General features: G+C 54.8%; 53 protein-coding genes (1 of these 53 running past the window's edge). 32 read left to right on the forward strand and 21 right to left on the reverse strand.

Annotated elements, in window-relative coordinates:
* Positions 1-49: 49 nt before the first annotated feature.
* Both AC2TAD_RS19925 and AC2TAD_RS19930 read right to left on the reverse strand, forming a co-directional pair.
* Positions 50-940 carry an FAD:protein FMN transferase gene (locus AC2TAD_RS19925; protein WP_480869909.1) on the reverse strand — a complete coding sequence of 297 codons (891 nt, stop codon included), beginning with the start codon at positions 938-940 and terminating at the stop codon, positions 50-52.
* Positions 937-2,982 carry a 4Fe-4S binding protein gene (locus tag AC2TAD_RS19930; protein ID WP_480869911.1) on the reverse strand — a complete coding sequence of 682 codons (2,046 nt, stop codon included), beginning with the start codon at positions 2,980-2,982 and terminating at the stop codon, positions 937-939. The genes AC2TAD_RS19925 and AC2TAD_RS19930 overlap by 4 nt, the downstream gene beginning before the upstream one ends.
* A 217-nt stretch (positions 2,983-3,199) precedes the next feature.
* Between AC2TAD_RS19930 and pqqA the strand changes: the two genes are divergently transcribed.
* The 13 genes from pqqA (at position 3,200) to AC2TAD_RS19995 (ending at position 12,855) form a co-directional block, all read left to right on the forward strand.
* Positions 3,200-3,307, forward strand: coding sequence for a pyrroloquinoline quinone precursor peptide PqqA (gene pqqA / locus AC2TAD_RS19935; RefSeq protein WP_170356425.1), 108 nt, complete (start codon positions 3,200-3,202; stop codon positions 3,305-3,307).
* Between the two features lie 26 nt (positions 3,308-3,333).
* Positions 3,334-4,221, forward strand: coding sequence for a pyrroloquinoline quinone biosynthesis protein PqqB (pqqB, locus tag AC2TAD_RS19940; protein ID WP_170356426.1), 888 nt, complete (start codon positions 3,334-3,336; stop codon positions 4,219-4,221).
* Positions 4,218-4,946, forward strand: a complete 729-nt coding sequence (gene pqqC / locus AC2TAD_RS19945) for a pyrroloquinoline-quinone synthase PqqC (protein WP_480869914.1) — start codon at positions 4,218-4,220, stop codon at positions 4,944-4,946. The genes pqqB and pqqC overlap by 4 nt, the downstream gene beginning before the upstream one ends.
* Positions 4,943-5,230 (forward strand): pyrroloquinoline quinone biosynthesis peptide chaperone PqqD, encoded by a 288-nt coding sequence (gene pqqD, locus AC2TAD_RS19950; protein WP_480869916.1) that lies wholly within the window; start codon positions 4,943-4,945, stop codon positions 5,228-5,230. Before pqqC ends, pqqD begins: the two co-directional genes overlap by 4 nt.
* Entirely contained in the window at positions 5,227-6,321 is a 1,095-nt protein-coding gene (pqqE, locus tag AC2TAD_RS19955; protein ID WP_480869918.1) for a pyrroloquinoline quinone biosynthesis protein PqqE, read from the forward strand. Before pqqD ends, pqqE begins: the two co-directional genes overlap by 4 nt.
* Before the next feature lie 149 nt (positions 6,322-6,470).
* Positions 6,471-6,992 (forward strand): DUF4142 domain-containing protein, encoded by a 522-nt coding sequence (locus AC2TAD_RS19960; protein WP_480869920.1) that lies wholly within the window; start codon positions 6,471-6,473, stop codon positions 6,990-6,992.
* Positions 6,992-7,333, forward strand: coding sequence for a plastocyanin/azurin family copper-binding protein (locus tag AC2TAD_RS19965; protein ID WP_480869922.1), 342 nt, complete (start codon positions 6,992-6,994; stop codon positions 7,331-7,333). The genes AC2TAD_RS19960 and AC2TAD_RS19965 overlap by 1 nt, the downstream gene beginning before the upstream one ends.
* A 139-nt stretch (positions 7,334-7,472) precedes the next feature.
* On the forward strand, positions 7,473-8,453 hold the full coding sequence (gene bioB, locus AC2TAD_RS19970; RefSeq protein WP_480869924.1) for a biotin synthase BioB: 981 nt from the start codon (positions 7,473-7,475) through the stop codon (positions 8,451-8,453).
* On the forward strand, positions 8,450-9,583 hold the full coding sequence (locus tag AC2TAD_RS19975) for an 8-amino-7-oxononanoate synthase (protein WP_480869926.1): 1,134 nt from the start codon (positions 8,450-8,452) through the stop codon (positions 9,581-9,583). Before bioB ends, AC2TAD_RS19975 begins: the two co-directional genes overlap by 4 nt.
* The gene (bioD, locus tag AC2TAD_RS19980) at positions 9,580-10,200 is read left to right on the forward strand and encodes a dethiobiotin synthase (RefSeq protein WP_480869928.1); all 621 of its coding nucleotides are present in this window, start codon (positions 9,580-9,582) and stop codon (positions 10,198-10,200) included. The genes AC2TAD_RS19975 and bioD overlap by 4 nt, the downstream gene beginning before the upstream one ends.
* A complete protein-coding gene (gene bioA, locus AC2TAD_RS19985; protein WP_480869930.1) occupies positions 10,197-11,483 on the forward strand; it encodes an adenosylmethionine--8-amino-7-oxononanoate transaminase in 1,287 nt (428 codons plus the stop codon). Before bioD ends, bioA begins: the two co-directional genes overlap by 4 nt.
* Positions 11,480-12,100, forward strand: a complete 621-nt coding sequence (locus AC2TAD_RS19990; RefSeq protein WP_480869932.1) for a pimeloyl-ACP methyl esterase BioG family protein — start codon at positions 11,480-11,482, stop codon at positions 12,098-12,100. Before bioA ends, AC2TAD_RS19990 begins: the two co-directional genes overlap by 4 nt.
* On the forward strand, positions 12,097-12,855 hold the full coding sequence (locus tag AC2TAD_RS19995) for a methyltransferase domain-containing protein (protein ID WP_480869934.1): 759 nt from the start codon (positions 12,097-12,099) through the stop codon (positions 12,853-12,855). The genes AC2TAD_RS19990 and AC2TAD_RS19995 overlap by 4 nt, the downstream gene beginning before the upstream one ends.
* 62 nt (positions 12,856-12,917) lie before the next feature.
* On the opposite strand, the gene AC2TAD_RS20000 is transcribed toward AC2TAD_RS19995, so the two are convergent.
* Both AC2TAD_RS20000 and AC2TAD_RS20005 read right to left on the reverse strand, forming a co-directional pair.
* On the reverse strand, positions 12,918-15,707 hold the full coding sequence (locus AC2TAD_RS20000; protein ID WP_480869936.1) for a bifunctional aconitate hydratase 2/2-methylisocitrate dehydratase: 2,790 nt from the start codon (positions 15,705-15,707) through the stop codon (positions 12,918-12,920).
* Positions 15,708-15,846: 139 nt separating this feature from the next.
* Positions 15,847-16,692: a Rossmann-like and DUF2520 domain-containing protein gene (locus tag AC2TAD_RS20005; protein WP_480869938.1), complete on the reverse strand. Its 846-nt coding sequence runs from the start codon at positions 16,690-16,692 to the stop codon at positions 15,847-15,849.
* Positions 16,693-16,851: 159 nt separating this feature from the next.
* Here AC2TAD_RS20005 and paaA point away from each other — a divergent pair, with 159 nt between their 5' ends.
* Genes paaA through AC2TAD_RS20030 form a run of 5 tightly spaced genes read left to right on the forward strand, consistent with a single transcriptional unit; the run spans position 16,852 to position 20,446 of the window.
* The gene (gene paaA / locus AC2TAD_RS20010; protein ID WP_480869940.1) at positions 16,852-17,847 is read left to right on the forward strand and encodes a 1,2-phenylacetyl-CoA epoxidase subunit PaaA; all 996 of its coding nucleotides are present in this window, start codon (positions 16,852-16,854) and stop codon (positions 17,845-17,847) included.
* A gap of 3 nt (positions 17,848-17,850) precedes the next feature.
* Positions 17,851-18,141: a 1,2-phenylacetyl-CoA epoxidase subunit PaaB gene (gene paaB, locus AC2TAD_RS20015; RefSeq protein WP_170356441.1), complete on the forward strand. Its 291-nt coding sequence runs from the start codon at positions 17,851-17,853 to the stop codon at positions 18,139-18,141.
* Positions 18,141-18,905 (forward strand): 1,2-phenylacetyl-CoA epoxidase subunit PaaC, encoded by a 765-nt coding sequence (gene paaC, locus AC2TAD_RS20020; RefSeq protein ID WP_480869943.1) that lies wholly within the window; start codon positions 18,141-18,143, stop codon positions 18,903-18,905. The genes paaB and paaC overlap by 1 nt, the downstream gene beginning before the upstream one ends.
* Before the next feature lie 2 nt (positions 18,906-18,907).
* Entirely contained in the window at positions 18,908-19,369 is a 462-nt protein-coding gene (paaD, locus tag AC2TAD_RS20025; protein ID WP_170356502.1) for a 1,2-phenylacetyl-CoA epoxidase subunit PaaD, read from the forward strand.
* 9 nt (positions 19,370-19,378) lie between these two features.
* Positions 19,379-20,446: a 2Fe-2S iron-sulfur cluster-binding protein gene (locus AC2TAD_RS20030; protein WP_480869945.1), complete on the forward strand. Its 1,068-nt coding sequence runs from the start codon at positions 19,379-19,381 to the stop codon at positions 20,444-20,446.
* Here AC2TAD_RS20030 and AC2TAD_RS20035 read toward each other — a convergent pair.
* Genes AC2TAD_RS20035 through paaI form a run of 3 tightly spaced genes read right to left on the reverse strand, consistent with a single transcriptional unit; the run spans position 20,425 to position 22,794 of the window.
* Positions 20,425-21,051: a TetR/AcrR family transcriptional regulator gene (locus tag AC2TAD_RS20035; protein ID WP_480869947.1), complete on the reverse strand. Its 627-nt coding sequence runs from the start codon at positions 21,049-21,051 to the stop codon at positions 20,425-20,427. The genes AC2TAD_RS20030 and AC2TAD_RS20035 overlap by 22 nt on opposite strands.
* A 4-nt stretch (positions 21,052-21,055) precedes the next feature.
* Entirely contained in the window at positions 21,056-22,357 is a 1,302-nt protein-coding gene (gene paaK, locus AC2TAD_RS20040) for a phenylacetate--CoA ligase PaaK (RefSeq protein WP_480869949.1), read from the reverse strand.
* Positions 22,358-22,368: 11 nt separating this feature from the next.
* Positions 22,369-22,794, reverse strand: a complete 426-nt coding sequence (gene paaI / locus AC2TAD_RS20045) for a hydroxyphenylacetyl-CoA thioesterase PaaI (RefSeq protein WP_480869951.1) — start codon at positions 22,792-22,794, stop codon at positions 22,369-22,371.
* A gap of 370 nt (positions 22,795-23,164) precedes the next feature.
* Between paaI and paaZ the strand changes: the two genes are divergently transcribed.
* The 4 genes from paaZ to AC2TAD_RS20065 all read left to right on the forward strand — a co-directional run bounded on the left by paaZ (position 23,165) and on the right by AC2TAD_RS20065 (position 27,927).
* Positions 23,165-25,204: a phenylacetic acid degradation bifunctional protein PaaZ gene (paaZ, locus tag AC2TAD_RS20050; protein ID WP_480869953.1), complete on the forward strand. Its 2,040-nt coding sequence runs from the start codon at positions 23,165-23,167 to the stop codon at positions 25,202-25,204.
* Positions 25,205-25,287: 83 nt separating this feature from the next.
* Complete coding sequence (locus AC2TAD_RS20055) at positions 25,288-26,025, forward strand: hypothetical protein (protein WP_480869955.1); 738 nt, start codon at positions 25,288-25,290, stop codon at positions 26,023-26,025.
* Between the two features lie 140 nt (positions 26,026-26,165).
* On the forward strand, positions 26,166-27,020 hold the full coding sequence (locus AC2TAD_RS20060; RefSeq protein WP_480869957.1) for an SGNH/GDSL hydrolase family protein: 855 nt from the start codon (positions 26,166-26,168) through the stop codon (positions 27,018-27,020).
* Between the two features lie 22 nt (positions 27,021-27,042).
* Complete coding sequence (locus AC2TAD_RS20065; RefSeq protein ID WP_480869959.1) at positions 27,043-27,927, forward strand: SGNH/GDSL hydrolase family protein; 885 nt, start codon at positions 27,043-27,045, stop codon at positions 27,925-27,927.
* Positions 27,928-27,960: 33 nt separating this feature from the next.
* On the opposite strand, the gene AC2TAD_RS20070 is transcribed toward AC2TAD_RS20065, so the two are convergent.
* From AC2TAD_RS20070 to AC2TAD_RS20085, 4 genes are all read right to left on the reverse strand, one after another.
* On the reverse strand, positions 27,961-29,493 hold the full coding sequence (locus AC2TAD_RS20070; RefSeq protein ID WP_480869961.1) for a sensor histidine kinase: 1,533 nt from the start codon (positions 29,491-29,493) through the stop codon (positions 27,961-27,963).
* Complete coding sequence (locus AC2TAD_RS20075) at positions 29,478-30,170, reverse strand: response regulator transcription factor (protein ID WP_170755928.1); 693 nt, start codon at positions 30,168-30,170, stop codon at positions 29,478-29,480. Before AC2TAD_RS20075 ends, AC2TAD_RS20070 begins: the two co-directional genes overlap by 16 nt.
* Positions 30,171-30,182: 12 nt before the next feature.
* Complete coding sequence (locus tag AC2TAD_RS20080; RefSeq protein WP_480869963.1) at positions 30,183-31,709, reverse strand: DUF4153 domain-containing protein; 1,527 nt, start codon at positions 31,707-31,709, stop codon at positions 30,183-30,185.
* Between the two features lie 144 nt (positions 31,710-31,853).
* Positions 31,854-32,231, reverse strand: a complete 378-nt coding sequence (locus tag AC2TAD_RS20085; RefSeq protein ID WP_480869965.1) for a DoxX family protein — start codon at positions 32,229-32,231, stop codon at positions 31,854-31,856.
* Between the two features lie 277 nt (positions 32,232-32,508).
* On the opposite strand from AC2TAD_RS20085, the gene AC2TAD_RS20090 reads away from it, so the two are divergent.
* The 3 genes from AC2TAD_RS20090 to AC2TAD_RS20100 all read left to right on the forward strand — a co-directional run bounded on the left by AC2TAD_RS20090 (position 32,509) and on the right by AC2TAD_RS20100 (position 36,675).
* Positions 32,509-33,552: a zinc-dependent alcohol dehydrogenase family protein gene (locus AC2TAD_RS20090; protein ID WP_480869967.1), complete on the forward strand. Its 1,044-nt coding sequence runs from the start codon at positions 32,509-32,511 to the stop codon at positions 33,550-33,552.
* Between the two features lie 124 nt (positions 33,553-33,676).
* Positions 33,677-34,690, forward strand: a complete 1,014-nt coding sequence (locus AC2TAD_RS20095; RefSeq protein ID WP_480869969.1) for an AraC family transcriptional regulator ligand-binding domain-containing protein — start codon at positions 33,677-33,679, stop codon at positions 34,688-34,690.
* A gap of 365 nt (positions 34,691-35,055) precedes the next feature.
* The gene (locus AC2TAD_RS20100; RefSeq protein ID WP_480869971.1) at positions 35,056-36,675 is read left to right on the forward strand and encodes a GMC family oxidoreductase; all 1,620 of its coding nucleotides are present in this window, start codon (positions 35,056-35,058) and stop codon (positions 36,673-36,675) included.
* A 64-nt stretch (positions 36,676-36,739) separates the two neighbouring features.
* Here the strand turns inward: AC2TAD_RS20100 and AC2TAD_RS20105 are convergent, their stop codons facing one another.
* The 5 genes from AC2TAD_RS20105 to AC2TAD_RS20125 form a co-directional block, all read right to left on the reverse strand.
* Positions 36,740-37,207 carry an acyl-CoA thioesterase gene (locus AC2TAD_RS20105; protein ID WP_170356457.1) on the reverse strand — a complete coding sequence of 156 codons (468 nt, stop codon included), beginning with the start codon at positions 37,205-37,207 and terminating at the stop codon, positions 36,740-36,742.
* Between the two features lie 138 nt (positions 37,208-37,345).
* On the reverse strand, positions 37,346-38,404 hold the full coding sequence (locus AC2TAD_RS20110) for an acyl-CoA dehydrogenase family protein (protein ID WP_170356458.1): 1,059 nt from the start codon (positions 38,402-38,404) through the stop codon (positions 37,346-37,348).
* Between the two features lie 3 nt (positions 38,405-38,407).
* On the reverse strand, positions 38,408-39,595 hold the full coding sequence (locus AC2TAD_RS20115; protein WP_480869974.1) for an acyl-CoA dehydrogenase family protein: 1,188 nt from the start codon (positions 39,593-39,595) through the stop codon (positions 38,408-38,410).
* Positions 39,596-39,597: 2 nt separating this feature from the next.
* Entirely contained in the window at positions 39,598-41,658 is a 2,061-nt protein-coding gene (locus AC2TAD_RS20120; protein ID WP_480869976.1) for a 3-hydroxyacyl-CoA dehydrogenase NAD-binding domain-containing protein, read from the reverse strand.
* A gap of 376 nt (positions 41,659-42,034) precedes the next feature.
* Entirely contained in the window at positions 42,035-43,186 is a 1,152-nt protein-coding gene (locus AC2TAD_RS20125; protein ID WP_480869978.1) for a porin, read from the reverse strand.
* A gap of 488 nt (positions 43,187-43,674) precedes the next feature.
* On the opposite strand from AC2TAD_RS20125, the gene speD reads away from it, so the two are divergent.
* Positions 43,675-44,073, forward strand: a complete 399-nt coding sequence (speD, locus tag AC2TAD_RS20130) for an adenosylmethionine decarboxylase (RefSeq protein ID WP_480869980.1) — start codon at positions 43,675-43,677, stop codon at positions 44,071-44,073.
* A gap of 170 nt (positions 44,074-44,243) precedes the next feature.
* Here speD and AC2TAD_RS20135 read toward each other — a convergent pair whose 3' ends face one another.
* From AC2TAD_RS20135 to AC2TAD_RS20155, 5 genes are all read right to left on the reverse strand, one after another.
* Positions 44,244-45,560, reverse strand: a complete 1,317-nt coding sequence (locus AC2TAD_RS20135) for a polyamine aminopropyltransferase (RefSeq protein ID WP_480869982.1) — start codon at positions 45,558-45,560, stop codon at positions 44,244-44,246.
* Positions 45,557-45,781, reverse strand: coding sequence for a DUF350 domain-containing protein (locus AC2TAD_RS20140; RefSeq protein ID WP_480869984.1), 225 nt, complete (start codon positions 45,779-45,781; stop codon positions 45,557-45,559). Before AC2TAD_RS20140 ends, AC2TAD_RS20135 begins: the two co-directional genes overlap by 4 nt.
* A gap of 176 nt (positions 45,782-45,957) precedes the next feature.
* Positions 45,958-47,259, reverse strand: a complete 1,302-nt coding sequence (locus AC2TAD_RS20145) for a DUF4178 domain-containing protein (RefSeq protein WP_480869985.1) — start codon at positions 47,257-47,259, stop codon at positions 45,958-45,960.
* On the reverse strand, positions 47,259-47,774 hold the full coding sequence (locus tag AC2TAD_RS20150; RefSeq protein ID WP_480869987.1) for a DUF4178 domain-containing protein: 516 nt from the start codon (positions 47,772-47,774) through the stop codon (positions 47,259-47,261). Before AC2TAD_RS20150 ends, AC2TAD_RS20145 begins: the two co-directional genes overlap by 1 nt.
* A 171-nt stretch (positions 47,775-47,945) precedes the next feature.
* Positions 47,946-48,836: a LysR family transcriptional regulator gene (locus tag AC2TAD_RS20155; RefSeq protein WP_480869989.1), complete on the reverse strand. Its 891-nt coding sequence runs from the start codon at positions 48,834-48,836 to the stop codon at positions 47,946-47,948.
* 112 nt (positions 48,837-48,948) lie between these two features.
* Here AC2TAD_RS20155 and AC2TAD_RS20160 point away from each other — a divergent pair, with 112 nt between their 5' ends.
* From AC2TAD_RS20160 to AC2TAD_RS20185, 6 genes are all read left to right on the forward strand, one after another.
* Complete coding sequence (locus AC2TAD_RS20160) at positions 48,949-50,499, forward strand: proton-conducting transporter transmembrane domain-containing protein (protein WP_480869991.1); 1,551 nt, start codon at positions 48,949-48,951, stop codon at positions 50,497-50,499.
* Between the two features lie 14 nt (positions 50,500-50,513).
* Positions 50,514-52,922, forward strand: a complete 2,409-nt coding sequence (locus AC2TAD_RS20165) for a YbcC family protein (protein ID WP_480869993.1) — start codon at positions 50,514-50,516, stop codon at positions 52,920-52,922.
* Positions 52,923-53,152: 230 nt separating this feature from the next.
* Positions 53,153-54,184: an NADP-dependent oxidoreductase gene (locus AC2TAD_RS20170; protein WP_480869995.1), complete on the forward strand. Its 1,032-nt coding sequence runs from the start codon at positions 53,153-53,155 to the stop codon at positions 54,182-54,184.
* A 219-nt stretch (positions 54,185-54,403) separates the two neighbouring features.
* A complete protein-coding gene (locus AC2TAD_RS20175; RefSeq protein ID WP_480869997.1) occupies positions 54,404-56,461 on the forward strand; it encodes an adenylate/guanylate cyclase domain-containing protein in 2,058 nt (685 codons plus the stop codon).
* 124 nt (positions 56,462-56,585) lie between these two features.
* On the forward strand, positions 56,586-57,638 hold the full coding sequence (nadA, locus tag AC2TAD_RS20180) for a quinolinate synthase NadA (RefSeq protein ID WP_480869999.1): 1,053 nt from the start codon (positions 56,586-56,588) through the stop codon (positions 57,636-57,638).
* An 8-nt stretch (positions 57,639-57,646) separates the two neighbouring features.
* Positions 57,647-57,671 carry the 5' portion of an L-aspartate oxidase gene (locus AC2TAD_RS20185; RefSeq protein ID WP_480870001.1) on the forward strand. 1,538 nt of this gene lie beyond the right edge of the window, so only the first 25 of its 1,563 coding nucleotides appear in the window; the start codon lies at positions 57,647-57,649; the stop codon falls past the right edge of the window.

A 57,671-nucleotide genomic window follows, 5' to 3' on the forward strand; every position in this document is an offset into this window, starting at 1 on the left:
CCTGTAGCTAAATCAAACGTCAGCCCTGAAGCAAAAAACAGGGCTGACTTTAGGAATAAAATACCGATACTTCGCCGCTTTCATGGGTGCAAATGGCTTTGGGATTGCCCTTTGAAAGCGATAGTATCTCTGCAATTTCACTAGCTGGGACATGGCACAACGCTGTGGAGAGCGCGTCGGCCATTGCAGCGTTTGCGGCTTCCACGCTGACAGTCGACCATAGTGCAGGTCGTTCGTTTTTTGCATTCAGGATATGGAGATGAACAGGGCTCAAACGAAGCACAGAGGGGCTGGAAGTTGCGATGGCCCGATCCCGAAGCCTGACGGTTTGAACAATGCCATGCACCGGGTCTGAAACTCCCAACCTCCAGATTCGGCCAGCGGCGTAATACTCACCGATATTTACCAGCACATTGGTCCAGCCTGCGTTCCGCAATGTGTTGGCCACAAGGTCAGTGACAAAACCCTGAGCGATGCCGTTCAATGTAAGTTGCTGACCCTGCCCCAGAATAATTCTGTCTTCAGAGATCCGGACCCTATCCCAACCGATTAATTCTCGGGCAGCGTCAAGATTGCGACTGTTGGTGGCCGCCAGCCAAAGCGGTTGCACCGTAGGGTCAAATTGCCCCCCCGTCCGGCCATGTGCCCAATCACAAATACTTAACAACTCCAACATTTCCGGCGCTGGGTTCACTAATATCCCGGTTTGGTTCAGGCGAACCAAATCAGAGTCCGGCCGATACAGACTGAACAGAGACTCGGCCCGATCCAGGAGAGCCTGCACTTTAGTGATCGCAGACGCGGCTGCCTCAGGATTGGCATCGAAGGTCAGGCTGACTTCGGCACCCATAGCGTGACCACGCCACTGAGTCGGCTGAGCCGTAGCGGGAGCCCCAAGAGCCGCCGCTGATACGGCCAGGAATCGTCGGCGGTTCATCATTCTGCAGCAACCCTTCTGGATAGACGGCGTGCAGCTAGAATCAATGGGACACATTGGTTTCGGTCATCATGGATGGCAACGCAATCAAGACATTGGAAACACTCATTATATTGAATTTCCCCAGTCTGCTTAATAGCCCCGTACTTGCACTTGACCTTGCACAGTTGACACGGTGACCCGCATTCAGCTCGTCTTTCGATCCAATCGCGGCCACGAAGAAGGCCTCCGATCGCCATGACCGCCCCCAACGGACAAACATAGCGGCAAAACCCTTTGAACATTACCATGCCCAGAATAAGCCAAAAAATGGCATATGCGGCATAGTACCACTCGCGGATAAAGAAAGTAGTGATGGCGGTTTTGAAAGGTTCAACCTCAGCCACTTTGTCAACTTCGTCTGGGGCCAGAAACAGGACGCCAATCAAGCCACCAAGAATCACATATTTCAGCCATTTCAACCGTTGGTCCCACGCCCGCGATGGCTCGATCTGGGGAAAGCGGAGCGCTTTTCCCAGATGATGTGCAAACTCTTGAAGCGCGCCGAACGGGCAGAGCCACCCGCAGAACAAGCCCCTGCCCCAAGCGATTAACCCGGCAATCGAAACCGCCCAGATCAAAAGCGAAAACGGGTCGTACAGCAAAAACCCATAGCTGCCCCCGTCAATAGCTGTTCGGATAACACCCAACACGGTGACAATGGACAGTTGTCCCTGTCCCCACCAACCAATGAATCCCACGATGACCGCGAGAATAACGAGCCTATACGGTGTGAACAGCGGTTGCGCAGCAAGAGAATTCATCCGCAAACCGAGCGTCAGCACTAGACCGGCAAGCAATGCAGACAAAATGATCATGTCTGTCTGACGATTTCGCAGGGCCTCTAACCATGGTGGGGCGGGCGTGATCTGGACCGGACGCTCAAAGAACCGATCGGGCGTCACATGTCTCACTTCCAGTGTCACCGACCCCGTCTCGGGCTGGAACATGCCGTGTTCGCGAACGGCAAGAACCTTCAGTACCCACTCGCGTGAAGGATCAAAACCCAAACGACGGTCGGTGCGCAGGATCATTGCGACGCCGTCTGGCATTCCATCGGCCAATTCGACAAGCAGATCGGCGTCGCGCAATGCGACCGGTAACCCGTCTTGCTCTGCAGAAATCCAATCGGGTGCTGTGTTTCGCACGAACTTTTCGCTGACCAGCCCATGACGTGCAGTTTCGATCAGAAGGATTGGTTCATCATTGTCGGAAATCTCCAGAAAACCCTGCAGCTCGTCGAAACTGTCTTGGGACAATGCCGCGCGCGCAATGGATTTGGGCCCCAGATCGACCACCCACAAATCCAGATAAGCCTCGTCCGGATAATCCTGTGCCTCGGGATCGTCATCTTCCCACAATGTCCCCTCGAAAAGGGCGTCGACATCTGAATTCTTTATGATCTTGTTGGTTGCGATCCCCTTAGCGACCAGCTCCTCCCAGCTGAGGGTCTCGTCATAGTCTGGGTTCGGAAAAGCGGGTGGCGCGGTTGCCAACCCTTGCATCTTTTCGCGCGCAACGGCCAGCGCCGCCCCCATGACGGATTCATGCGCTATACGGACACTGGCCGTGGCCTTCGTTACGCCATCCAGATAAACTAGCTGTGAACCAGACGCAGCATCGCCGTACGGCGTACCAACAACGATCGAGTCCGATATGGACAGCCCTCCATATTGCTCAAAGAACTTGTGGAACGGTGCCTGGCCCAAACCAGACACAAATATGGGTTCGTTATGTTCAATCAGCTGGACGTCCATGAACCGTCCTTCAAGATCCAAGACAACCAGCACGTTGATCGGGGCACCGGAGAACCCCGGCAAAGGCGCTAAGGGTTCGGTTTCAAACACATAACCCGCCTCGATTCCGCCTGAGTTCAACAGCGAATAAACCCCGTTTTCGTTGAGGCGCTCCCCCAGAGAAAACGGGGCGCGGATAAATGTCTCGATGCGTTCGCGCGGCAGCGGCTCGGCCGCAGCCATCAGGCTGCCGAGCATCAGCAGGATCATTGCTATAACCGCGCGCATGGCCGCAAGACTATAAGCCCGTCTTACCCGACGACATTCGACAAAAGTCCTAAGCTGGCAATCTACGACCTAAAGCCTGTTGACCTCGGCCGAAATGGGTTCAAAACTACCGCTCGAACCGTACGACCAAAGAAGCATTTTCTGAATCTGGCCCGAGATGTACGGTCTCATCAACGCCAGTGATTTATGGGAGGTAGCAATGACCTGGAGCGCACCGAAGCTGAAAGAAGTAAATTGCGGCATGGAGATCAACATGTATTCTCCGTCCGAGGATGAAGGCCGCGAGCACGAGCGCGACCTGTTCTGATTACGTAAACGCAGCGGAGGCCCGAGGTGCATTTTCTGGTTCTTGGGGCTTCTGCAGGCGGCGGACTGCCGCAATGGAATTGTGGGTGCCGGAACTGCGAGGATGCCCGTTTGGGAGTCATCCCGCCGTCTGGCCAATCATCTTTAGCGGTCTCGCCCGATGGTGAAAGTTGGAGCATACTGAACGCTTCACCTGACATCCGGCAACAAATGCTGGACTGCCCCAAACTACATCCCAGAACACTGCGCGATACGCCTGTGGCTTCGGTATTGCTGACAAACGGAGATATCGACCACATTGCAGGGTTGCTTAGCCTGCGTGAACAAACCCCGTTCTCGTTGTTCGCCACAGGGGATATTCTGAACGTGCTAGCGCAGAACCGTATTTTTGATGCGGTCAATCGCGACAAGGTTTTGCGGACCCCGATTTCACTTGATCAGGAATTCGCCCTGCAGCCAGGCCTCAGCGCGCGCTTGTTCGCCGTGCCCGGTAAAGTGCCGCTTTTCATGGAAGGTGATACCGTTCAAACCGATCTGATCGGAGAGCAAACAGTGGGCGTTCGCCTGACTGCAGGCGACAAGATTGCCTATTATATTCCTGGTTGCGCCCAAGTGACCCCTGCCCTGATGGATCAACTCTCGGACGCGGATCAGCTGTTTTTTGACGGCACGCTTTGGGACGATGATGAGATGATCCGCTCGGGAACAGGGGTGAAGACAGGGCAGCGGATGGGGCATATCTCGGTCAGTGGCCCGGACGGTTCGGTCGCGCAATTGGCCGGGATCGACGCGGCCAAAACCTTTATCCACATCAACAACACCAACCCGATGTTGCAGCCCGATGGGCCCGAGCGCGCCTTTGTCGAATCTGCAGGCTGGACCATTGCCTATGACGGGCAGGAGATCACGATATGAGCCGCGAAACTCTCGAAGCACGGCTGCGCCAGATCGGGGCCGAGCGGTATCACGACAAACATCCGTTTCACCACCGGCTTCATAGCGGTCAATGCTCCCCGGATCAGGTACGCGCATGGGTGATCAATCGTTGGGCATATCAGGCGGCGATCCCCATGAAAGACGCTGCTTTCATGTCGCGTTGTACCGACCCAGATATCCGCCGCGAATGGCGGTCCCGGATCGAAGATCACGACGGGGACGTGAAAGAGGGCGGCGGCATCCGACGGTGGCTGAAACTGGCCGAGGCAGTCGGGTTGGATCCCGACTACGTCGCCTCGGGGCGTGGTGTTCTGCCCGCAACTCAATTCGCCGTTGATGCTTATGTGCATTACGTCCGCGAAAAGCCAATGCTTCAGGCTGTAGCGTCTTCACTGACAGAACTTTTCGCCCCAAAAATTCATGAAAAACGGATCGAAGGTCTGCTCGAGCACTACGACTTCGCCAATGCGGACAGTTTGTCTTACTTCCGTAAACGACTGTCGCAGGCACCTAAAGATGTGGCTTTTGGCCTAAATTGGGTTTTGGATCACGCCGACACATCTGAGAAAGAGGATATGGCCTGCGACGCCCTTATTTTCAAAACCAACGTGTTGTGGGCACAGCTCGACGCGCTGTGGTCTGCCTATGTCGAACCCGGCCTGATCCCGCCCGGTGCCTGGCAACCCGGGGAAGGCATGAAATGACGCTGGTTTTCTCTGCATCGGACCGCCCTTATCTGCCGCGCGGCGTGCGGATTCAACGCGACGCAGTACGTGATCGCACCGTTCTGATGGCACCAGAGAAAGTGATTGAACTGGACGATATTGGCGTCGCAATCCTGTCGAGGGTCGATGGGCAAGCCCGGTTTGGCGATATCATCGCGGATTTGGCTGCTACATTTGGGGCTCCGGCCGAGACCATTGAGAAAGACGTTCAACAGTTTTTACAAACTGTGCGCGGGCGTCTGTATGTGATGGTAAAGCCATGAGTATCGCACCGCCTATCGCACTGCTGGCCGAGCTGACCCATCGATGCCCCCTTAGTTGCCCGTATTGCAGCAATCCGGTCGAACTTGAACGCAAAGAGACCGAGTTGGACACCGACACGTGGAAAGATGTCTTCTCGCAAGCGTATGACCTTGGCGTTCTGCAACTGCATCTGTCTGGAGGCGAACCAGCCTCGCGCCGCGATCTAGAGGACCTGACCAGTCATGCAGCCCAACTGGGTTTGTACACCAACCTGATTACGTCCGGCGTAGGATTGACACCCAAACGGCTCGATCGGCTTGAGGACGCGGGCCTGGACCATATTCAGTTATCGCTGCAAGGCACCAACGCGGCACTTGCCGATCGGATCGGAGGTTATCGCGGCGGGTTCGACCGCAAGATGAAAATCGCCCGCGAAATCCGCGATCGGGGCATTCCGCTGACTCTGAACGCCGTGATGCACAGCCAAAACCTGGACGACCTGGATCGGACGATCGAAATGGCTGTCGACCTCGGTGCCCGCAGGCTAGAGGTCGCCTGTGTGCAGTTTCACGGGTGGGCCTTGAAAAACCGACACAATCTGATGCCGTCGTTTGAACAAACCTTGGCTGTGAAAAAAACGGTGGCGAAGGCCGCACAGCAACTGCAGGGCGTTTTGGCATTCGACTTTGTCCCGCCTGACTACTATGCAGATTATCCCAAGGCGTGCATGGGTGGATGGGGGTCAACCGGGCTGAACGTAACTCCGAATGGTTCGGTACTGCCCTGTCATGCCGCACAAACCCTGAGCCATCTGCATTTCGACTCTGTAAGGGATCGGCATCTGAGTGACATTTGGTATGATAGCACGGCCTTCAATGCGTACCGAGGCACCGACTGGATGCCTGAGCCATGTAAAAGCTGCGACCGCAAAGAGGTGGACTTTGGCGGGTGCCGATGCCAAGCGCTGGCATTGGCAGGCGACGCGTCCGCGACTGATCCAGTTTGCCAAAAATCCCCAGAACACGCTCGGATCAAGGCGATTTTACAAAACGCATCACCGCAGGAGGACCGCGGCTTTGTCTATCGAACACTGGACCCGACCCGGACTTGACCGCACGAGTACATAAAGTCCGGGTCACAACCGCGCGATAGTTCCTGTTCGTAGACGATCTGTCAGGTTATTCGGACGCCGAGCAATATCGAATAACAAGAGAACGTCGATACTCGGAGATACAAACCATTCGCAATGGAGTATCTTTGATGAACCGCTTCTTCTCCGCCGTCGCCACCGCTTTGATTTTGTCAGTACCAGCCTATGCTCAGGACGTTTCTGGCATGAACGATCTGGAATTTGCGCATATCGCTTATACTGCTGATGTCATCGACATACGGTACGCTCATCTGGCGCTGGCGCTCTCGGACAACCCCGACATCCATGAATTCGCCAATACCATGATCCGCGACCACACCGCCGTAAACGAAGCGGCGCTTGGGTTGCTGAATAAACTCGGCGCGACGGCGCAGGACAATGCCTTCAGCCAGACTCTCAATGCTAACGCAGAAGAGATCATCAACACGCTATCACAGTTACGCGGTGCAGAATTTGATGCGGCATATGCGGCAAATGAACTTGCATACCATCAGGCGGTTAATGATCTGGTAGAGGGTAGCATGATCCCGAACATCGACAATGCAGAGGTCAAGGCCTTGTTTGAACAAAGCTTAGAGATTTTCAAAGCCCATGAAGTTCATGCCGAAAAGATGGTAGAGTCGCTGAATTGATGCAGCGCTTGCTATCGCCACGTCAGGTTGTGACCCAAGCGGCTGCGTCAGCAGTCGCTTTTAACCCGCCCGCGCAAGCATCCCGAGCATCTTTACTACATATGGTCAGGATTCACCGATTTGAGTTTCAGCCCGCGCTGGCAACGGTCCACGTTGGAGATCGCATCAAATGGACCAATCTGGATATCGCGCCACACACGGCCACGGCTGACGCACATAGTTGGGACACGCAGGAGCTGTCTAAAGGTCAGAGTGCAGAAATCCTTGTAACCGAGGGTATGGAGCTTGGATATTTCTGCGCCTTCCACCCCCATATGAAGGGCACCATTGAAATTATCTGAGTTCAATACCGGGTTTACGTGATCAAACCTGCCCGAGATGGTCGGAAACTCGCCAAATGCTCGGGTTGAGGCTTGTTATACAAATTTTTATCTATAAACATCCACATCAGCCTCAAGATGATGGGATTTTATCTATAAAATGACTGTTGCCACGACGAACTGGACCCGCGAAGACGCTCAGACCCTGCATGATCTGCCCCTTATGGACTTGTTGTTTCGTGCTCAATCCGTTCACCGCACGCATTTTGATCCCAATAAGGTGCAGACCTCCAAGCTCTTGTCGATCAAGACAGGTGGATGTGCCGAGGACTGCGCGTATTGTTCTCAGTCCGCACGGAACGGATCAAAACTTTCTGCCTCCAAACTGATCGAGGTCGAACGTGTTCTGACCCAAGCTCGACAAGCCCGCGACGGCGGCGCAACGCGGTTTTGCATGGGCGCAGCATGGCGCGAACCCAAGGATCGTGACATGGATGCACTGGTTGCCATGGTCGAAGGCGTTCGGTCACTGGGAATGGAAACCTGCATGACGTTGGGAATGCTGGACGACAATCAAGTAATCCGTCTTCGCGATGCCGGGTTGGATTATTACAACCACAACATCGACACGTCGGAACGATATTACCCCGAAGTGATCACAACGCGCACGTTCTCGGACCGGATCGACACGATGAACCGCGTGCAAGAAGCTGGGATCAAAGTGTGTTCGGGCGGCATCCTCGGCATGGGCGAGGAAACGCAGGACCGCGTCGACATGTTGGTAACTCTGGCAAATATGAATCCGGCTCCGGATTCGGTCCCGATCAACATGTTGATGCCGCAAGAAGACACACCCTTGGCCGATGCCAAACCGATCGACCCTATTGATTTCGTACGTGTGATTGCAACAGCTCGAATCATGATGCCAACCTCATATGTCCGATTGTCCGCCGGGCGCAGCGACATGAGCGATGAACTGCAGGCGATGTGCTTCTTTGCGGGTGCAAACTCGATCTTTGTAGGAGAGACCCTTTTGACGGCCGAAAACCCCGAAGAGGATACAGATGCAATCCTGTTCGCAAAACTCGGCCTGCAGTCAGAGACCGTAGCAGGACAAAGCAGCAGGGAAGCGGCTGAATGAAAGCACATCATCGCCTTGACGCGATGCTTGGGACCCTTACGGAACGGCATCGCAGACGTAGCCTGACCGCAGCGCAGGGTTTAGACTTTGCCTCCAATGACTACTTGGGGCTGGCCCGGTCCGAGTTTCTGGCCGACGCGGCGCGCAACGCACTTGCCCGCGAAGTGCCTGTCGGGTCGGGCGGGTCACGCCTGTTACGCGGCAACCACCCGGAACATGAGGCGCTTGAGCAGTCAGCGGCCCGCTTTTTCCAGTCCGAGGCTGCTCTGGTCATGGGCGGCGGCTTTCAGGCAAATCAGGCAATATTTTCGACCCTGCCCGCAGCCGAAGATCTGATCCTTTACGATGCGCTTGTTCATGCCAGTGCACATGAAGGAATGCGCCTCGGCCGCGCTGAAGCTCGGGCTTTCAAACATAATGACGTGGAGGACGCCCGGCGTATCCTTGAGGAGTGGCGCGCGAAAGGCGGGACCGGACAAATCTGGATGGCCGTAGAAAGCGTCTATTCTATGCAAGGTGATCTGGCACCTCTGACAGCGCTAGCTGATATCGCTGTTGCGTTCGATGCCATTCTGGTTGTCGACGAAGCCCATGCGACCGGAGTATTTGGACAGAACGGACGTGGGCTGGCCCATGGTTTGGAAGCAGAGCTTGTCACGCTACATACATGCGGTAAGGGTTTGGGGGTTGCTGGCGGATTGATCTGTGGCCCTCGGGTGATGATTGACACGCTGATCAACCGTGCCCGACCCTTTATTTTCGCGACTGCGCCCTCTCCGCTGAATGCTGCGCTGCTGCAAGCTGTGCTTGAACGATTGCAATGTGAGGCGACTCTTACCCAGTCGGCCGTCTCCAGAATGCATTTCGCGCATGCCTGCGCCCGGCGCATCGGCCTGCCCAACGCCAGCCTAAACAGCCAAATCATCCCGATTATCTTGGGCGATGACGCTTTGACAATGCGCATCGCGTCCGAGCTGCAAGCCCACGGGTTCGACGTTCGCGGAATTCGCCCACCGACGGTTCCACGCGGGACATCTCGCTTGCGTATCTCCGTCACCGGCAATGTCAGCGATGCAGATATCACTGCCCTTTTCGACATTTTGTCCAACCAGTTGAAAGCAGCCGCATGAGCGCCATTATCGTCACAGGAACTGACACCGGCGTTGGCAAGACAGTTTTTGCAGCTGGCCTGACCGCCGCACTTGGCGCGCGGTATTGGAAACCTGTTCAATCCGGCTTGGAAGACGCGACCGACACAGAAACCATACGCGCTTTGTCTGGCGCTGAGACTCTGCCCGAGGCATACCGGCTATCCCTACCCGCTTCTCCACATTTGTCGGCCGAAGATATGGGCGTGGAAATCACGCTCGACCAGTTGGCACTGCCGCAAGTCGACGGCCCCTTGGTCGTCGAAGGTGCAGGCGGCGTGATGGTACCGCTGAACCGTGAACATTTTTATTTGGATCTGTTCGCGCAATGGAAAGCCCCGGTTGTTTTGGTCGCCCGCACAGCACTTGGCACGATCAATCACACCAGCCTGTCCGTGATGGCGTTGCGGAACGCAGGATGCAATTTGATCGGCGTTGCATTCGTGGGCGAAGCTGAACCGCCTGTCGAGCAGACCATTGCCCAGATGTGCTCGGTCCGGCATCTGGGCCGGCTTCCGCATTTGCCATCATTGACACCCCAAACACTGTCGGACGCGTTTGAAGCCATCGACACCGCCACAATCCGGAGCGCACTGTGACCCCGCTGGAGTTTGACGCCAACCACCTGTGGCATCCATACACGAACATCGCCAATCCCGGCCCAATGCATCTGATTACAGAGGCAGAAGGCGTCTGGCTGACCCGCGACGATGGGACAAAAATGATCGATGCCATGTCTTCGTGGTGGTGCGCTATCCACGGCCATCGTCATCCGGCACTGATCGCGGCGATGCAGGCGCAACTAGATCAAATGCCCCACGTCATGTTCGGTGGGCTGACGCATATCCCCGCGATCGAGCTGGGGCGGAAGCTGGTCGATCTGCTGCCTGATGGGCTAGACCGAATTTTCTACAGTGACAGCGGATCGGTTGCCATTGAGGTCGCGCTCAAAATGGCGGTGCAGTACCAGATGGCGCAAAACCGCACCAAACGCACCGAGTTCGCCACCATTCGCGGCGGATATCACGGCGACACATGGAAAGCGATGAGCGTTTGCGACCCGGTCAACGGGATGCACGGCCTGTTCCGAGGCGCGCTGTCAATTCAGCATTTTCTGTCGCGTCCGAAAATCCGGTTCGACGAAGACTGGTCCGAAGACGACGATACCAACGGCCTCAATGAGTTAAAGGAATTACTGTCTGAACAAGGTGACAAGATCGCCGGGCTTATCCTTGAACCCGTGGTCCAAGGCGCAGGCGGAATGTATTTCTACCACCCCGAATGGCTGCGGCGCGCGCACGCGTTGTGCCGCGAGCATGACGTCTTGGTCATCTTCGACGAGATCGCTACGGGGTTCGGACGCACGGGAAAACTGTTTGCGATGGATCACGCTGGGGTAGTCCCTGACATCCTGTGTCTTGGGAAAGCCTTGACCGGGGGGCACATCACGCTGGCAACGACGATCACGTCGCGGAACGTCGCACATCGTATCGGACAAAGCGAAGCCGGTGTTCTGATGCATGGACCGACCTATATGGCAAACCCGCTGGCTTGTGCTGCGGCTTGTGCCAGCCTCGATCAGATCTCGACCCGGGATTGGCAGGGGGAAGTTCAATCCATCACGGATCAGCTGACACAAGAATTGGCCCCCGCGCGAACCCTTCCCGGTGTTGCGGATGTTCGCGTGCTGGGTGCGATCGGTGTTATCGAGATGACATCGCCGGTTGACCCTTCGGTCGCACATCAGCTGGCTCCGGAAACGGGCGTTTGGCTTCGCCCCTTTGCACGTAACGTCTATTGTATGCCGCCTTACGTAATTTCCTCGGACGAACTGAGCCGAGTAACACAGACCATGGTTTCCTTGGCCCGAGGACATTCATGAAAAAGCAATGGCTGGCACGCTCTGGCACGGCAGACTTGATCCTGATCTTTGGGGGATGGGCTTTGGGCCCTGCCCCGTTTCAACAGCTTTCCAGTGAACATGATCAACTGTTTGTTGACGATTATATCCGTCTGGACGACCCCCTGGATGAAACCTCAGACTATGATCGGGTCACACTGGTTTCATTTTCCTTCGGAGTCGTTTCGGCCGCCCATTGGGTGAACGACTTTAATGTCAGACCGACAAGGCTTGTTGCTGTTGGCGGTACTTTGTACCCAGCAGATCCGCGCTGGGGCATAGCACCCGAGATGATTAGGGCAACTGCCGACAACCTGACCGAAGCGAGCTGTTCCAAATTCTGCCGCCGCGCGGGATTGGACGTGCCCGCCCGCAAGCTCGACGTCCCCAAGGCCCGTGCAGAGTTGAACGCAGTTATCGCACGGGGGCCAGCGCGCGCGCTTTCATTCGATCGCATCTGGATTCCGCAACACGACCGGATCATTCCAACCTCTGCACAAGAAGCCGCCTGGAAGGACCAGGCAAGCGTGGTCCGCGGCGTGGATGCGCCACATGTCCCTTTTCGTAAGGGTCAAAACTGGACGGAGTGGTGTTCATGACGTTTCAAGCCACAGATCGGGTGCAGCGCAGTTTCAGCAGAAGTTTTCATTCCTATCACGGAGAGGCCAGCCAACAGGCACGAGTCGCGGATCGTTTGGTGACAGCCCTTGGTGCGGCAGGCGCGCCTGAACGATTCAACAAAACGCTCGAACTTGGATGCGGCACAGGTCACCTTACTCGACGCCTGCTTGAAACCTTTGATTGTGGCGCTTTAACGCTTAACGACCTTACCCCCGCCGCCGCAGAAACCGCAAACCGTCATCGCGCCAAGTTTCTGTGCGGCGATGCTTCAAAAGTCAGCTTGCCGACGCAGCCTGACCTAATCGCGTCGGCCTCGATGATACAATGGCTACAGAACCCCGCAGAATTTCTGCGTCAGGCTGCCAACGCATTGTCGCCCGGTGGATGGCTTGCCATTTCCGGGTTCGGGCCATTCCAATACACCGAATTGGCACAGATTGGTTCGTCTGCGGCCGCACCTGGCCTGATGGATCACTCGGATATGGCGTCGGCCGTCACCGAGTGTTTGGAGGTCATCAATACCGGGGAAGCATTAGAGCGCGTGTTCTTCGCAACTCCAAGAGATGTCCTGCAGCACCTTCGGAAAACCGGAGTAAATGGCCGGGCCCAAAAACCATGGACCAAAGCCACGCTCAGACAGTTCAGCGATGACTATGAAAGGCTGCACCGGACTCCGGAAGGGGTCTGTCTGACGTATCACGCAACATGGGTTGTTGCGCGCAAAGCGCGCTGATCGTCTAACTAGACAGGGAAAAAACGGGCCGGATCACCAGTTTGGTGACCGGCCCGCCGTGTTTAGAAATGAGCCGAGCGGCTGTTGGCCAGTTTTTCAACCGGAGGCGCAAATCGGGTCAGGTCAATGCCTTCGACCGCGGCTTTGTACTCGTCGATCTTGGGCGTACGACCCAGAATGGCCGACAGCACCACGACCGGGGTCGAGGCCAGCAAGCTTTCGCCTTTCTTGTCCGGTGCATCGGCCACAACGCGACCTTGGAACAGGCGTGTAGACGTCGCCAGAACCGTATCGCCTTTAGCGGCTTTCTCTTGGTTGCCCATGCACAGGTTACAGCCCGGGCGTTCAAGATACAGGATGTTTTCGTACTCGGTGCGCGCCTTTTCTTTCGGGAACAGGTCGTCGAATTCGAAGCCCGAATACTTCTCGAGCACGTCCCAATCGCCTTCTTCCTTCAACTCATCGATGATGTTGTAGGTCGGGGCGGCCACCACCAGCGGGGCTTTGAACTCTACCTTCCCCGACACTTTTTCGAGGTTTCGCAGCATCTGGGCAACAATCTTCATGTCACCCTTATGCACCATGCAAGATCCTACGAAGCCCAGATCAACTTTCTTGTCACCACCGTAGAAAGATACCGGGCGGATCGTGTCATGTGTATAGCGCTTGGACACGTCCGCGTTGTTGACATCCGGGTCCGCGATCATCGGCTCGACGATCTGATCCAGATCCACGACCACTTCGGCGGAATACTTCGCGTTGTCGTCGGGACGCAGGGCGGGTTTTTCTCCGGACTTGATCTCGGCAATGCGGGTATCCGCAATCGCGATCAACTTCTGCAGCATGCCACTCTCATGCTCCATACCCTTGTCGATCATGATCTGGATACGCGATTTAGCCAGTTCCAGAGAACCGATCAGAGTGTCGTTATCCGAAATACAGACCGAGGCTTTGGCCTTCATCTCGGCAGTCCAGTCAGTGAAGGTAAAGGCCTGATCCGCCAGCAGCGTTCCGATATGAACCTCGATCACGCGGCCCTGGAAGACATTGTCGCCATGTTGTTCCAACATCTGCGCCTGTGTGGCGTGTACCACGTCGCGGAAGTCCATATGGTCCGCCATTTTGCCTTTGAAGGTCACTTTTACTGACTCGGGGATCGGCATCGAGGCTTCACCGGTCGCCAGCGCCAAAGCGACGGTGCCCGAGTCCGCGCCGAACGCCACACCTTTGGACATACGGGTGTGGCTGTCCCCACCGATGATCACCGACCAGTCGTCAACAGTGATGTCGTTCAGAACCTTGTGGATCACGTCGGTCATCGAATGATACACGCCCTTCGGGTCGCGACCGGTAACAAGGCCGAAATCATTCATGAACTTCATCAGACGCGGCGTGTTGGCCTGAGCTTTGGCATCCCAGACCGACGCAGTGTGACAGCCCGACTGATAGGCACCGTCAACACTGGGCGCCACAACTGTTGCGGCCATCGCTTCGAGTTCCTGCATGGTCATCAGGCCGGTGGTGTCCTGCGAACCCACGATATTGACCTTTACACGGACGTCCGAACCAGCGTGCAGGGTCTTACCTGGGGTCGCCCCAACTGCGTTCTTGTTAAAGATTTTCTCAACCGCAGTCAGGCCCTGACCTTCATGGCTGACTTCCTTGGACGGTGCAAAGACCAGCGGGGCCTCGACACCCAGCGTCTCGGCGGCCAAAGTCTGCAGTTTTTTGCCAAAGACAATGGCGTAAGAGCCACCGGCTTTCATGAATTCGACTTTTTGCGGAGTGAACGAGGCCGACACATCCACCAGCTCATCGCCATCTTCGCTCAACAGTTTGTGGCTTTTGGTGTTGATCTTCAGAACGGTACCGGTCGCGACCGAATACTGCTCTTCAAGGATCGGGTTGCCGTCATTGTTCAGGATGGCATTCCCGTCTTCATCGACCTTCTTGACCCAGTTCTTCAGGTCCAAACCAATACCACCAGTCACACCGACGGTGGTCAGAAAGATCGGGGAAATGCCGTTCGTACCCGCGACAACAGGCGCGAAGTTGACGAAAGGCACGTAGGGGCTCGCCTGCTTACCCGTCCACAGGGCCACGTTGTTGACGCCCGACATCCGAGACGACCCAACACCCATGGTGCCTTTCTCTGCAATCAGCATCACCCGCTTATCGGGGTGTTGCAGTTTCAGCGCCTCAACTTCTTGCTGCGCTTTGTCCGAGATAAAGCACTTGCCGTGCAGTTCCCGATCCGCGCGCGAGTGCGCTTGATTGCCGGGCGACAACAAGTCGGTCGAGATATCACCTTCGGCTGCAACATAGGTGACAACTTCGATCTCTTCGTCGATTTCGGGCAGTTTGGTGAAGAATTCAGCCTTGGCGTAGCTTTCCAGAATCTCTTTGGCGATGGGATGCCCGGCTTTGAAAGCCTCTTTCAAGCGATCTGTATCGGCGTCATACAAGAAAACCTGAGTCTTCAGGACTGCGGCTGCCTGCTCGGCAATTGCTGCATCTTCGCCCAAAGCAAGGTCCAACAAGACCCGCACCGACGGGCCACCTTTCATGTGTGACAAAAGTTCAAACGCGAAAGGAACCGAGATTTCGTCGACCACAGTGTGACCCAAGACGATTTCTTTCAGGAACTCAGCCTTTTCACCTGCGGCGCTCGTGGTTCCGGGCAGGGTGTTGTAAATGAAAAAGTTCAGCGAGTCCTCGCGATGCACGTTTCCGGCATCTTTGATCTGCTCAACGATCTCTTTGACCAGCGCACCATCATCAATGGGCTTGGGGTGCAGGCCCTGTTCTTTGCGCGTTTCAATTTCACTGAGGTAATCTGTGTAAAGGCTCATGGCGGTCCCGACGATTAGGCGTTAGAAGAAGCTTGAGACCCGGCAAAGACTGGTTTTCCAGACCCACAGGATGCTCTTTGTATGCGGCGGTATACTATTTTCCGCTGAGGATCAATACACCAAAGCGATGGTTGTGGCGCTAACGGGTTTTGCCGCTTGATTTAAGGGACCGCGCCAGATCACTTAGTTGTGCATACAACTCCCCAGCTGTCGGGTGCCAACCAGCCACGACTCTGTTTTGTTGAGCAACGACGTCAGTATCCCCGCGTGCAGCGGGACCAGTCAACGCGACCTGTGGCCCCTGCGCGGCTATGTTTTCGCAAGTTCCGGTCAACAGCTTTTCATTCAGGCGTGCTGCCATATCCTCGGAAACGCCCGCTTCGGCCCACGCCTCACGCGCCAAGGCTTGCAGGACTACCGTGAAGTTATTCGAGATTACCGCAGCAGCATGATACAGGCTTTTCGCATCCGACCGGATGGAAAAGCACTCGGCGCCCATCTCTTCGAACAACGAAGTAGCGATGCTTGCCGCATATGGGTCACCTTCGATGCCACAAGGGACACAGGAGAACTGCGATGCTGCAGTTTCGGGATCTGAAAAGGAAAGCACTGGATGCGCACTCGCCAAACCCCACCCATATTCGTTTAAGGCATCCATTTGGGCGGCCGGGTAGAATCCACTACAATGTAGTGCAACAGGGCGCGATCCCTGCAACACACTATCTGGGTTCGAGTCGCTTAAGGTTCTGGCCACCTCGGCGATTTTCGTATCGGGTACGGCAAGTATCCAGATGTTTGCTGGCCGCATAACGGCCAAGTGCTCAACAGCCCGCGCGTTGCGACCGAATGCGGCAGCATCCTTAGCGGATTTAAGACGACGGCTGCTTACATCCTGCAGAACATAAGACTGCGTTGCTGGCAATAGTCGAGCCAGTGTCTGGCCAACCCGTCCTGCTCCGATGAGATTAACAGTCGTAGTGCCCAATTCTGAGCCCCCCTTTATGACGCACAACAGCTATTAAAATGATCGCCAATTATCTCAAAGGAATTGATCAATCAAAATACGTTACAGTTTGCTTGTTACTTTTTTTTTCTGTAACATATTGATCAAGGCAAGCGGAACGGGTTTGAGGAGGACAAGGCCATGTACGCCCAAATGGTAAAATCAACGGGCAAAGGGGTGCAATCTCGTAACGAGATGAGCCCCGAAGATCGGGCATTTCAAGATCGCATCGACCGCGGTGAAAAGATCGAACCCAAGGACTATATGCCTCCAAGCTATCGAAAAACACTGATCCGTCAGATCGGCCAGCACGCGCATTCTGAAATTGTAGGCCAACTGCCCGAAGGCAATTGGATCACCCGTGCGCCCACTTTGGAACGCAAGGCCAACCTTCTGGCCAAAGTTCAGGATGAGGCAGGCCATGGGCTGTATCTTTATTGCGCCGCTGAGACACTGGGCGTCAGTCGGGATGAGCTGGTCGAGATGCTGCACTCCGAGCGGATGAAGTATTCGTCCATCTTCAACTATCCCACCCTGACTTGGGCAGATATGGGCGCGGTCGGATGGCTGGTTGATGGGGCTGCGATCATGAATCAGGTGCCACTGCAGCGCACCTCGTATGGCCCCTATGCGCGGGCAATGGTGCGCATCTGCAAAGAAGAAAGCTTTCACCAACGCCAAGGCTATCACATCATGATTAGGATGGCGAAAGAAGGTACTGACGATCAAAAGCGTATGGCGCAGGACGCTCTAAACCGGTTCTGGTATCCTGCCCTGATGATGTTCGGTCCGTCGGACAAGGACAGCGTACATTCCGCCCAATCGATGGCTTGGCGGATCAAGATCAACACAAATGATGAGCTGCGTCAGAAATTCGTCGATGAAACCGTTCCGCAAGCCGAGTTTCTGGGCTTGTCAATTCCCGACGAGAATCTGCGCTGGAACGAAGAAACCGGGCATTATGATTTTAGTGAACCAGACTGGTCCGAGTTTTTCGATGTCATCTCGGGCAATGGCCCCTGCAATTCCGAGCGTCTGAGCGCCCGCCGTAAGGCTTGGGAGGATGGCGCCTGGGTCCGTGATGCCATGCTGGCCCACGCGCGGAAAGCCCAAAACAAATCCAAAGCGGCGGAGTAGTCGATGTCACACCAAAACGAATGGCCCCTGTGGGAAGTCTTTATCCGAGGCCAACACGGCATGAGCCACCGGCACGTCGGCTCGTTGCACGCGGCGGATGCCGAGCATGCCATACGGAATGCGCGAGACGTTTATACGCGCCGCAACGAAGGCGTCAGTATCTGGGTGGTCGAGGCTGAAAAGATCACGGCCTCCAGCCCTTCGGACAAAGGGCCACTGTTCGACCCATCCCGCGACAAAGTTTACCGGCACCCCACTTTCTACGACATTCCTGACGAAGTTGGGAAAATGTGATGGACGCGGCGCAAAAACCACTGTTCGAGTTTCTGCTGAGACAAGGCGACAACGCTTTGGTTCTGGGGCATCGAACCTCGGAATGGTGCGGGGTCGCTCCGATTTTGGAAGAGGATATCGCGCTGGCCAATATGGCCTTGGATCAGATCGGGCAAACCCAGTTGTGGCTGGGATATGCGGCTGAGGTCGAAGGGGCCGGACGCTCTGCCGACGATCTGGCGTTTCTACGTGACGTTTATGATTTCCGGAATTTGCTGATGCTTGAGGTCCCGAACGGCGATTTCGGGCGTACTCAGATGCGGCAATTCCTGTATGACGCCTTTCAAGTACCATGGTTGACGCAACTGCAAAATTCCACCGACACCCGAGTGGCTGAAATCGCCGCAAAATGCCTGAAAGAGGCCCTCTATCACTTGGACAGGTCTTCTCACACAGTAATCGCCTTGGGGGACGGCACCGCGGAAAGCAACAAGCGCATGGATGAAGCGCTTGCTTTCCTGTGGCCGTATAGTGGTGAAGTCTTTGTCGATGACGAAACCGATCATGCCATGGCGACAGCGGGTGTCGCGCCATTGCCTTCAGAAATAAAACCTCTGTGGCTTGAAACCGTACAGACTGTGCTGGCGCAGGCGTGCTTGACTTTGCCGGAAGGCGACTATGCCCAAAAAGGAGGGCGAACCGGATTTCGGCACACTGAACACCTGGGCCATATGCTGGCCGCGATGCAAACCCTTCAACGCTCGTATCCAGGCGCGACGTGGTGACGATGATGGCGGTGACCGAGGCTCAGGTCTGGGATTGGCTCGACACCGTGCCTGACCCTGAAATCCCAGTCATCTCGGTTGTGGATCTCGGCGTGATCCGCGAGGTGCAGGTCGCGCAGGACCATGTGACTGTGACGATCACACCGACCTATTCCGGCTGCCCGGCCATGGCTGTTATCGCGTTGGACATCGAAACCGAACTTGCAAAAAACGGCATCGGCAAGCTGGACATTCAAACCCGCATCGCACCGGCGTGGACGACTGACTGGTTATCCGAAAAAGGCCGGGCCCGACTGGAAGAATTCGGGATTGCCCCACCCCAAGCTGCGGGTGGTCCCAAACGATGCCCTCATTGCAAATCCAAGCGGGTAGAAAAAATCAGCCAGTTCGGTTCGACCCCCTGCAAGGCCCAATGGCGATGTCAGGATTGCATGGAACCCTTCGACTATTTCAAGTGTATCTGAGGTCCCGATATGACCAACTTCCACCCTCTGAAAGTCACCGATATTCAAAAGACCATCCGCGACGCCGTGGTGGTCACTTTGCAAGCTGAAAACGCGGCAGAGTTTGGTTTTGCACCTGGTCAATACCTGACATTCAAACGGGATTTCGAGGGCGAGGAACTGCGCCGGTCATACTCTATCTGCGCGGCACCGCATGAAGGCATCCTGCAGGTTGGGATCAAAAGTGTGGATGGCGGGGCGTTCTCAACATGGGCCAATACCGAACTGCAGGTTGGGGACGTAATGGACGCCATGCCTCCGATGGGCAACTTTCATGCCGCAGTCGAAGACGACGCGCCGCACTATCTGGCGTTTGCTGGCGGCTCGGGCATCACTCCGGTCCTGTCCATTCTCAAGACCGCCCTGTCCGAGGACGCATCGACACGGTTCACTTTGGTCTACGCAAACCGCACACCAAATACGATCATGTTCCGGGAAGAGCTTGAGGACCTGAAAAACCGCTACCTTCATCGGCTGAACATCGTCCACGTTCTTGAGGATAACAGTCAGGACATTGAATTGTTCAAAGGCCGGGTCGATCAAACCAAATGCGCCGATCTGTTTCGACACTGGATCGACATTAAATCGGTCTCGATGGCTTACATCTGCGGGCCCGAGCCAATGATGCTGGCCATTTCACAGGCGCTTAAGGATCATGGGTTGCGAAAGGACCAAATCCGTTTCGAACTTTTCGCGTCGTCTCAACCCGGGCGCGCCAGGAAACGCGCTGTCTCAAAAGCCGCCGAAACAGGCGGCGTCAAAGGTCGCGTCACGTTGGGCGGTGAAACCAGAAGCCTTATCATACCTAAAGACACGAGCTTGCTGGAAGCGGCTTTGGCCGAAAACTTGGATGCGCCCCACGCCTGTAAAGCGGGTGTTTGTTCGACCTGCAAGGCCAAGGTCCTTGAAGGTGAGGTTGAAATGGTCGCCAACCACGCCCTTGAGGATTACGAGGTTGAAGCCGGTTTTGTTCTGACCTGTCAGTGCTTTGCAGTGTCAGAGAAAGTTGTTTGGGACTATGATGAGGCCGGGCATTGAACGTTGACTAACACTCCGGGCAAGCCCGCCACGGTGAAACGGGCAACCGTTTTCGCATATCCTTCGCGATCAGCACGTGTCGCCTTTGGATGCCACATGTAGTACCAGTTCAGCATTCCGAAAACGGACATGGTCACCTCACGCAGCAGGCTGCCATCGTCTTGCAGCTTGCCACCACTGATCGCGTTCAGAATGTTGCTCATCTGCGCTACCATGTCTTTTTGATAGGCTTTAAGCACCTTCTGCATATGCTCGGGCAGCAGAGAGACACCTTCGCTTTGAATCGTGTGTTCGTAATCCATCCCTTCATAGGCCAGCAGATATTCGCGCAGGATCAGATGCAACTGTTCTTCGGGTGGGTACCCGTCCAGATCAATTGCGGAGACGCGGTTCTTCAGCTCGGACAGATAGGTATCCAGAATGTCGAACAGCAGTGCTTCTTTGCTGTCATAATAGTGGTAAATATTCGCCTTCGATATACCCGCAGCTTTGGCGACCTGATTCATCGAAGCTCGTGCGATGCCTTCATGGGCGAACACATTTGCAGCCACCGCGAGGATGCTCTGACGCTTCTTGTCATGGTCCTTAGCGATCGTCCGCGCCACGGGTTTACTCCTTTGGCCTGTTGTCAACTACTCGACGGGCTTTGCCCTGGCTGCGCTCGACACTGCCCGGAGCGCCAACGTTCACCGATGCGCCGATCCCTATGGTGTCTTTAATCTTCTTGGACAAGGCCCCGGCAATACCTTCGCGCATGTCCTCTGGCGCGCCGGTTTCAACGCGTACTGTCATATCGTCCATCCGGCCCGTGCGGGTAAGCTCTATCTGGAAATGCGGCGCCAGATCCGGGGCTGCCAGAACAAGCTCTTCAATCTGGGTCGGAAAGACGTTCACGCCCCTCAAGATGATCATGTCATCGGATCGGCCGGTGATTTTCTCCATTCTACGCATTGATCGCGCCGTTCCCGGCAAAAGCCGCGTCAGATCGCGAGTGCGATAGCGGATCATTGGCATGCCCTCTTTGGTCAGGGTCGTAAAGACCAGCTCACCCAGCTCGCCATCTGGCAGCACTTCACCCGTCTCCGGGTCAATGATTTCCGGGTAGAAGTGGTCCTCCCAGATATACAGCCCGTCCTTGGTCTCGACGCACTCATTTGCAACGCCTGGCCCCATGATTTCGGACAGGCCATAGATGTCGACTGCATGCATGTCGAAAGCATCCTCAACCTCTGCCCTCATTGCGTTCGTCCAGGGTTCGGCGCCAAAGATTCCCACATCCAACGAGGTATCGCGGGGATCAATACCAGCCGTGTGAAACTGCTCCAGTATGTTCAGCATATAAGACGGAGTGACCATGATGGTGCTGGGCTTGAAGTCCTGTATCAGCATAATTTGGCGTTCTGTCATACCGCCAGAAACCGGAACAACCGTGCAGTTCAGACGCTCGGCCCCGTAATGCGCGCCCAACCCCCCTGTGAACAGGCCATAGCCATAGGCGATGTGCACTATTTCTCCTGGTTTGGTACCGCTGGCCCGCATGGATCGCGCCACAAGTCCGGCCCAGTTATCAATATCTTTCGGCGTATAGCCCACCACCGTCGGTTTACCCGTCGTCCCGGATGATGCATGGACCCGCACGATTTCTTCCCGAGGAACAGCGAAAAGCCCAAATGGATAGTTGGCACGCAGATCGTCTTTGTGAGTAAACGGGAATTTCGACAGGTCGCTTAGAGATCGCAGATCATCCGGATGGACCCCCGCCGCGTCGAACCGTTGGCGATACATCGGAACGTTTTCGTAAGCGTGGTGCAGAGACCATCTCAGACGGTCCAACTGCAGGCTTCTAATTTCGTCGATGGAAGCAATCTCTATCGGATCAAGCGTGTTTCGGGCCGGTGTTAGGTCTTTCATGAACTCCTCCGCTATTCCTCGAACACGTGACCGCGCACCGCCCGAGAGCAACCGCGAAACACTGCTACAACTGTGTTCGTCTGATTGACCACGGTCACATCATAGATTCCGCTCCGCCCAGTCAGGCTGACCTCGGTCGCTGTTGCGGTCAGGCGATCGCCCAACTGACCGGGCGCGATGTAGGAAATTGAGTTGTGTTGCGCGACCGTCGATTGGTTCCGGCTGTTGCAGGCAAACGCGAATGCACTATCGGCCAGCATATAGATCACGCCTCCATGACAAATGCTGTGCCCGTTGGTGTGGTGCTTTTCTACTGTCAGCGTCAGAACCGCCTGCCCTTCATCCACTGCTTCGATCCGCATTCCCACCCAAGGGCTTGCCTGATCGTTACCCCACATCGTTCGGGCCGCCTGTTCCGCACGTTCCTTGGGCGTCATAACTGTACCCTTGGGCTTTTGGCCGTATCCGTGACCACTACGATACCACACGCCAAGGCGATGATCGTCTTGTCCTGATAGCCAAGCTGTTTACGGCATAGGCGTCTGGTGCAATGCGCTGCTGCCTCGCCTCACAGATCAAAACGTTTTGCGCAACATTCGCGCAATTCAAGGCATCACGAAAGGTACGGTGCATTTCATTGGTCAAATTGCTCATCTGATCAGGTCGATTCACTGTGAACCCGTCCCAACCTGCGTGTCGCGTGGCAAGCACTGTATACTCCTTGATCTTAAGCAACCTTCAATTTAAACATTTCATAAACCGTCCGGTTGGTCAATTAATGAACGACACCATTGTAGAGGTCCCGAAATGGCAGTTCAGAACGTTGAAAGTTATGTAGCCGGTCAATGGATTGGCTGTGACAGCGCCGCGCGGGATATCCATTCCGCGGTGACCGGAGATTTGATTGCACGGGCAGGCAACAGTGCTTTGGACACCGAAGCCATGCTGAAATATGCGCGTGCCAAAGGCGGTTCGGCGTTGAGGGCCATGACTTTCCATGATCGAGCCCGCATGCTGAAGGCACTTGCGCTGCATTTGGGCCAGCACAAAAAGGCACTTTATGACGCCTCTTTCGCGACCGGGTCTACGCACAAGGACCACCTGATCGACATTGATGGGGGGATCGGCACGTTGCTGGTCTTTGCCAGCAAAGGTCGGCGTGAGATGCCAGATGATACGATCTATCTGGACGGCAATATCGAGCAACTGTCCCGCAGTGGAACCTTTTTGGGGCAACATATCTGCACCTCGTTGACGGGCGCCGCTGTCCACATCAATGCGTTCAATTTTCCGGTCTGGGGCATGCTGGAAAAGCTTGCGCCCACCTTACTGGCCGGGGTGCCGGCAATCGTCAAACCGGCGACAGCCACCTGTTACGTAACCGAGTTATGTGTTCGCATCATGCTCGAAAGCGGCTTGTTGCCAGATGGTGCAGTACAGCTGATCTCGGGCGATATTGGTGCGCTGCTAGACCACGTCGGATCGCAAGATGTGGTCAGCTTTACCGGCTCGGCGCAAACGGCTCTTGAACTGCGTAGCACACCGAGCATTTTGAATTACGCAACCCGTTTTATTGCCGAGCAAGACAGCCTGAATGCCTCAATTCTCGGACCCGATGCGGAAGTAGGCACGCCCGAATTCGACCTATTCATCAAGGAAATTACCCGCGAGATGACGGCAAAGGCTGGGCAGAAATGCACTGCCATTCGTCGGATTATTGTGCCTGAACCACAGGTCGAAGCGGTGATTACAGCGTTGCGGAAAACCCTTGAGCGGACAATTATAGGCGATCCCTCGGACACGGCGACGCAGATGGGGCCGCTGGTCTCTCAGGCGCAACGCCGGGACGTTTTGCAGAAGGCCGCCCTGATCGAGCAGGATGCGACTCGCGTTTTTGGCCACCCAGAAAAGTTTCAGGTTTCGGGTGCGGACCGCGAAAAAGGCGCGTTCGTGCCACCCATGCTGTTTTATTGCGAGACCCCAGATACAGCGCAATACGTTCATGATGTCGAAGCCTTTGGGCCGGTTTCGACCGTCATGCCTTACCACGATCTTGATCATGCCATTCGCCTGACCAACAAGGGCAAAGGCAGCCTTGTTGCCTCGGTCATCACCAACGACGGCGACTTTGCCCGACAAGCCGCCTTGGGTGCGGGCGCGTTTCACGGTCGACTGTACTTCAACAACCGGCAATCTATGAACGAAAGCACGGGCCATGGCTCTCCGCTGCCGCACATGGTGCATGGTGGCCCAGGACGCGCGGGCGGCGGCGAAGAGCTGGGAGGCGTTCGGGGCGTACTGCACTACATGCAGCGCACTGCGGTTCAGGGCAGCCCCGATATTCTGACGCGGATTAACCGAAAATGGACGGCCGGCTCATCAGAGGTCACCCGCGATGCACACCCCTTTACCCGCACCTTCCATGAACTAGAAATAGGTGAGACGTTACACACCGCGTCCCGAGTAATCTCTTTGGCCGACATTGAAACTTTCGCACATTTTACCGGCGACACATTCTATGCGCATATGGACGAAGCTGCCGCAAAGCGGAACCCGTTTTTCCCGGGACGGGTGGCACATGGGTATCTGTTACTCAGCTTCGCTGCGGGGTTGTTCGTGCAACCAGATGAAGGGCCAGTTCTGGCGAATACCGGGCTCGACAATCTGAGGTTCCTTAAGCCCGTACAAGCCGGAGACAGCATTCAAGTTCATCTGACGGTCAAGCAGAAAACTCCGCGCAACCAAGACTATGGAGAGGTTCGCTGGCATGTGACACTGACAAACCAGAATGGCGACCGGGCAGCCGAGTACGAACTTCTGACAATGAATGCATATTCCCGAGGTTGAGCATCGGTTTTCCGTGGCCACACAAGACATTGGCATGATATCCAATAGGGCAGCCTGCGAACCGGCCATTTGGAAACCTAGATTTGAATTCAGCCGAAAAACTGATTGAAGAACTTGTTGCGCTAGAACCGATCAAGACCTGGTCGCTGATCGTTACCCTTTTCGGTGACATGAATGGCAAAGAAATTACAGGCAAAGACTTGGGGCTGCTACTTGGTCGTGTTGGGATCAAAACCGAAGCCATGCGTGTCGCCTTGCACCGCCTTAGAAAAGACGGCTGGATCGAGTCAACAAAATCGGGGCGCGAAGTTACCTATCGCCTTTCTTCACATGGCCTATCAGAAACCCGGGCCGCCTATGAGGATGTATATCGTCAAGACGCCAAATACCCCGAAGGCTGGGTAACCTGCTGGGTTCGTCAAGGATTCGCAGCGCCACCCTTATCGATTCCAATCGACAAAGCGCTGGTTCTGATGCCCGCCTCAGCTGCTGCCAAAGCCGAAAACGTCGTGACGCTAAAGTTTGATGACTACCCTCCGCCCGAGTGGTTCTCGAGCGGTCTTGTGCAGGACAATGTTCTACGTCAGGCGTCGCGCATCTTTGACCTTGCAGCTTCTGCCGAAATTCATCGCATGCAATCCTTGCCCCAAGCTGCGATACGACTGATGCTTTTGCACCACTGGCGGAAAATGGCACTGCGCCCTGCAGTATGGGCCCATATTTCCCTAAACCCAAAAGGACCGCTGGCACTGTGCCACGGCAGGGTCACCGATCTACTGTCCGCGTTGCCCAACTTGTCGCCCGAACGATTTTCCCGATAACTCACGTTCCAATCTGAGTGTCTCCGCTAACTGTAACCGGGTCTTGATTGGTATTTCATCGCCGGTTAGGCCATGTTTTACCGATCAGTTAGGATTTGGATGCACAGTTGGTTCTCATCGAAGGTAGCCGCGTGACACACATGGGACGATCAATCTTGCGCACTGCGCTTGTGGCGATACTGTCGCTGGGTTCAGTGCCTGCGCTGGCGCAACCCGACATTTTGGTGCTGGGCGACAGTCAGATCTCTTTTGGGGCAGGAAAGGAATACACCCGGTTCTTCCAAGACTTGCCACAACGCTGCAATATGACAGCAGAACGCACTCGGTTGCTGGAAAAGCTTGGCGCGCGTCAAACGGCTGCGATCGGTGTACGATCCACCTCGTTACAATCTTGGACATCCGTCAGCGGGCCGACACGCGGTGCAATCTGCGATGTAGACAAGAAATTTGGTGTTAACGCTGGTGCCTATGGGATCGATGGAAACCCTGATCGTGTTTTCATCCAGATCGGAAAAGGTCCATCTTATCAGTTCTGCAAACCCAAACAGACCGCGTTTGAGGCTATGTTTGCCGAAAACTACTATGATCCCGGTTTGTTGGTCCTGACTTTTCTGGGCAACTCGGCCGATCGCTGGGCAAACTCACCAGAAGCGGTCGCACAGGATGTGTCCAAGACTCTGGAACAGGTACCCAAGGACATGCCTTGCGTCTTTATCTCAAGCGCGCCGGTCTACCTGAAAAAAACAAACGACAAGCGGATGAAAGCTCAAACGGCCATTGCCCGGGCGTTCGAGCGTGCCGATGCCCAGTGTATTGCCGTGGAAGGGTTTAATGCAAAGACGCGCGCGGCCATTGAGGGCAAACCAAAATATTTTCGCCGCAACGAAGCCGGTCGTGTCAAAGATCCGCATCATCCAAGTCCGGCTGCAATTCGCCAGTTTTTGAAGATCAACACGGTCGATTTCTGCGATGCGATCTTCGAAGCCCTGAAATAGAGAAACCGCATAAGGGGGAAACATGCAGTTTCTGAACAAATCCGCGGGCATGGCCATTGCCCTTCTTTTGCAAGCACTTCCGGTCAGTGCCGAGCCGTTTGACTCGCCTGAAATACTGATCATCGGGGACAGTCAGATATCGTTCGGCTCGGGGCCAGCATTCCTGGAGTTCTTCAGTAATATCAAAACTCATTGCAAACCGAACGCCGAGCAAAAGCAGCATCTTGAGCGACTTGGAAAAATGCGGGTTGGTGTAATCGGTGTGCGCTCCAGCTCTATACCATCGTGGACGGCACGATCTGGCAAGGGTAAGGATACGATCTGCAAGGTTGATCCCAAATGGCGGGTTAATGCGGGGGCTTACGGCTTCGTAAACAAGTCCGGCAATAAATACGTCCAGATTGGCGAAGGGCGCGACTACCAGTTTTGTGCAGCAAACACGTCTCCGCTGGAAGAGATGTTGCGCGACGATTATTACGACCCAAAACTGATCCTGATGTCTTTTCTGGGCAATTCCGCAAAACGCTGGGCCAACAGCCCCGAGGCTGCAATCCGCGATGTTCAAAAGTTGAAAACCCAGCTTCCACCTGACCTGCCCTGCATTTTCATGACCACCGCCCCGGCTTACAAAAAGAAAATCGTAGACTTGAGATTGCGGGCGCAAAAGAACCTAATGGACGCCTTCAAAACATCAGGCTTGCGTTGTTCGTTTGTGCCGGGATCCACGCCGGAAACTGTCGCCGCCAATCAAGGGAACAAAGAGTATTTTCGTCTGAACAAAAAAGGCATGGTGAAAGATCCGTATCATCCGAACGAAGCTGCAGCCAAAAACTTCTTTGCCCTAGAAATGGATCAGATTTGTACGGCGATCTTCACGCAAATTTCGCCGACGAAGGAACAAAGCTGAATCCTAATAGTGCTCTTTAGCGTGACAGTCGAGTCAGCCGAAGGTCAAGAGAAAACATGCCCCGCGACTGGATGGGTCCAGGCTTAGGCGTCCACCGATCGCCTCGGCGGTTGCCGTCACAATATTCAAACCCATACCCGTCCCACCACTGTTTCTCCGCGTGGTGAAAAAGGGTTGCATTATCTTTCCTGCATTCCCATCGCTAACCCCCGTTCCGTTGTCCGCAACGCGCAGGGTGGTCGCATCGTTGCGTTGACCTGCTGTCAGAACGATTTCGTTGGCGTCGTGTTGCTGTGCATTTTCAAGCAAATGCGTCAGTATAATCCTTAGCGTTTCTTCAGCCACGGGCAGAGGGAGATCTCCGTTTTCGACTTGCACCGAAAGGTTGGGAAAGGTCTCGGTCACGAAGGGAACGACATCATCCAGACGACAACTTCCGGTCAAAGCACTTTGATCGGCAAGGCTGAACGCACGCATATGGGCCAGCAAGTCCTCCATACGCTTGCCGCCTTTATCTACGGTATCCAGCAGCTTGTTCCGTTGTTCCACAGGCAAGCTGTTGTCCCGCAGCAGCTCGGTTGCACCTTTGAGGGCAGTCAGAGGAGACTTCAACTCGTGCGTGACATGGGCGGTATAGGTTTTTAGCGCGTCTTGTTTGTTTTGCAGACGTGTGGTGAGAGACTGAAAGCTCTGACTCAGCTCCTCAATTTCGCGGGTTCCTAAATGCTCTGGTGGCTCCCACGCGTCAACGCCATAGCCTGCCGATTGCGTCCTTTCTATCAAAAGGCGGATGGGCCGTGTGATAAAGCGCCAGAACACAAACCCGATCAACGCAGTGGACAAAGCCACGAATACGGCCGCTTTGGCCAAGTTAAAACGCTCGCCATAAAGAAATCGGAAGATATGGTTTGGGGTCCGGCTCAGATAGACAGCCCCGATCTGCGCCTCTTCTACGAACACCGGCATCGCAACAAACACGCGAACACGGGCTGCCCTGCTGAGTGTATAGACCGCAGGCGTTCTGTCCTCGCGCAGACGCGTTCGAGCGACCGACGCGATGTTCCCCTGCATAGCTTCCTGTACTTCGGCCACCTGCCCCAGATTCTCTCCGAGTTCGGCGGTTCCGGCGAAGACATTTCCGAACGTATCCAGAAACCGATACCCCACCAGCGTTTGCGTCTGTGCTCCAGCCGCGATCCGCGATAAAGGAGCCGCTATTTGCTTATAAACGCGGCCGGGGTCCAGTTGCATTGCCTGCGCATCGGGGCGCGGAGGCAAAACTGTTTCCCGGTTTACAGACAATGCTGGAAAGACTGCCCGATCGACCGAAATTGCGCCGCGCTTGGGCGGATCAAGCCCTGCTGCCTCAGCATATAGCTCGGAATAGGTCGCCGAGAGGACAGCAGCTTGTGTCAGCAGGCTTTCTTCGGTTTGCTGGACCAACTGGCTGTCGTAAAATCGGAACAATGCCAGCCCAGCAAACGGCAGACAAAGAACAATCCCCAGAACAAGCAAGACAACAGTCCAAAGCTTGGGACGTTTTCTAGGCTTTACCCCGCCTTGCATGGTCCCATCCTCAGGCCAACACCATGCACGGTGACAATTCCGTCGGTGCAGCCGGCTTGTGACAGCTTGGCGCGAATATTGCGAATATGACTGTCTATTGTTCGGTCCGACACGTGGATGTTGTAGCCGTACAGCGCATCCACCAACTGAGGTCGGGACATAACGTGATCCGGTCGAGACATCAAAGTTGCCAACAACCGAAGCTCTGATCCTGTCAATACTACCTGCTCTGCGCCGTACAGGCACGAATGGCGCCGCGCATCCAGAGTCAGCTTCCCTTGCACGAGGACTTGTTCCGCCGGGGTGGCTGGCGGGACGCTGCGTTTGAGGATGGCTTTGATACGTGCCACCAGTTCGCGCGGGGAAAAGGGTTTGGTCAGATAGTCGTCTGCTCCGATCTCAAGCCCGACGACCCGGTCAACCTCATCATCCCGAGCTGTAAGAAACAGGATCGGGACATCCGAGGACTTGCGAATTTCGCGACACACTTCAAGCCCGTCACGTTCAGGCAGACCGATATCCAATACAATCAGTTCAGGTTGCTCTTGTCGAGCAGCGTCAAGTGCGGCCAAACCGTCACTGGCAAACATCGTCTGAAAACCCGCGTTTTCAACTGCAAACCCTGTCACTTCAAGAATGTCCGGATCGTCGTCGACGATAAGAATACGTGCGGGCATCAAATAGGGTCCTCAGCTCTGATCCTGATAATAGGCTTGGATGCGCCACCTGCGAAAGCCCCATTCTCGCCAGTTGGAAATGGCATCCTGGGACATGAGATAGTCCAGTCTTTTACCGCAAATACGCTCGCCGGTTTTGGCTTCAAAAGCGTGTATGGCAGCGTATGCATCGGGACCTAATCCGCAGATGTAGTAGGTATCGCGAAGCGCCAGATCCTGACCGTGCGTCAGGTTGTAGCCAGCGATCAGGTGCGCGAAATTGACAAAGCAGCAAACATAGACTGTGACGACAACGGTGGCCAGGCACCGTCGCAATAGCCAATCAACTCCCAACCCTCGATGAACTTGAATGACCGTCAGCACCAAGCCGATCAATACAAGGCCCATCCAGATAAAGGCGGCCACGCGCAGATAAGTCAGGGCATATGCCTCAACATATAGCTGCAGGCGGAAGGCTGCGGTCATCACCAAAAAGATATTCTGAGCCAACCAAAGATAAACCAGATTCCGCAAGACCCTATCCTGCGCGATCATGCTGCGTGTCAACAGGACGAATACCCCTGCTAGCAATGCCGTCACGACCAAAGGATAGGCACCGCGATGGGCATAGGAAGCATAAGTCATACCATCAGGCAAGGCGACACCGCCGGTAAAAATCCCGATATCCATACCTGTCTGCACAAAGAACAACAGGTTGAACAAAAACAGCGAATTCCGAACAGAAAGAGGGTTGATCAGAAATGTAACCCGTCCGGGCCCGGCCCTCCGGAAAGAGGGTTTTTGCGCTTCGGAACCCAACCAAGACTTACTAAGGTTCAAACACGCCCAAACTTGAGACCCGATCAGACACCAGAACAAGACGCGCAACCAAAAATCGGCTGTGAACAAATGAGTTGGGTCCAACCCTTGCAGGTAGCCTTCCAGAACTGGGTTTGCGGCGGCCAGCAGTATCAGGAAAATGATGCCCATCATGAAGGGAAGCACGGCCGAAGATGCCTGACGACGAATGCCCTTGCCCATATCTGCCTCAGGCAAATCACGCAGCGCGGCCCAACTCAGCAACAAGTTTCCGATTGTAGGCAATCGCATTGCAACCCTAAAAAACAAGCGTTCGCTCAACGGCAATCCGTAGACCGACCACCCCACGAGCAAAACCAACCCGGCCAGACTAAATAACACCGACAAGAATTGCAGGTCGATGCACAACGGCAAATTGCTCACTAGGGCAAAGCCCATGGCCCCGACCCACTCGCGCCGATTGGTCCGAGGGGTCTTCAAGGCCACTATTGCTGCCGAAAGGATCATCGCAAACACGGCAAGAGAAATTCCAATCGGCTGGTGCCAGAACAGCCAATCTGCCAGTGTCACGAAAACGCCAAGCAAAGGTATCTTGTGCCGCATTCCAAGTGAGGAAAACAGCGATTTATCGCTTTGCGCCCGTGGGGTTATTTGCGCGGATGTTGTCTCTGACATGCTTAGCCACCACGCATCTCGTTTAAGGCTATCCGGCACTCCGTGGATTATCAGCTCCTGCCTCATTACGCGCCTCCTGATTGCGTTTGTTCTTCCCATCAGGTTGACAGACGCAATTGCAGAGCTGGGGCGAGTCCTGAACAGGTTTTGAAAGGCTATTGTGCAGATTTTGCGCACACTTTTGACGAGTCCACCCAGTTGACCAAACGGTCAGACCCAGCGACGGTCGCGTGTCGACCACCAGATACAAACCAACAGTAGGACTTGAATAACTAGGCGTAAGTTCAGCTGCAATTCCGTAGCAAATGGGTAAAGCTCAGGGTTCAATGACATATGAATGTTGGCCGGGGTCACGGCCAATGTCAGTAAAATCAGACAATTCCCAGCGAGTTGGCGGGCCTGCGGCAATAGAATGCCAATCGCCCCCAAGACTTCCAGAACTCCTGACACGTAAACCACCGCCAACGGCCAAGGAACATAAGGTGGCGTAATACTTAGGAAGAACTCTGAAACGACAAAATGCCCGATCCCGCCGCAAAAAAACCATAGGAAAACGAGCAAAAGACCCAAGTAATAAAATCTGACCATGTTCCCCTCAGACACGCAAGCGCATTGGTCGTCGGGAAACCGCCAGGCATTGAGGAACTCCAAGCTGAACCAAGTCGGTTTGAAGCCACGTCGTTGTAGGCTCAAGCTGTTTGCGACAATGGCACATGACCTATTTTCATCGATAAATATCCGCAACCGGAGGCCACAGTAAATTGAACACCGAAACCACTGATCAAACGACGCTTGGCAAAGCTTTTTATCGCATGAAAACCTGACTACCATGCTGCCAAAGCAACCACTACCGCGGGACTGACCAATGAAAGCCGTTCTCTACGAAAATTTCTCGCAGCCTCCTAAGCTGGTCACAATAAGCGACCCCTCACCGGATGCAGATGGTGTTGTGATCCGCGTTGAGGCGTCGGGCGTATGCCGCTCGGACTGGCACGGTTGGATGGGGCATGACGACGATATCGAATTGCCACATGTCCCCGGCCACGAACTGGCCGGCGTTGTGGAAGCCACAGGCGTAAACGTCAAGAAATGGAAACCAGGTGACAGGGTAACAGTCCCCTTTGTCGCAGGCTGCGGCTCTTGCCCGGAATGCTACGCGGGACATCACCAAGTGTGTCTGGATCAACATCAACCCGGCTTTACGTACTGGGGCTCATTCGCCGAATATGTTGCGGTTCATCAGGCCGATCTAAACCTTGTTGCTTTGCCCGAGGGCATGGAATTTGCAACCGCGGCCAGTCTTGGTTGCCGCTTTGCGACGTCGTTTCGCGCTATTGTCGACCAAGGAAAAGTCGGCGCAGGTCAATGGGTCGCAATTCACGGGTGCGGCGGGGTCGGTCTGTCTGCCGTGATGATCGCCAGCGCGGTGGGCGCTCAGGTCATTGCCGTGGATATTGATGACCGAAAGCTTGACCTGGCTCGGAACCTAGGCGCGGTCACCGCAATCAATGGCACCGGGACAGATGTCGCAGCAGAAGTTATCGAATTGACCCGTGGCGGTGCTCATGTCTCGGTTGACGCACTGGGACATCCGGCGACCTGCTTCAATTCCATCCAGAACCTACGACCCCGAGGGAAACATGTGCAGGTTGGGCTTATGCTGGGCGAACAAGCACAACCTCAGGTGCCAATGGCAAAAGTTATCTCGAATGAGCTTGAAATCTTGGGCTCTCACGGAATGCAGGCCCATCGGTACGGCGCGATGTTGGACATGATCGCTTGTGGCAAGCTAGCGCCAGAAAAACTGGTAGGCAAATCGATCAACCTGTCTCAGGCGCCGCAGGCCTTGATGGAAATGGATCGCTTTCAATCCATCGGCGCGACAGTAATCACTGATTTCGACCGTTAACGCGACTAGCTCTTGTCGATAAAAACGGATTGCTATCACCAAGATTCTTGTGTGATCAGATAGATATAGGCCATAGTCTTGCTCAACCCGGTTACGAACGCAGTGGAACCGAGTGGGAGGAGTTTTGAAAGAAAGGCATTATACAGCCGCAAAACTGAATGCGGCGCTTCGGGTATTGGATCGCTATCAGATTCAATCTGATTGTGTTTTCGAACGAACAGATATCGACCGAACTCGCTTAAAAGACACAGAGTATCGTGTCTCGCTGCGTCAGATCATCGATGTGCTGAATAATATCGCGCAGCAGCGCTGGCACCCCGAATTACCTTACGATATCGGAAGAAACCTCCATATCTCGGATTATGGGCTTTATGGATATGCTGTTCTAAGCAGCACAAGATACCGGGATACTGTAGATTTCGCGCAGAGGTTTCACTATCTTGCGGCGCCTACAGCCGAAATGTCCTTTGACTTTGATAAGGACAACCCCGGTTGGGAATTTGAACCGGTCTCGGTGATCGAACAATCGCCTGACTTCTATGCCTTTCTGACCAATCTGCAGGCCGGAATATTTGCCTCACTGCATCAGGACGTGATTGGTCAGGATTTCCAGTGCAATTTGCTTGAGTTGCGATACCCTAGGGACAGTTATTACACCATTCCGGCACACGCCGCAGATGCCATCAAATTCTCGGCTGAGAAGAACCGGTACAGTGTTCCACCCAAATGGATGGACCAAAGACTGGAACTGGGAAACCGGATGACTTTTCAGCAAATCGTCCAGATTTGCGAACAAGAGTTGTCCGAATTGCTCAGCCGCGATGAGGGGCGCGTGTCTGGAGAAGTTCGAAAAGCGCTTGTTCAAAGCCTCTCTTTTGGGGCCAATATGGAACTGATTTCACGTCAGATTGGATTGACTAGCCGAACCCTGCGCCGCCATCTGAAACGAGAAAACACGACGTTCAGCGATATCGTCGATTCCACGCGGTCTGAACTAGCACTTCGGTATCTTCGGGATGCCGAACTCAGCACACAGGAAATCGCCTATGTGCTAGGTTTCTCAGATTCTGCCAGCTTCGCGCGCACCTTCAGAAGGTGGACAGGAAAAACACCGAAACACTATAGGGTCGGTTTCTGAAGGCGGAATCTGACGCTACGTTGTCCTCGATTGTCAATCTTATGACCCGATGTGGGGTTTACGCACTGGGGTCGACTGGCAATATTTTCCACTAAGTCGAAACATCCGCAGATCAGTCTTTCTGTTGGGTATCGAGTTGTTGCTGGCTAGGAGAGAGGCTGGGGCATCCGAGAAACGGCCGGAGGATAACTATGTAATTGCTACGAACAAAACCTCATCCAACAAATTGGCTTGGCTTTAAGAGTTTGTTCTTGCCGGGAAATCCCGAGTGGCGGGCGCACCCTGGTCCGAACCGGATCAGCTTATGCACTAATCCTCGCGCCACATATAACCCGCAAAAGAGCAGGTAAACTGGAAGGAAATCTATGCAGTTCGATTACGTCATAGTAGGTGGCGGCTCCGCCGGGTCGGTTCTTGCCGCACGCCTTAGCGAAGATCCGAAAGTTTCGGTTTGCCTGCTCGAAGCCGGCGGGGGTGGCAACGATATATTCGTACGTATGCCTATGGCGGTCGCAGCCATGGTCCCAAGCAAGCCGATAAAGATCAACAATTGGAGCTTTGAAACGGTCGAACAACCCGGCTTGAACGGGCGCAAAGGCTATCAGCCGCGCGGGAAGTGTCTGGGCGGGTCCAGTGCGATCAATGCCATGCTTTATGTCCGCGGCCAACGAGAGGATTACGATGCTTGGGCCGATCTGGGCTGCGAAGGATGGGATTGGGACAGTGTGTTGCCCTATTTCCGAAAAGCCGAAAGCAATGAACGCGGCGAAGATGACATGCATGGCGGCAGCGGACCGCTGCAGGTGTGTGACCAGAAATCCATCCATGTTTTATCTGAAGCCTTTGTTGATGCCGCCACGCAGTTGCAACATCGCAGAACTCGCGATTTCAACACGGGCGACAACGAAGGGGTTGGATTTTATCAGGTCACACAATTCTTTGAAAAAGACAAAAACGGTGAACGCTGCTCGGCGGCCGCGGGCTATGTGTTTCCCAATGCCGACAGACCCAACCTTACGATTGTGACCCGCGCTCATGCACGTCGCGTCACCTTTGAGGGGAAACGTGCCACAGGCGTGATTTATCAACACAAAGGCCAAGACATTACGGTTACCGCAAAACATGAAGTCTTACTTTGTGGGGGGGCCTTTCAGTCGCCGCAACTGTTGCAACTGTCTGGGATCGGTAATGGTGCAGATCTGTCCAAGTTGGGCATTCAGGTCAGACATGATCTACCGGGCGTCGGCCAGAATTTGCAGGACCACCTGGATTTTATTCTTGGCTACAAGACCAATCGGCACGACAACCTTGGGATCAGTTTGAGAGGCGGTATCCACATCGTCCGCGAAATCCTGCGGTGGCGCAAAGACGGAGTTTCTCTTGCCGCGTCACCCGTTGCCGAAGCTGGCGCATTCTTAAAGACCGATCCGGCGCTGGACCGGCCGGATATTCAGTTTCACTTTGTGCCAGCCTTACTCGACGACCACGGGCGCAAACAACATCTGGGACACGGCTACAGCTGTCACGTCTGCCAAGTACGACCGTACAGCCGCGGCTCGGTCTTTTTGCATAGCACGAACGAGCTGGCTGCACCGGGTATTGATCCATCTTTCCTGTCCGATCCTCGCGACATAAAAGTCATGGTCAAAGGCGCGAAGATGATGCGCGACGTCCTTGAGACAGAAACTATGACCCAACACCGAAAAAAAGAGATGTTCGGATCTGATAAATTGAGGACTGATGAAGATTGGGAAAACCACATCCGGTCTCGCGCAGACTCAATCTATCACCCCGTCGGCACTTGTAAAATGGGCGTGGATGAGATGTCGGTCGTTGACCCTGAACTACGCGTGCATGGGATTCAGGGGTTACGTGTAGTTGACGCTTCGGTCATGCCCAATCTGGTGTCCGGGAACACCAACGCCCCTACGATTATGATCGCCGAGCGCGCCTCGGATCTGATTAAGGCTGCCCGCGCAGCCTGATATCTGAGTCCAAAAGGCACTGGTCGAAACGCGGACCTGTGCCGGAACTCACTCGTGCATAATTCTAACGCTGAACCGAGACTTTCACGTCATAGGCCGTCTTGAATATCTCTGGCATTCGTGTGGGGCGACCGGTGCTCAGTTTGGTGCATACGTAGTGGGATTTTGCCCGCAGGATCGTTTTCATGTCTTGCAACCGGATCACCTGAAAAGACCGGCTGGCGCGCAACCGTTGGTCGTTGGCAGAGATCCAGTTGTAAACAACGATCTCATCTCCCAGAAAAGCAGACGCGATGTAGTCGATCTCGTGACGCGCGGCCGCCATGCCGCGGTCTAGCTCCAGGCAGGCACGTTCACCCAACCCCACGGCTCGTGTGTGCTCCCATACTGTCGCGTCCAGCCACTTCAAATAAACGGCATTGTTGACATGGTTAAAGCCATCGAGATCGTCTTTCGTTACGACAAAGCGTTTCCAAAACGCATCAGGACAATCTGACAAGGTCGACAGGTCTTGGTCGTGACGGGCATTCATGAAATAGCCTTTGCGTTCAAATAGGGTTCCAGACTTTTGTGGTAGAACACGTCAGGAAACAAGACCCAGTACCCGATAGTTTTGATACATCTTAGCTAAGCACCTACACGATGCCTTTACCCGCAGTCAAAACGCTGGTTACATCTCGATCACGCGCTGCAATTGCGCGTAGCGATCGCCCAGTTGATGGTCGATCATTACCAATCGTTTGGCATAATGTGATCCCGGGTATTCCCATGTCATTCCGATACCCCCATGCAACTGAATACTTTCTTCGGCGATCATGGTGCCTGCACGTCCAATGAGGTTTTTCGCCATGGCGACGTATTTTTCAGCTTGATCGGTTCCCAGCTTACTGGCCGCCAGAATAGTAATCGACCGACATTGTTCGATCTCGATTGCCATATCTACAGCGCGATGCTGCAACGCCTGAAAGCTGGCGATTGGGCGTCCGAACTGTTTTCGCTGTTTCAAGTATTCCACAGTCATGTCGACAAGAACCTGCATAACGCCAACCGCCTCGGCACAGAGTGCCAGACGGCCCGCATCCAAACTCGCTTTGATGCTCTGGGTTGCGTCTTCGACCAGACAGGTGGCCGGAGTATTGTCCAAAATCAACTCGCCTGCACCGCCACCGTCAATCATGGCATAGTCGATGGTCTCGGGCGTCTCGACCAGAAACAGCCCGATTTCCGCTTCGACACGCGCTGCCACCAGTACGCCATCTGCGCCGGGCAAGCCGTACACCACAGATTTTCGACCGTTCAGAACCCAACCCTCATCAGACTTGTCAGCACTTGCCCGGATCAAAGAAAGACCATCAGCATCCGGCTCGAACACCGCAAAGGCGAACCTTCTGGTGCCCATGATCATCTCATCAACCAACGTCTGCGCCCCGCAATCGGCAGCGACACGCGCGCTCATCAACGCGGCCAGCATCGGCTCGGGGCACAGGCCCCGTCCCAGTTCCTCGAAAACGGTGGCTATATCGAAACCAGTGCCACCGAAACCGCCTTTGTCTTGGGCCACAAAAGCGGCGATCAGGCCCAGTTCTGACAATTCCTCCCATTTCTCAGCAGAATGGTACGGAGCGGACGCAGTCGCTGCGGCCCGGACTTTGAAATCATATTGGTCCGCCAAATAGCGGCGCACAGTATCGGACAGCATCTGGCGGTCTTCGGTCAGGTTGAAATCCATGTGTCAGCCTCCAAAAAGATCTTTGGCGATAATGTTGCGCTGAATCTCGTTTGACCCACCAAAGATCGAAAGCTTGCGGTTGTTGAAGTAACTGGCTGCAGCACGCGCTGCTTCTTCGGGCACGGACAGCACGTTCTCTGGCAACTCATCTGCAGGGAATGGGGCAGCCGCAGACCCAAGCGCTGAACGGGTCAAGCTTAGAATTCGTTGGCGGATCACGGTTCCCTTGATCTTGAGCATCGAGCTTTGTGTTCCGGATGCAGCACCTTCTTTGGCCGCCGACAGCATACGCAGGTTCATAATTCTCAGCGCCTCGAGGTCAATTTCGACCTCGGTCATTTCCGCCGCAAACAACGGATCCTGGGACAATGGCCTGCGCCCCCGAACAAGGGTTTGGGACAGCATTTTCAGCTTATCAAGGTCGCGGGTGGAAAACCCGACACCCGCAATATTTGTCCGCTCATGTGTCAGAAGGTATTTGGCGATGGTCCAACCTTTGTTTTCCTGACCGACCAGATTGGCCACGGGCACATGCACGTCGGTAAAGAACACCTCGTTCACCTCGTATCCGCCTTCCAACAATCGGATCGGACGCAGTTCAACCCCCGGTGTGTCCATATCGACCAGAACGAAGCTGATACCTTCCTGCGGTTTCCCTTCATTCGACGTCCGCACGAGGCAGAAAATCTTGTTGGCATACTGCCCCAGCGTCGTCCATGTTTTCTGCCCGTTGATTACATAGGCGTCACCTTCCCGCACAGCACGGGTCTTGAGGCTAGCAAGGTCGGAGCCCGCGCCGGGCTCGGAATAGCCCTGACACCACCAATCTGAGCCATCCAGAATACGTGGTAAAATTTCAGCTTTTTGGGCTTCGGTTCCGAACTTGATCAGAACCGGCCCTAACATGTTCAGGCCGAAGGGAACTGTACGAGGGGCATTGGCCAGAGCGCATTCTTCCTCGAATATATGGCGCTCGACCGCACCCCACCCGGTGCCGCCATATTCCGAAGGCCACGTCGCGGCCAACCATCCTTTTGCGTTCAGCTTCGCATGCCAATCTTCCATATCCGGCTTGCTTAAAGCTGCAGAATTACGGTTTTTTCGAACAAGATCATCAGACAGGTTATCATCCAGAAACGCGCGTACCTCAGCACGAAACGCTTCTTCTTTTGGGGTAAAATTCAGGTCCATGTTCACGCCCCTTTGTTAAGATCGCCGAAGGCTTTACCCGCTTCAGCCAGTTCGCGAAGCAGGTCTGGAACCTGCCAGTAAAAAGGGTCTTCTCGCGCGTATGCCTCAATGCGTTGCACCAGAACATCCAGCCCCGTCATATCGGCATATTGCAGAGGTCCACCCCATACGCGCGGAAAGCCGTAACCGAATAGAAATACAGCATCTACATCAATGGGACGCAGGGCTATTTTGTCCTCAACGACCCGAGCGGCTTCGGACACCATCGCCGCCATGTATCGGTCGACAATTTCCTGATTGGTAAAGCTGCGCCGAGTGATCCCTTTGGCATCACGTTCAGCCTGCGCAAATTCGGCCACCGCTGGATTAACGCTGCGGGTTTTGCCGTCGTACAAGTAGAACCCTTTACCTGTCTTGCGTCCGAACCAACCCTGTTCGCAAATTCGGTCGGCAATCTCGACATATCGTTCCTGCGACGGACGGAAGGCAGCTTTGCGTTTCCGCGTGGCCCATCCAATATCCAAACCGGCAAGATCCGAGACGGCGAAAGGTCCCATAGCAAAACCGAACTCTTCCAACGCAGTGTCGATTTGATCAAACGGCGCCCCATCAAGATGCATGTAAGACGTTGATTTCAGGTAATGCGCCAGAATTCGGTTTCCGATAAACCCGTCACACACCTCGGCCCGAACCGCATTCTTTCGGAGTTTCTTCGCAAGTTTGAAACAGGTGGCGACCGTCTCGGGCGCGGTTTCTTTACCAACCACAATTTCAAGCAATCGCATGACATGAGCAGGTGAGAAAAAGTGCAAACCGATGACATTCTGAGGCCGCTTGGTCGTTGAAGCGATTTCATTGACATCAAGATAGGAGGTATTGGTGGCAAGGATGGCACCGTGTTTGCAAACCTCATCAAGCTTTCCGAAAACCTCCTGCTTGACCTCCATGGATTCAAAAACAGCCTCGATTACAACGTCCGCATCTGCTAGCGCGGCCATATCCGTGGTACATGTCAATGCGGCCAAGGCCGTGTCCCTTTGCGCCTCGGTCAGTTTGCCGCGCTGGACGGCACCGGCAAGATTTTTGGTGATCGTATTGCGAGCGAAATCCACACGGTCCTTTTCCATCTCAACCAGCGTAACGGGCATCCCGGCCAGAAGCATCGCCGTAGCAATGCCCGAGCCCATGGTACCACCCCCAATCACCCCGCCCGAGGTCAGCTCTCTTGCTTCGGCCTTGGCTTCGGGAATATGGGCAACTGCCCTTTCCGCGAAGAAAGCATGCTTCAGCCCTTTGTGTGCGTTGCTACCCATCGCTTCCACGAAAAGCTCACGTTCAATCTTTAGACCTTCGGCGAGCGGTAGGTTACTTGCTTCAGCAGCCTTTAAGGCGCGTTCAGCGACCTCACCGGTGATCTTGCCGCGAAAGGCGTCGATTTCATCAGCACTGAGGCGATTGTCCTGATCGGCAGTTGCGCGGGTTTTCAGGGTGCCGTCCAACACCTTTTGCCCTGCAGCCAACGCTACCGCTTCGGGATCACCCTCTTGCAGATCATCCAGCAACCCTGCATCCAGTGCGACGTTTGCTGATACCGGTTTACCAGAGGTGATCATTGTAAGCGCCGTTTGCCCATCAACCAGGCGCGGAAGGCGTTGCGTTCCGCCCGCACCGGGCAACAGGCCGAGGTTAACTTCCGGTAGGCCCAGTCGAAGACCCTTTATGCCGACCCGCGCGTGACAGCTAAGCGCGATCTCAAGGCCTCCACCCAGTGTTGTTCCATGCAGAACGCATACAATAGGCTTGGCGCTGGCTTCCAGTATCTCACACACTTCGGGCAAAACCGGCTGTTTCGGCGGCTGGCCGAACTCGCGAATATCAGCACCGGCGACAAAAGTCCGCCCCGCAGCATAAAGTACTATAACGCGAACGGTTTCGTCCCCGGCCAGATCACGGACAGCGTTCACCAGCCCGATACGCACACTATACCCCGCCGCGTTGACCGGCGGATTGTCGATTTTTACGAGCGCTAGGCCATTTTCTTTGCGTATTTCAACTGACGCCATGGGTTCCTCCTGATTTCACTCGCATACGCCCAAATCCTTCGTTGCCTTGTGTGCTGTCATCGCGAGGTGTCAGCCCTAAACTTCTGCTGCATTCTGTTAGCACCCACAAAACAAGTTTTGGAGTTTCGGCACCAGAGGGTTTCTCGTCAGTCACTGATTAAGAAATGAAAAGCAGCGCGGCCAAATGCAGGAAAGAACCCGTTTTAACTGTGACCGGATTCAATACACCCCCAGCTGCTCCAGCGATAGCCGAAGCAGAGTAGGCAATCTGATCCGCGCAAAGCGCCTTGGGATAGTCCGGAAACAGGGCCTATGATCGTTCGATTTCATCCTTTTGCGGGCCAGTCAAAGAAGGGCCCGCAAACGTGAATTGGCTTCAAAAGCGCCAGCGTGCGCCCAAGACGACTGTGGACAGGTCATCAAACTCATCGGATGAGTCGTCATAGGCATAATCCTGGTACGAGAAGTAAGCTTCCATATTGTACTGGTCGATTTTTTGGACGACACCAATGCCCCAGACCTCAGAATCCGAACCATCCGCGTTAAAATCTGAGCCGTCCCAGTAATGAAGCCCGACACCGGTTTTACCAAAGTTGAACCAGTCGCCCTCGTAGCCGATTTTGAGATAGTAAAAACTGGGATCTGCCGAGGCATCATCGTCCACATCCCTCTCACCGATGGCGACCGCGAAGCTTAAGCCGTTATCCAACAGAACCGAGGCCGATCCAACAACGTCCTCACGCTTTTCGCTTTCACTGCCGCCTGCACCGCTGTTGCCGGATCCACGTACCTGATAGGCTAGTCCGGCAGCAACTTCGACACCGTTGGCAAACGTGTTTTGGTAGTAGGCTGCAAAGTCATAATAGTCGCGGTCATCGTTGAAATCTTCTTCCAACACGTTCTGGCCATAAGACAGACTGAACGAAAACCCATTAAACGACGGCGTGTCATAGCGCACCCGTGTGCGCCGCGCGCCATCAAAGTTATCGGTTGTTCCAGAGACCGTCGGCCCACTCAGAATGCCGCCATCGTCACGGAACAGGAAGGATGCGTTTGAATCCGCGGTGAACGAATACAAGACCAGAGCAACCAGCGACAAATCCTGTTCGGCGACACCGTCAGCGGCCATGCTGCCCTGCCCGGCCGAGAAAGTGCCCCAGTCTCCCTCTAGGGACAAATCTACATGCCGAATGTCTTCGCGTGTCCAGCCGCTAAAGTCGTTGCCGTTCTGATCCGTTTCGGTCGAATTTGGCAAACCTAGTGCAGTTTCAAAGCGGAACCGGAACGTGTTGGCGCCATAGGGTTGCTCGAGCCGTAGTCCAACACGGCTGTTGGAGGCGTCAAAGTCGCGAACATTGGTTTCGGTCTCTTCTCCGTCATCAACCGAGATGATAGCGGGGTTCAACTGTCCATACAGCACAACAAATCCGCCCGAGTTGTTGTCGTACTTTAACTCGGCCGCAGCCGGCAGTGCAAAACCCAGAGCCAGAACGGCAGCCGAAGATATCAATCTGGTTTTCTGTGTCATCTGTCATTCCCTCATTTTTAAATATCGCAACGCACCGGATCATCTCTGCGTTTATTGTCCGGTCAGTGTCAGAAAAAGGTGCGCAGCGGATGTGCAGATATGTCTTGTCTGAATTTCGGCTCCTCCGTGTTTCAATGAAACACCGCGCCTGCTTCAGAACTCCACTCGTTGCCGAAGCCACAGAGTTCCTGATACAGGCAACAGCTTAAATGCCGTGGCCCATTGCGCTGCTCCTATGGGAATTTCCTCAGAGTCCCAACGGGCGACCGCATATTATATGCCTTCAAGTATTTACGTATTATGTTTTTTAGTTTCGTTTTGAGATAAGCTAACCCAAGCGCTTCCGGTGTGTCACGTGATTTTTCGACACGCCACGTCAGAGAAAATCGGACTTTGAAAACAGGCGACCGCTCGCCATGACCAGACATTCCCCCGAGCTAGGCAGCCGGGGGTTTTCGTGGCCCGCTTTTTCCGTGTAAACGCAAGACATGATCAGGAAGAATCCCGTCGGGACACACATACTATTGGACCATCATGGCGGGTCGAGGCTGACGGACTCCTCGTATCTAGAGAGCGCGCTGAAATCTGCGGCCCACGCTGCAGGGGCGAAAATCCTTTCAAGCAGCTTTCACACTTTCGGAGGCCATGGCGGCATTACGGGCGTTTTGTTGCTGGCTGAGTCTCACATCTCGATTCACACGTGGCCCGAGAAATCTTATGCCGCGATCGACATTTTTATGTGCGGGGGCACCTATCCCGAACGCGCCGTGGACTGCCTTGCAGAATTGCTGCACCCCGAGAGTGTGGACATCACTCGTATTCACCGAGGCGCCTTAACGGAACCAGAAATCCCACCCGTCCAAATAGTAGCCGACCAAAGCATGTGACTGCAGCGTATTCGGATTAGCCGCGATACGCGCGGTATCGGCTCCGAATACCTGCGTTGCACGCCAAACATCTTCATCAAGATATCGCAACCCCCCCGGCAACAATATCTTTCGGCCTGACAAAGGCGCTGGCGAGGCCAACACAAACCCCCACTCACCGAAACTGGGCACTAGCTGTGATAGGGCAAAACACTTAGCCCCTGCCCCGGTTGCTGAGGATTCCGGCTGGACTCGATCGTTCCAACAACGGACCAAAACGCCTGTCGGGCAAAAAAAGGTGAACCGGCTTGAGTCACAAGCATTCCTTGCGCGCTGAGGCGTTCGACCAGAATGGAATAGAATTGCCTAGTATACAGGCGTGACAAGTTTATGGATTTCGGGTCAGGCAAATCTACAATGATCACATCATAAATCTTGTGATCCTGTTCCAGGAATTTCCACGCATCATTGCTTAGGATAGTTACGCGAGGATCCCTTAATGCAAAATCATTCAAACTCGATAATGCAGGATGATCGCGAAACAACTCGGTGACTCGTGGATCAAGGTCCACCAAAGTGACATTGTGAACATCTGGGTAGCGGAGCACCTCTCTGACGGCCATTCCGTCCCCCCCGCCCAGAACCAGCACCTGAGCCCTGCGCAGTGCCAAAGCCATTGCAGGATGAACCAAAGGTTCGTGATACCGATGTTCGTCAAGGCTGTCGAATTGGATTGAGTGGTCCAGAAACAGCCGCACTCTGTCTCGATACTGCGTAACAGTAACCTGTTGATATGGGGTGTTTTCCGACAGGACTATGTCATCTTCAAACAACTCAGCCTCGGTTATGGAGACCAACCGTTCGGATTGCCATAGGCCCGCAACCGTTGCCAGCATGGCCAACGTCCAGACTGTGACTTGCCTGCGGGTCGCCAGCTCCCGAAACACCAGCAATGACAGCCCCGCCACCGCAAGATTTAACGCGCCGAATGCAAGACTTGCGGACATCAATCCCAAATGCGGAATAACCAATAACGGAAATGCCAGTGAGGCGACCAAAGCCCCCACGTAATCCACGCTCAACACGTTTTCGAAACGGAACTTTAGCGCCCCGATCTCTTCCAACACACGCGCGATCAAGGGCAATTCCATGCCCGACAAGATTCCGATGGCAACCAGTGCCGCGTACAAAGGCAAGGCCACCTGACCTATCCACGCGTAGTTCAGGAACAGAACCGGGGCCATGAAGCCACCGACAATGCCCAACAGAATTTGCGCCCAAACAAACCCCGAAAAAGCATGAGTAACAAAGCGCGACAGCCACGCGCCGACCCCCATTGCCGACAGGAAAATCCCGATAACCAGCGAGAACTGACGCACCGAGTCGCCCAGCAGATAACTGGAAAGAGTTGCGGCAATCAGCTCGTAGATCAGGCTAGCCACGGCCACCAGAAAGGTCGCCGCCAGCAACCAAACCGCCCGTGCCTGAACCGCCGGAGCGGGTGTCATGACAGGATGACAGCTGCGATGATAATTGAGACGGCCACGAATAGCAGACCGATCAGAATTGCCAGCGCAATGTTCTGGTCCTTCTCGATCTCGCGCACGATGGAAAACGGCGTCAGCCAGTCGATCACTTTCCAGACACCCCACATCAACGAGACACCAAGAACAGTGTAGAAGATGGTGCTTAAAATCTCGGCGATCTGAATCGCTGCCAGATATTCCATTGGTTTTCCCTTATTTTACACGACCTGTTCGATAATATCCGCCGCCACTGCTACCGACGCGAACCGAAGTATCCAAATCCCGGCTCTCGGCGCCATAGCCGTGCCATGCGACGTACCCCACTGAAGCGATTGCGGTGGTTGAAATGACAATAAAAATCGCTCGGAACAGGTTCACGTTAATCCTCATCCACCCAATCGGTTCCGGACCAACGGGCGCGCTGGTGCAGCCATTTACGTCCGAATTGCAGCAAGAACAACAACCCGAAGCCTCCGGCCAACGCAAGCGTCCACATGCCGCTGGACAGACCGGAGCGCACATTGATCGTGAGCTGGTTGAAAGGATAACTCGGAACCGAGGATGCCCCCGGCCCGGTCCAGACCCCTTGGTCGGGCACGTCCACTGTTAGTGTGTAATCGCCTGTACGTTCTAGCCGAAACGACAGGTTGGCGCGTCTTGAGCCTTCGCTCCATGATCCGTCGGCGTCGCGGCCCGAATAATACTCGATGGTCCGGCCTGCGAGGAAGACAGGAGTGTCATCTGGATCCAGCAATTCCAGATCCAGATACGCCCAACTGTTGCGAACATCGGCCGAAAAAGAAATACGCGTAAGCTGACTGTCGGCTTCCAGCGGGAACGTGATTTCTGCGGGAAAATCCGCCCGCGTCAGGACATGCGCGCCCAGCACATCTTCACCCGTGCGGCTAGCAAAAACAAAGGACATGACAAGGCAGATGATCGCAAACACGCACGAGGCAAACAGTACAAAGCCATAGTTCGGTCCGGCGACAAATGGCTCAAGCGGGTGAACGCGAAAAGGTTTCTGATCAAGCTGAACATCGAATGCGTCTTCGACTGTTTTTCTGGGGACATAAATTGAACGATAGCTCTCGCGTTCAGAGCCAGTCGTAGAAAATCCCAGCATCGCCGCATCAGACATCGCTGATATGGTTGTGGTTTGCTCGCCTATTTCTGGCCGCCACGTGAATTCACCTTCGACATAGGTGATCGAGCTTGTCGTCGTTTCGAAATAAACAAACCGCTCTCCATTTACGCGGACAATCGGCGGATATTCTGATATTTCCACTGCCCGCTCAGATATCCAACCTGGCCCACGGTGGCGTCGGGTAAACACCAAATGGCCAGCTTCCAACCTTAGCCACGCATAACCATGTGTGGGCGAATAAAGCTGGTGATCAATCCACGTGTAAAACCGCCCGCCCCACCGTTCTGAGTGCTCGATCAACCCGATAATGGTGAAATCGACCCCATAGAGCGCGCCGGTCATCCCGATCGAAAACGGTGTCTTGGGACGCGTAAGTCCCTTGAACTGCCTAAGAGTTCTGTAGTTGTCCTGCGCGTCCAGTTCGCTACCACAATAAGGGCAGATTTGTACCACGACACGACCGCCACCCAACACATCCAGTCCCGCGCCGCAGCTCGTGCAGTTGATCGACAGTATCTCGGGGTTTCTGGTCATTACTGGCGCTCGACCTGTATGTCGAAAGGATCGTACCAGCGACCATAGAACCAAGCGGCGGACTGACCCCAAAATTCACCGGACAGCAACGCTTCGTCATCGGCAGACGCGTTTACGAATTGATAGGTTTCTCCCACGGTCAGAGCTTCGTCGAACTGCCCCCGCAACGCGATACATTCGGCACTTTCCACTTCTGTCACCGTAAACGTCGCGGAGTCGAAGTATAATGTTTCGCCGGGTTTGAAGGGCGATTGGCTCTTTGGCGCGTCGTCCGCCTGCAAACGGGTTTGCCGCACGACGTCACCCTCGTCGACTGAAATCCAGCAGGTTTTTCCGGCTTCATCCACTCCACAGAACTCATCCCAAAACCCGCGACCGTAAGAATATCGGGCGTGACCTAGAATTCGGGTCGAAGTCCGGCCCATCACCACCCAATCGCCAACCCCGATTAATAGTGGTGCATCATGCATCACGCCTTGGTCACCCGCGACCGAGGCCGTTTCGTCGTTCAGCATCAGCGTGGTTCCGCAAGACGGACAAACAACGACCTTAATCAACGTCAATGAAATCGGGCAGTCCGTCCCGCAATTCGGACAGTTCAAATTCTCCATACCGTCAAGTTGCTTATGGGTTGCCAAAGCGCAAGAACAGTCTGACAGAGCAAGATGCCGAGTGTTGCTTTTTGATCAGGTTAAGAATGCAGAGCCGGAATTCTGCTCCAAAATCTGCTGCACCAAAGGATTTGCAAACCGCCGTCGTAGAGTGACCGCGTAGAACGTTTCCTTGATCCGGGGATGCTCTTTGGCCTCTTTCAATCGACCCGAAGTCAGTTCGTCTGTCACAACGATAGGCGCCACAAGCGCAAGGCCAATATCTTCGCGCGCGAGCAGTCGCATCATCGCCATATCATCCACCTCGGCGGCGATTTGAGGACGGACCGATAACCGGCTGGCCAGCGCGTCAAAGGCCGTTCGAACGCTGCTGTCAGTTGTCGGCAGAATAAACGGTTGTTTATGCAACAACTCGCGCAAAGGTGCATCAGGCTGCAACCGTGCCGGAGTGCCCACGATGCTAACCTCTTGCTCACCGATCGAGTGAATTTCGAAAGGGGTCAGACTATCATCAGGGGGAGGCCTGTTCATCAAGGCAAGGTCCAGATTGTGCGCTTCTAACCCCTCTAACAATTCGGTCGGGCTGCCCGATCTTAGGATCACCTCCACATCCATACGAGACAAGATGGGCCTTAAAAACCCAATCTGAAAGTTGCGTGACAGGGTCGCCAGCGACCCCACCCTAAGTGCCTTTCGGTTCTGAACTGTTCCTTCCATCGTGGCCACAAGCTCTTGTCCCGTGGCGAAAATCGCGTCTGCATGGTCCAGTGCGATGCGACCAGCCTCGGTCAATTGCAACTGCCGACCGCGGCGTTCAAACAAGGCGTGACCCAGACGTTCCTCCAGTTGTTTGATTTGCACAGAAAGAGCCGACTGAGACAGGTTCAGACGCTGCGCCGTGCGGGTCAGGTTACCGTCATGCGCAACGGCCCAAAAATATCGGAGATGGTGATAGTTTAATGGCATATTGTTCTATTTATTAGAACGTAATCTTACAAACAATGAATTTTTATTGTCACAAATTCTGTCCTATCTGCCCCGAAAGGCCCTATGGCCGCGAAACAGAAGGAAATTGACTATGGCTTACGTTTTTTTGCCGCTTCTTGGCCCGCTCGTTTTACTTGGGGCAGCTTGGCTTGCGTCGCGGCAACCGGGAAAACGGCCGGGAAACATAGCAGGCCTGACTGAAGTTGCCGCATTCGCGGCCTTTGTTTCCTCAATCCTTGCAACCATATTTCTGATGATATACGGGCCCGGCACATCGGCATTGATCGGGATGTTCGGCGTCGGCCTCTCGGTTCACCTGGATGCGGTGAGTTCCGTGATGCTGCTGCTAGTCAGCTTCATCGGCTGGATCGTGATCCGCTATTCCAGAACTTACATGGATGGCGAAGACCACCAAGGTGCCTTCGCGGGCTGGATGTCAGTCACACTGGCGTCGGTTCTTCTATTGGTCATGTCCGGCAATCTTGTGCAGTTCTTCGTGGCTTGGGTCGCGACTAGCCTGGCATTGAACAAATTGCTGCTGTTCTATCCGGAACGCGCCACCGCGCAGCGCGCAGCACGTAAAAAAGCCCTCGTTGCACGGCTAAGCGAGGCGACCTTGGCGTTGGCTTTTGTGCTGATCGTTGTCGCCACCGGGACTACAGACATAAAAACGATCCTTTCGGTCGTAGAACCAAACTGGCTGACGATGTCCGCTGCCTTTCTGATTGCCGTGTCTGCTGTCCTGGCTTCAGCGCAGTTCCCGCTGCATGGATGGCTGACCGAGGTTATGGAGGCCCCAACGCCCGTTTCAGCCCTACTGCATGCAGGTGTCATCAATGCTGGCGGTCTGCTGCTAATACGTTTCGCCGACGTAATGTTGCTTGCGCCGGGTGTGATGGCGTTGTTGGTCATGTTGGGAGGGTTCACCGCCTTGTTCGGCGGGTTGGTGATGCTGACACAACCAGCAGTAAAAACATCGCTTGCATGGTCGACCATTGCCCAGATGGGCTTCATGGTCATGCAATGTGGCTTGGCGCTGTTCCCGCTGGCATTGCTGCACATTGTGGCCCATTCGCTGTATAAGGCACATGCGTTCCTAAGTGCAGGCGAAGCGGTGCGAAACGTCGCTGCAATTCGCCGCCCTGGACCGATTGCCGTCCCAAGCGCGCGTAACGTGTTGTTGTCTTTTGTGATCGCGATAGCAATCTACGGACTTGTTGGCATGGTCGTTGGGTTTGACGGAAAGTCGGTTCAGGCCATTGCACTGGGAGTCATCCTGATTTTCGGCGTCGCTTATCTCTTGGCCCAAGGGTTTGCCGATGCTGCCCCAAGGGCGTTGATGCAACGCACTGTCGCCTATGCTCTGGTCACTTCGGTAAGCTATTTCGCCCTGCAGGTCATAGCACAGAAACTGACTGCGGGAACCCTGCCAGCTACTCCGGCCCCCGGCCCCCTTGAATGGGCTTTGATTATCCTCGCATTGATCAGCTTTGGCTGTGTTGCCGTGGCACAGGCGACATTCCCGTTATGGGCCTCGCACCCAGCAGCGGCAGGGCCAAGGGTTCACCTGACCAATGGTCTTTATGCAAATGCAGTTTTCGATAAGTTGCTGGACGGTTGGTCCAAGCGTTCGATCGTGTGAAAGGAACTTTCCTCATGTTTGCGAAACTTGAAACCTACCCCGCCCCTTTGTTGGAACTTGTGACCGAGGCCAACGACGCCTCCAAAGCGATCCCGCCCCTGTTCCCGCTTTCCTCTAGCGTTGCGGTGAACCCCTTTCTTGGCCAGATTGATGAGCCACTTTCTGTCACCGCGGCACGCCTTGCACGGGTTGCCGGAACACGGATCACCCCTGCTCGCGAATACTGGAAAGCCAAATTTAAGAGCGACGAAATCTCGCAAGAAGATGTGCGCGCCGCTGTGTTGGCGGTTGAAGGGCAATTTAACGCACCAAGCCTGCAAGACGTACTGGACGCACTAGACACACCTCATGACACGCCGCAGCCACTGGCAACCGTCGCCGAACTTGCTGCCGATGTTTCTGGTGTTGATTGGCCTGGCTTGATCGAGGATCGCATCGGCGCCTGGGCTGCGGGTCATTTTGATCAAGGTCAGGCGCTTTGGCAGCAGGCCGATACAGGCGGCGTATTCCAGTCGTGGCGGGAATTCGCCACGCGTGACCTGACGCCTGAAATCCACGGTTTGAAAGGCTTTTGCGCCTTTGTCACTCGAACCAACAGGTCGCATTGGCGCGCCATAGGACGGGCGTCCGAGCGGTTGGGCGTCGACACTGAGGCCGCCAAAACGACGTTCCATCGCTGGTTGATAACCTTGGGAGGTTGGGCGCAGTACGGCCGGTATCATTTGTGGCAGGCCGAATTGGACGGACGCCCGGACAGCACTGTGGCCGAGTTGCTGGCCGTTCGCATGGTGTTTGATGAGGCGCTATATGACCTCTACCAAGACCAAATCGCCGCCCGTTGGGCCGAGGTCGTAGCCAAGCACCGCACACCCGTCACGCCGTCCAAGTCCGAGGTTATCAACACTGTCCTGCAGGATGCAGCTGAACGCGCACAACAACGCGCTTTGGCTATTAAACTGAAAAAAAGCGAACCCGTCGCCTCCAATGGACGCCCTGACATACAGGCAGCGTTCTGCATCGACGTCCGCTCTGAGGTTTTCCGCAGGGCGCTCGAAGCGCAGGATGCCAAAATCGAAACCATCGGCTTTGCCGGGTTCTTCGGTTTGGCCAGCGCACACAAGGCCGCAGGGTCGGACGTGACCGAGTTCAGGGGTCCGGTTCTATTGAAAGCCGGGGCAACCTCGGAAGCTGTTGAACCTGTCAAAGCGGACCTGAACCGCCGCTACACGGCGCGGGCTAAACGCGCATGGGGCCGGTTCAAGCTGGCCGCCGTGTCGTCCTTTGCCTTTGTCGAGGCCACCGGCCCGGTTTATGCCGGTAAACTTGTGCGGGATTCGCTTGGTCTGGGTGACAAGGCCAAACCGGAACCGGCGCCAAAACTGGACCCTTCCCTAAGCTTTGAAACGCGGGTCGGTATGGCCAAGTCTGTTTTGTCGGCTATGTCGCTGACCCATAACTTCGCACGAATTGTCATGTTGGCGGGCCACGGGGCCGACGTCACAAACAACCCCCATGAAAGCGCATTGCAATGTGGGGCCTGTGGTGGCTACGCCGGAGATGTGAACGCTCGCCTCTTGGCTGGGCTGTTGAATGATCCAGACATTCGAAGCGGTCTTCAGGCTCAAGGGATAGATATACCCGAAGACACCATGTTCTTACCTGCGTTGCATCACACGACGACTGATATGGTCACTTTGTTCGAACAGGATTTACCATCAGGCACCGCAGCGGCAGAGATTGCGCAGCTCAAAACCTGGTTGGATGCCGCAGGGGATCTGTCCCGCGCAGAACGCGCGCAACGCCTGCCGCGTGCAAACGAGTCTGCAGCAGTTCTGCATCGTGCACGTGATTGGGCTGAAACACGGCCCGAATGGGGTCTTGCCGGGTGTCGTGCGTTTGTCGCCGCTCCACGTGACCGGACCAATGGCGCGGACTTGTCCGGGCGGGCATTTCTGCACAACTACAACTGGCGACAGGATGATGGGTTTGGCGTCCTTGAATTGATCATGACTGCTCCGGTTGTCGTGGCCAGCTGGATCAGCTTGCAATATTACGGTTCGACCGTTGCGCCCGACTTGTTCGGAGGAGGCAACAAGCTTCTGCACAATGTGGTTGGCGGGATAGGCGTGCTGGACGGCAATAGCGGCGCCCCCAGGCCGGGCTTGCCATGGCAGTCCGTGCATGATGGCAACGGATTCCAGCATGATCCTCTGCGCTTGACGGTGGTCATCGAAGCCCCGCGCGAGGCGATGTCAAACATCTTGGCACGTCACCCTGACGTCAAAGCGCTTTTTGACAATGGGTGGCTTCACCTGATCGCCATGGATGACAGCGGACAACTGGCTTGGAGATACGACGGCGACCTTGAGTGGTCCCCAATCCGCGAAATTCCAGACACCTCAGGCGCAATCGCAGCAGAATAAGAACAGAGCAGCAAGACAAAGTAATTTTGGCGGTTAGGTCCATTTGAAATTGGACTTAGCCAGCCTGTCTATCTTGCCTGGCTTGAAACAATACTACGAGGGCAAAGAGGCTAAATATCCAGAGTATTCTTGGCCAGTCTCTGCCGGTTTCCACTTTTACCTGCATTGTTTCCCTTGCACCTTGCTCACTTAAGGTTTCTGGTGCGGGTAAATACTTGCAAGAGGTTCCAATGCCCCAAACATCCGACACCAACCGTCGTATCGTTCTTGCTGAACGCCCTGTTGGTCAGCCCGACGAAAACACGCTTCGGCTTGAAACCACAGATATCCCGTCACCGGGTGCTGATGAGATGCTAGTGCGAACGGTCTTTATGTCGCTCGACCCCTACATGCGCGGCCGCATGAACGACGCAAAATCCTATGCCGAGCCCGTCGAAATTGGCGGCGTCATGACCGCTCAGGTTGTGGCTCAAGTGATCGAGTCGAACCTGGATGGGTACCAGGCCGGTGACTATGTCTTGAATATGAGCGGCTGGCAGGACTACGCGATTTCGAACGGAGAGCAGGTGGTCAATCTGGGCAAAACACCAGACAATCCATCCTGGGCTTTGGGTATTTTGGGAATGCCCGGCTACACGGCCTATGCGGGTTTGTTGAAAATCGGCGAGCCCCAGCCCGGTGAAACCGTCGTTGTTGCAGCGGCTGCGGGACCGGTCGGGGCAACTGTGGGACAGATCGCCAAGCTTAAAGGATGTCGCGTCGTCGGCATCGCAGGCGGGCCGGAAAAATGTGCGCATGTTGTCCAGAACCTTGGCTTTGACGCCTGTATAGACCACAGATCCGACGATCTGGCTGCTCAACTGCGCGATGCATGCCCAGATGGCATCGACGTCTATTTCGAGAATGTTGGCGGTAAGGTGCTTTATGCAGTTCTGCCGTTGCTAAACCCGTTTGCACGGGTCCCTGTCTGCGGAATCGTGGCCTGGTACAACCTGCCCGGTTTGCCGGAAGGGCCGGATATGGGCCCTGCGATCCTGGGCACCTTGCTGCGGATGAAAGTCAAAATGCAGGGGTTCATCATTTTCGACAATTTCGGCCCCGAGGTTTATCAGGAATTTGTACGAGACATGACAGGCTGGCTTAAGGACGGCTCGGTATCGTACAAAGAACACGTAGTGGATGGGCTGGAAAACGCGCCAGAAGCCTTCAATCAACTACTCGCTGGGGGTAATTTCGGCAAAATGGTTGTGAAAGTCGGCTGATTGGCATTCGAAAGCTGGCGTTGCGCCTTTGATGCGCAACGCCAGTAAACATTTGGCGAATTGTCGGCCGATCGCTGTTTTGGCCGCTCACGTTTCCGCCAGTCGGTATAGCATCAACCTAACAGATGCGTGAATTTTCGGGCGTTTAGCAAAGCAACCTTTGCGCTTGGCAAATTCTCAATCCAATACTGCTTTACCGGTCATTATTGTGGAGATGTGATGCGGATAAGTGTAGGCATCGCTGTATCTATCCTGGTCGCCCTGTCCATTGGCGTGTCAACTTTTATTGTTCATACGCTTTGGTGGACAACGGCACGGGACAACAGCCGTATGCTGGCTGCTGAAATCAACACTCAGATCGCCAATACCGTCCGGATCGAGGTCGGCGCGACACTCAGCTCGGCCGAAGCGGCCTGGGCCGCAGTGCGCACCATTTTCGTGCAGAATGTCATCGCCACGCGCCAGGCAGACAAGCGAGAATTCGTATTCCTGTCGCAACTACAAGCGCAGCCCAATATCTCGTGGATATTCTTCGGCTGGCCCGACGGCAATTTCTTCGCATCGCACCGCCTTGGGGATGGCGGCCTTGAGATGGTCGAAATCGATAGGAACATCCGCGATCGGCAGTTGCGAACCGACCAATACATTTTCATTCCAGGTGACATCCAGTTCGAAGAGCGAAAATTCCGTGAAACAAAATATGATCCACGCGACCACGCCTGGTTCAATAACTTTATGAGCCTGAACTCATCGGGATGGATCGAAGCGCGGGATCTGCCAGGAAGTGAAAAAACGGTCTATGCTTATGCCGGTCCCATTGACGTCAACCGCGGGCGACAGGGTGTTCTAGCGGTCGCAATCGAAACCGACCGTTTGTCGCGGTTCCTTGCGACCTTACATCCGGGCGAGTTCGGAGCAGCCTATATTTTGGATGCTGATGGCAAGGTGATCGCCGTTCCCGACGCCATGGCAGATGAAACGACACCGGCCCGAATGGGCGAAGGCGAGTTGTACGAGGCCGCCATGATATCGGGCGAACGGCTTTTGGGTGACCCTGCCAAAAATCCTGCCGGCGGGGCAACGACTCGGGTTGTAATAGACGGCGTTCCCTATGCAGTTGCCCTGACCCCGTTGGGATTTTATGGCTGGCGCGTTGCTACCGTAATACCGGAATCCGCATTCCTGTCTGGGATCGACAAAACTCTGATCAACCTTCTTTATATTCTGATTGGGGTAGTCGTTTTCGCCACCGGGTTAGCCATCTGGCTGGTACGTAGGGTTGTGGCGAACCCTTTGGCGCGGATCGCCGAAGACCTTAACAAGATCGAACGTTTCGATGTTGAGCGTATTTCACGCAGGCCCTCAAAGCTGTCAGAACTGGCCAACCTGTCTGCGGCAACGGCCAGTATGGCTGCGGGTCTGTCAGCGTTCCGAAAATATGTACCAACCGATTTGGTTCGCATGCTGGTTGCCGAAGGCATCAAAACGCAGCCGGGCGGTGATATGAAGCAAATCTCGGTTTTGTTTTGCGATGTGACTGGCTTTACCGGACTGTCCGAGAAACTGGGCCCAGGAATTGTTCAGTTGATGGAACCGTTCTTCACCGCCGCTTCGGCCGCGATTGCAAGGCATGACGGCACTATCGACAAGTTCATGGGTGATGCAGTGATGGCCTTTTGGGGGGCACCACGTCAGGATAAAAACCACGCGGAAAACGCCTGTCGTGCGGCGCTGGATCTTGTCAAAACTGTCGACGCGGCAGGCATCAAGGACAGTCAGGGTATTCCTCTGCGGCTACGGATCGGGGTGAACAGCGGCGAGGCGCTTGTGGGGAACATAGGATCCGAACAGCGCCTGAACTATACGGCGATCGGCGATGTGGTGAATGTCGCAAGCCGACTGGAAGGCGCGAATAAAGTCTACGGCACCCTTATCCTGATCGGCCCAGAGACCCGACGCGAAGCCGGCGATTCTGTAATTGTGCGCGAATTGGATACGCTCACAGTGTTCGGCCGCAGCGAAGAGCTTGTGGTTTATGAACTGATTGCAATGACCGAAGGATACAACCTCTCACGCGATTGGATCGAGGCATATGAACGCGGCCTAACGCTTTATCGCGCCGGGCAATTCGAAAATGCCCTGTCAGAATTTGAAACCGCTGACCAAATCCGTGGCGGGGACCTTGCCTCGCTCGCGATGGCCGACAAAATGCGAGAACTTCTGGCAAGCCCACCCGCTGAGGGATGGAAGCCCGTAACCATCACTGAAAAATCCTAAATAAGTCAGCTGGTTCTACAGAAGCTGCAAAAAACAGCACATTTTCCTTTATTGACTGGTGTTCAATATAAACGAAATCCGATAGTCAGAGCGCCAAAAGATTGTAAGGCAGAAAAACAGCCCCGTGTTCGACCTACCCGCGCAGCGCGCGCACCTCTCCGAAAAATACGACCTGACCCCGTCGCCTGAGCTTGCCGCAAGCATGAGCGATATATATGACCGCATGTCGCGTGTGGTCTCTCCGGCGGATTGGGCGATTTATGCGCCATATGTAAAGGCGATCAATGAACTCAAGGTAAACCGCAACGCGGTCATCTTGGGACACAACTACATGACGCCCGAGATCTACCACGGTATTTCCGATTTCGGCGGTGACAGCCTGCAACTGGCGATCAAGGCCACCGAGGTCGAGGCCGAGGTGATCGTTCAATGCGGCGTTCATTTCATGGCCGAAACGTCCAAAATTCTCAGCCCCGAAAAAACGGTTCTAATGCCGGATATGGAGGCAGGGTGCTCTTTGGCGGAATCGATCACCGCCGAAGGCATCGCGGAAATGCGCCGCCGATATCCCGGTGCACCGGTTGTGTCCTATGTGAACACAACAGCCGAGGTAAAGGCAGCCTCAGACATCTGTTGCACCTCGTCGAATGCGGCACAAATCGTGGCGGCACAGGACAGTGAGACCGTCATCATGACGCCCGACCAGTATCTGGCGCAGAACGTGGCACGCGAAGTTCCGCAGAAAAACGTCGTGTGGTGGGAGGGCTCGTGCATCGTTCACGAGCAATATTCGGCCAGTGACCTGCGCGACTTTCGCGAATGGAACCCCGGAACCCGCTTGATCGCGCATCCCGAATGCCCGCCGGACGTGGTGGCCGAGGCCGATTTCTCGGGTTCAACCAGCGGTATCATCAAATATGTCACGGACGAAAAGCCAGAGAAAGCACTATTGATCACCGAATGTTCGATGGCGTCCAACATCGCGGACGAACTGCCCGAAGTCGAATTTGTCGGCCCATGCAACATGTGCCCTTACATGAAGAAAATCACGCTGGAGAAAGTGCTGTTCGCGCTGGACACGATGACCGGTCAAGTCGAGGTCGACGCCCAGGTCGCCGAAAAGGCACGTCTTTCGGTTCAGCGTATGATCGACCTGTCGCGCCAGTTGGGCATTTGACACAGCAGATGCAAACCATCGAAACATCGCGAG

The organism is Ruegeria sp. HKCCD7628 (genome assembly GCF_057221005.1).

What these genes read in the sequence shown, in the direction of transcription:
- AC2TAD_RS20060 (WP_480869957.1), top strand. Translation starts at nt 26,166, where the DNA reads ATGGGACGATCAATCTTGCGCACTGCGCTTGTGGCGATACTGTCGCTG.
- AC2TAD_RS20090 (WP_480869967.1), top strand. Translation starts at nt 32,509, where the DNA reads ATGAAAGCCGTTCTCTACGAAAATTTCTCGCAGCCTCCTAAGCTGGTC.
- AC2TAD_RS20160 (WP_480869991.1), top strand. Translation starts at nt 48,949, where the DNA reads ATGGCTTACGTTTTTTTGCCGCTTCTTGGCCCGCTCGTTTTACTTGGG.
- AC2TAD_RS20030 (WP_480869945.1), top strand. Translation starts at nt 19,379, where the DNA reads ATGACCAACTTCCACCCTCTGAAAGTCACCGATATTCAAAAGACCATC.
- AC2TAD_RS20125 (WP_480869978.1), bottom strand. Translation starts at nt 43,186, where the DNA reads ATGACACAGAAAACCAGATTGATATCTTCGGCTGCCGTTCTGGCTCTG.
- AC2TAD_RS19960 (WP_480869920.1), top strand. Translation starts at nt 6,471, where the DNA reads ATGAACCGCTTCTTCTCCGCCGTCGCCACCGCTTTGATTTTGTCAGTA.
- AC2TAD_RS20155 (WP_480869989.1), bottom strand. Translation starts at nt 48,836, where the DNA reads ATGCCATTAAACTATCACCATCTCCGATATTTTTGGGCCGTTGCGCAT.
- AC2TAD_RS20000 (WP_480869936.1), bottom strand. Translation starts at nt 15,707, where the DNA reads ATGAGCCTTTACACAGATTACCTCAGTGAAATTGAAACGCGCAAAGAA.
- bioD (WP_480869928.1), top strand. Translation starts at nt 9,580, where the DNA reads ATGAGCGCCATTATCGTCACAGGAACTGACACCGGCGTTGGCAAGACA.
- AC2TAD_RS20150 (WP_480869987.1), bottom strand. Translation starts at nt 47,774, where the DNA reads ATGCTGAACGACGAAACGGCCTCGGTCGCGGGTGACCAAGGCGTGATG.
- AC2TAD_RS20075 (WP_170755928.1), bottom strand. Translation starts at nt 30,170, where the DNA reads ATGCCCGCACGTATTCTTATCGTCGACGACGATCCGGACATTCTTGAA.
- paaD (WP_170356502.1), top strand. Translation starts at nt 18,908, where the DNA reads ATGATGGCGGTGACCGAGGCTCAGGTCTGGGATTGGCTCGACACCGTG.
- AC2TAD_RS20170 (WP_480869995.1), top strand. Translation starts at nt 53,153, where the DNA reads ATGCCCCAAACATCCGACACCAACCGTCGTATCGTTCTTGCTGAACGC.
- paaC (WP_480869943.1), top strand. Translation starts at nt 18,141, where the DNA reads ATGGACGCGGCGCAAAAACCACTGTTCGAGTTTCTGCTGAGACAAGGC.
- AC2TAD_RS20135 (WP_480869982.1), bottom strand. Translation starts at nt 45,560, where the DNA reads ATGACACCCGCTCCGGCGGTTCAGGCACGGGCGGTTTGGTTGCTGGCG.
- AC2TAD_RS20080 (WP_480869963.1), bottom strand. Translation starts at nt 31,709, where the DNA reads ATGAGGCAGGAGCTGATAATCCACGGAGTGCCGGATAGCCTTAAACGA.
- AC2TAD_RS20140 (WP_480869984.1), bottom strand. Translation starts at nt 45,781, where the DNA reads ATGGAATATCTGGCAGCGATTCAGATCGCCGAGATTTTAAGCACCATC.
- pqqC (WP_480869914.1), top strand. Translation starts at nt 4,218, where the DNA reads ATGAGCCGCGAAACTCTCGAAGCACGGCTGCGCCAGATCGGGGCCGAG.
- paaK (WP_480869949.1), bottom strand. Translation starts at nt 22,357, where the DNA reads ATGAAAGACCTAACACCGGCCCGAAACACGCTTGATCCGATAGAGATT.
- pqqE (WP_480869918.1), top strand. Translation starts at nt 5,227, where the DNA reads ATGAGTATCGCACCGCCTATCGCACTGCTGGCCGAGCTGACCCATCGA.
- paaZ (WP_480869953.1), top strand. Translation starts at nt 23,165, where the DNA reads ATGGCAGTTCAGAACGTTGAAAGTTATGTAGCCGGTCAATGGATTGGC.
- AC2TAD_RS20175 (WP_480869997.1), top strand. Translation starts at nt 54,404, where the DNA reads ATGCGGATAAGTGTAGGCATCGCTGTATCTATCCTGGTCGCCCTGTCC.
- AC2TAD_RS20110 (WP_170356458.1), bottom strand. Translation starts at nt 38,404, where the DNA reads ATGGATTTCAACCTGACCGAAGACCGCCAGATGCTGTCCGATACTGTG.
- AC2TAD_RS19995 (WP_480869934.1), top strand. Translation starts at nt 12,097, where the DNA reads ATGACGTTTCAAGCCACAGATCGGGTGCAGCGCAGTTTCAGCAGAAGT.
- AC2TAD_RS20145 (WP_480869985.1), bottom strand. Translation starts at nt 47,259, where the DNA reads ATGACCAGAAACCCCGAGATACTGTCGATCAACTGCACGAGCTGCGGC.
- AC2TAD_RS19930 (WP_480869911.1), bottom strand. Translation starts at nt 2,982, where the DNA reads ATGATCCTGCTGATGCTCGGCAGCCTGATGGCTGCGGCCGAGCCGCTG.
- paaA (WP_480869940.1), top strand. Translation starts at nt 16,852, where the DNA reads ATGTACGCCCAAATGGTAAAATCAACGGGCAAAGGGGTGCAATCTCGT.
- AC2TAD_RS19925 (WP_480869909.1), bottom strand. Translation starts at nt 940, where the DNA reads ATGATGAACCGCCGACGATTCCTGGCCGTATCAGCGGCGGCTCTTGGG.
- AC2TAD_RS19990 (WP_480869932.1), top strand. Translation starts at nt 11,480, where the DNA reads ATGAAAAAGCAATGGCTGGCACGCTCTGGCACGGCAGACTTGATCCTG.
- AC2TAD_RS20065 (WP_480869959.1), top strand. Translation starts at nt 27,043, where the DNA reads ATGCAGTTTCTGAACAAATCCGCGGGCATGGCCATTGCCCTTCTTTTG.
- AC2TAD_RS19965 (WP_480869922.1), top strand. Translation starts at nt 6,992, where the DNA reads ATGCAGCGCTTGCTATCGCCACGTCAGGTTGTGACCCAAGCGGCTGCG.
- AC2TAD_RS19975 (WP_480869926.1), top strand. Translation starts at nt 8,450, where the DNA reads ATGAAAGCACATCATCGCCTTGACGCGATGCTTGGGACCCTTACGGAA.
- paaI (WP_480869951.1), bottom strand. Translation starts at nt 22,794, where the DNA reads ATGACGCCCAAGGAACGTGCGGAACAGGCGGCCCGAACGATGTGGGGT.
- AC2TAD_RS20085 (WP_480869965.1), bottom strand. Translation starts at nt 32,231, where the DNA reads ATGGTCAGATTTTATTACTTGGGTCTTTTGCTCGTTTTCCTATGGTTT.
- AC2TAD_RS20120 (WP_480869976.1), bottom strand. Translation starts at nt 41,658, where the DNA reads ATGGCGTCAGTTGAAATACGCAAAGAAAATGGCCTAGCGCTCGTAAAA.
- AC2TAD_RS20105 (WP_170356457.1), bottom strand. Translation starts at nt 37,207, where the DNA reads ATGAATGCCCGTCACGACCAAGACCTGTCGACCTTGTCAGATTGTCCT.
- AC2TAD_RS20100 (WP_480869971.1), top strand. Translation starts at nt 35,056, where the DNA reads ATGCAGTTCGATTACGTCATAGTAGGTGGCGGCTCCGCCGGGTCGGTT.
- speD (WP_480869980.1), top strand. Translation starts at nt 43,675, where the DNA reads ATGATCAGGAAGAATCCCGTCGGGACACACATACTATTGGACCATCAT.
- pqqA (WP_170356425.1), top strand. Translation starts at nt 3,200, where the DNA reads ATGACCTGGAGCGCACCGAAGCTGAAAGAAGTAAATTGCGGCATGGAG.
- AC2TAD_RS20165 (WP_480869993.1), top strand. Translation starts at nt 50,514, where the DNA reads ATGTTTGCGAAACTTGAAACCTACCCCGCCCCTTTGTTGGAACTTGTG.
- pqqD (WP_480869916.1), top strand. Translation starts at nt 4,943, where the DNA reads ATGACGCTGGTTTTCTCTGCATCGGACCGCCCTTATCTGCCGCGCGGC.
- bioB (WP_480869924.1), top strand. Translation starts at nt 7,473, where the DNA reads ATGACTGTTGCCACGACGAACTGGACCCGCGAAGACGCTCAGACCCTG.
- AC2TAD_RS20070 (WP_480869961.1), bottom strand. Translation starts at nt 29,493, where the DNA reads ATGCAAGGCGGGGTAAAGCCTAGAAAACGTCCCAAGCTTTGGACTGTT.
- paaB (WP_170356441.1), top strand. Translation starts at nt 17,851, where the DNA reads ATGTCACACCAAAACGAATGGCCCCTGTGGGAAGTCTTTATCCGAGGC.
- AC2TAD_RS20115 (WP_480869974.1), bottom strand. Translation starts at nt 39,595, where the DNA reads ATGGACCTGAATTTTACCCCAAAAGAAGAAGCGTTTCGTGCTGAGGTA.